The organism is Streptomyces sp. NPDC008139 (assembly GCF_042957025.1).
In the GTDB taxonomy this organism is placed as follows: Bacteria; Actinomycetota; Actinomycetes; order Streptomycetales; family Streptomycetaceae; genus Actinacidiphila.
In genome coordinates, this window is the sequence record NZ_JBIBHM010000009.1 from 113275 (window position 1) to 170945 (window position 57671).

A 57671-nucleotide genomic window follows, 5' to 3' on the forward strand; every position below is an offset into this window, starting at 1 on the left:
GCGCCGATCCGCTCCGCGTACCCCAGCCCCACGGTGGCCAGCCCGCCGGCCACCGGCACATGGCTGCCCACCGGATTGCGCGACCGCATCAGCCCGCCGCGTCCGTCGGTTCGTCCATCGCCACGCGCATCAGCGTACCCAGATGGTGATCGTCGCGCCCTTGGGCGCCTGCCCGCCGCCGTCGGGGGACTGGCTGAAGACGGTGTCGCCGAAGAACACGGTGATCACCCGGACGTCGAAGCCCGCGTCCTGGAGGATCTGCTTGGCCTCGTCCTTCTTCTTGCCCGTCACGCCCGGCACGTCGAACTGCTGCTGGCCCTTGGACACGGTGATCGTCACCGTGTCGCCGGTGCCGACCTGCGTCCCCACCTCGGGGGACGCCAGCGCGACCTTGTCCTTGTCCGCGACGTCGGAGAACACCTTGTCCGGCGCCAGGACGACCTTCAGACCCGCGTCCTCGAGTTGCTGCTGCGCGTCGGTGACCGAGTCGCCGATCACGTCCGGCACGTCGACCGGAGCCCCGCGCGACACCTTGATCGCCACCGGGGTGTCGGGCGCCCGCCGGATGCCGCTGGCGGGGTCGGTGGAGACCACCTGACCGCGGGGCACGTCCTCGCTGAACTCCTGGGCCACCGTGCCGGGCGTCAGACCCGCGTCCTTCAGCTCCTTGCGCGCGGTCTCCAGAGGCTTGCCCCGGACGTCGGGCACCTGGACCTGCTGCGGGCCCTTGGAGACCGTCAGCGTCACCGTGCCGTTGTCCCGGACGCGCTTGCCGGGACCCGGATCCGTCGAGATCACCTTGCCGCGCGGCACCGTGATCGAGAAATCCCGCGTCACCTTCGCGCGCAGCCCCGCCGCGTCCAGCTTCTTCTCCGCGTCGGCCTGCGACAGCGCCAGCACCGCGGGCACCTTCGTGAACTGCCCGTCGCTGATGTACCAGACGCCCGCGCCGACCCCGAGCAGCACCAGCAGCGCCAGCACCACCGCCAGCGGCCCGCGCCGCCGCGGCGCACCGTCCCCGCGGCCCCGCCGCCGCGGCTGCCGAGGACCCGCGGGCGGCTCCTCGGGCGGCGGGGGCGGCAGCAGCAGCCTGCTCGTACGGTTCAGCTCGCCGCTGTCGGCCGCCGCCGGTACCGGCGGCGCGGCCGCGGGCATCGGCTCCGACGCGAAGGCCGCCGACGGATAGCGGTGGACGACGCTGGTCGGGTCCTCGGACCCGGCGCCGCTCATCTCGCCGATGGTGTCCGCGGGCTCGCGGTCCAGCTGCGCCGGGGTCAGCGCCGCCCGCACGTCGCGCACCTCGGCCAGCAGATCCACGGCGTCCGCGGGCCTGCCCCGTGGGTCACGGCAGGCGGCCCGCGCCACCAGGGCGTCCAGCGCGGGTGCCAGACCGGCGACGACCGAGGACGGGGCGGGCACGTCCTCGTTGAGGTGCTGGAACATCACCTGCGCGGGCGTCGTCCCGTCGTACGGCTTGCGGCCGGTCAGCGTCTCGTACAGCACGACCCCGCACGCGTACACATCCGTGCGCTGGTCGACCACGCCGTGCCCGATCTGCTCGGGGGCGAGGTACGAGACGGTGCCCAGCAGCGAGCCGGTCGATGCGCTGGTCTGGGTGTCCACCGCTCTGACCAGGCCGAAGTCGGCGACCTTGACGCGGCCGTCGTCCCCGATCAGCACATTCTCCGGCTTCATGTCACGGTGGACCAGGCCCGCGCGGTGCGCGGCGCCGAGCGCCGCCAGCACCGGCTCCATGATGTCCAGCGCCGCCCGCGGCTGGAGCGCCCCGCGCTCGCGCACCACGTCACGCAGCGTGCAGCCGGCCACGTACTCCATGGCCAGGTACACGTAGGTGCCGTCGGCGCCCTGGTCGAACATCCCGACGACATTCGGGTGCGCCAGCTTCGCCACGGCTTTGGCCTCGCGGATGAAGCGCTCGACGAAGCCGGTGTCGGTCGCCAGGGCCGGGTGCATCACCTTGAGCGCGAGCACCCGGTCGAGGCGGGTGTCCACGGCCCTGTACACCGTGGCCATCCCCCCGACAGCGATGCGCGCCTCGACCCGGTAACGGCGGTCGAGCGTCTGCCCGACGAGCGGGTCCTGCACGGTCGTGTCCACGATCGCCGATTCTACGAGGCCGGAATGTTCCGAACGGCGCTGCGCGCCCGGTCTGTACCCCACCTGTTGCGTGCCGCAACGCTTCCGTGACCTCCCGTCCCCTTGCCCGGGTGCGGCGCCGCACGCCCACCTTGCGCAGGTGGGTGCCCTTCCTCGGGGCTCCGCCCCTGTACGGCCCTTCCCGAAGGGCGGCGGGCCGATCCTTCAAGGGGCGCGGGGGGCACGTCCTGTGCACAGTGGACGCGGGCCCGGGGCCTAGAAGGCGGGGCGCTCGGGGTCGAGGGAGGGGAGACCTTCGGGCGGGGAGGAGGGGAGGGCGAAGTGGCGGCGGGGGATACGCCCGGCACGAAAGGCCAGGCGCCCGGCCGAAACGGCGTGACGCATGCCCTCGGCCATGAGAACCGGCTGCCGCGCCCGCGTGACGGCCGAGGCCAGCATGACGGCGGCGCACCCGAGTTCCATGGCGAGCGCGGCGTCGGACGCCGTCCCCGCCCCGGCGTCGAGGACCACGGGAACACCGGCCCGCTCGGCGATGAGTTGAAAATTGTGCGGGTTGCGGATCCCGAGCCCCGACCCGATCGGCGACCCGAGCGGCATGATCGCCGCGCACCCCACATCCTCCAGCTTCCGCGCCAGCACCGGATCGTCGCTGGTGTACGGCAGCACCGTGAAGCCGTCGTCCACCAACGTCTCGGCGGCGTCGAGGAGTTCGACCGGATCGGGCAGCAACGTCCGCTCGTCCGCGATGACTTCCAGTTTCACCCAGTCGGTGCCGAGGGCCTCGCGCGCCAGTCGCGCGGTCAGCACGGCCTCACCGGCCGTGAAGCACCCGGCGGTGTTGGGCAGCACACGGATGCCGTGCCGCCGCAGCACCGACAGCACCGACCCCTTCGTCGTGGGGTCGAGCCGCCGCATGGCGACGGTGGTCAGCTCCGTACCGGACGCGAGCAGCGCCTGCTCCAGGACCTCCAGGCTCGGCGCCCCGCCGGTCCCCATGATCAGCCGCGAGGAGAAGACGGCGTCCCCGATCCGCAACGGGTCGCTGACGTCGACAGCGGAAGTCGTCATCCCTCAGCCCCCCTGCACGGCGGTGAGGATTTCCACGCGATCACCGTCGGACAGCGGCGTCGCCGCCCACCGGGTGCGCGGGACGACAGTCTCGTTGAGTGCGGCGGCCACGCCGGAGGTGGCCGGGGTGAGGTCGGCCACCAGGGCGTCGAGGGCGAGGGGCGCGGGCAGGGAGCGGCGCTCGCCGTTCACCAGGACCGTGATCGTCATACGGTCTGCTCCTCACGCGCGGCGGCGGCCGGGGGAGCGGGCACCGGGAAAACGGGCACCGGGACGGCCGCGAAGCGGGAAGCGGCGAACGGCCGCGCGTACGCGGGCAGTTCGCCCGTGACCAGCGCCTCCGCCATGATGTCGCCGGTGATCGGGGTGAGCAGCACGCCGTTGCGGTGGTGGCCGGTGGCCACCAGCAGGCCGTCCAGCGCGCCGCGGCCGAGGAGCGGGGCGTTGTCCGGGGACCCCGGCCGCAGGCCCGCCAGGGTCTCGGTGAGTGGCAGTTCGGTGATGCCGGGCACCAACTCGTGCGCGTCCCGAAGGAGTTCGTAGACCCCGCCCGCGGTCACCGTGGTGTCCCAGCCCAACTCCTCACTGGTCGCGCCGAGTACCAGCTCCCCGTTCTCGCGCGGCACCAGGTACACATGGCTGCCGCGTACCACCGCCCGGACCGTACGGGACAGGAACGGCGCGTGGCCCGGCGGGATGCGCAGCCGCAGGATCTGCCCCTTCACCGGCCGTACCGGCGGCAGCGCGGCCTCGGGCACGCCCGCGATCCGGCCGCTGTCGCTGCCCGCGGCCAGCACCGTACGACCGGCCGTGACCGCCGTACCGTCGTCGAGCAGCGCGCCGACGGCCCGGCCGCCCGAGATCTCGACGCGGGCCACCGCCGAGCGGTGCAGGACCACACCGGCCAGCTCCGCGGCCCGCAGCAGCGCCGTGGCGAGACGGCGCGGGTCGACCTGGTGGTCGCCGTCCACCCGCAGTCCGCCGCGGACACCGGGGGCGAGCAGCGGTTCGAGGCGGCGGCAGTCCCGGCCGCTCAGCCACTCCGAGGGCAGGCCCAGCGAGGTCTGGAAGGCGTGCAGATCGCGCAGGTGCGCGCGGTCGTCGGCGTCCAGCGCGACGGTCAGGGTGCCGCAGGCGCGGAAGCCGACGTCGAGGCCGGTCGCCTCGGTCAACTCGGCCACGAAATCCGGGTATCGGCGCGCCGACGCCAGATTGAGGTCCAGCAGCGTCTGCTCGCCGTACTGCGATTCGGTGACCGCGGCCAGCATGCCCGCCGCCACCCGCGCCGCGCCGCCGCCGGGGTCCGGGTCGGCCACGGCGGTCCGCAGGCCGCGCTGCGCCGCCCGCCAGGCGGTGACCAGGCCGATGACGCCGCCGCCCACCACCAGGACGTCGTACGACGCCGCCGCGCGCGAGCTCTGCGGCGCGGCCGTCGAGGCCGCCGGTTCGCTCGGCGCCGTCGGTTCAGGTGTACCCATCGAATACCGCCCTCCCTTCGCCGGAATGACCCGGATCAGGTTCGTACGGTCGGCGGCCGTCCAGCCGCCCTCTCAGCCCGGTGCGTCCGGGCTCCCGCGTGTTCTCTGGCCCCGACACCATATCCCCGCCCGCTGCCCGGGGGTGGCCCGGCGTCGTCGGCGGCCCGTACCGACTACCGTGAATCATGTGAACGACGTCGTGATTGTCGGGGCCGGGATGGCCGGGGTGCAGACGGCGGTCTGCCTGCGCGAGCAGGGCTGGCGGGACGGCATCGTGCTGATCGGCGACGAGCCGCACCCTCCGTACGACCGCCCGCCGCTGTCGAAGGCGGTCCTGCTCGGCACGGCGGGCGAGGACACCGACGTCCGCTTCGACGTCGACTTCGACGCCCTGGACGTGGATCTGCGCCTGGGCGTACGGGCGCAGGGGCTGCGGCCCGGTGACCACGAGGTCGTCACCGACAAGGGCGGCCTGCGCTACGGCCGTCTCGTCGTCGCGACCGGCGCCTACCCCGTGGCGCTGCCCGGCACGGCGGGCCTGCCCGGCGTCCACCTGCTGCGCACCCTGGACGACGCGGCGGCCCTGCGCCCGGTGCTGGACGCCCAAAAGGACGTCGTGGTGGTCGGCGCGGGCTGGATCGGCGCCGAATTCGCCACCGCGGCGCGGCAGGCGGGCTGCGAGGTGACCGTCGTGGAGGCCGCGGACCGGCCGCTTTCCGGCGCGCTGCCCGCGACCATCACCGGCCACATGAGGGCCTGGTACGCCGACGCCGGGGTACGGCTGCTCACCGGCACGCCCGTCGCCGAGGTCGAACCCGGCGCCGTGGTGCTCGCCGACGGCACCAGGCTGCCCGCCGCGGCCGTCGTGGTCGGCATCGGCGCCAGGCCCGCCACCGGCTGGCTGGCCGGTTCCGGCGTCGGCCTCGGCCAGGACGGCGCCGTGCTCGCCGACGACCGGCTGCGCACCACCGCGTCCGACGTGTACGCCGTCGGCGACTGCGCGTCGTTCCCGTCCGCGCGCTACGGCGAGCGGCTGCTCATCCACCACTGGGACAACGCCGTGCAGGGCCCGCGGACCGCCGCCGCGAACGTCCTCGGCGGCGACGAGGCGTACGACCCGGTGCCGTACTTCTGGTCCGAGCAGTTCGGCCGCTTCGTGCAGTACGCAGGGCACCACACGGGCGCCGACACGATGCTGCTGCGCGGCGACCCGGCGAGCCCGTCCTGGTCGGTGTGCTGGCTGCGCGGCGGCGCCCTGGCCGCGCTGCTGGCCGTGGACCGGCCGCGGGACCTGGCGCAGGCCCGCAAGCTGGTCGCCCGCGCGGCGGTGCTGGACCCGGCGCTCGCCGCCGACCCGGCGGTGCAGCTCAAGTCGGCGGCCCTGCGCTGAGCGGCGCGTCCCGCTAACGGCGCAGTGCCGCAGCGGTTGTCGGCGGCGGGTGGCACCCTTGTCCTGTGACTGTTTTCTCGTCGGTTGACGCACACATTGACGCTCTCGTCCCCTCGTGGCTCACGCTGCCCGAGGTCGCGGAGCGGCTCGGACTCGACATCACCCGGATTCGCCCCCTCATCAAGGAGGGCCAGCTCATCGCGGTCCGCCGCGGTGAGAACAAGGTGCTCATGGTGCCCGCGGACTTCGTCGGCGAAGGCGCCATCACCAAGGGCCTGTCCGGCACGCTCACCGTGCTCAAGGACGACGGGTTCTCGGACGATGAGGCGCTGGAATGGCTCTTCACGCCCGACCCGAGCCTCCCCGGCACCCCCGCCCAGGCGCTGCGCGAGAATCGCGGGACCGAGGTGAAGCGCCGAGCGCAGGCGCTCGCCGTGTAACCCGTACGCCTCAGGGGGAAACGCCCGCATGACGACCACCGCCGCCGCCACCGCCGTGGGCACCGCCCGTGACCGGCTCGCCGCCGCCCGGCTCTATCTGTGCACCGACGCCAGGACCGAGCGCGGCGACCTCGCCGAGTTCGCGGACGCGGCACTGAGCGGCGGGGTGGACGTCATCCAGCTCCGGCACAAGGGCATCGAGGCGGGGGCCGAACTGGCGGCCCTCGCCGTCCTCGCCGAGGCCTGCCGCAGGCACGGCAAGCTCCTCGCGGTCAACGACCGCGCCGACGTGGCGCACGCGGCCCGGGCCGACGTCCTGCACCTCGGTCAGGGTGACCTGCCGGTCCCGGCCGCGCGCGCCATCCTCGGCGACGAGGTGCTCATCGGGCGCTCCTGCCATGCCCCTTCCGAGGTGGACGCCGCCGCCGTGGAGCCCGGCGCCGACTACTTCTGCACCGGGCCCGTCTGGCCCACCCCCACCAAGCCTGGGCGTCCCGCCCCGGGGCTCGACCTCGTCCGACACGCCGCCGGGCTCACGACCGACCGGCCCTGGTTCGCCATCGGCGGCATCTCCCTCGCCAACATCTCCCAGGTCCGCGCCGCCGGTGCCCGCCGCGTCGTCGTCGTCCGCGCCCTCACCGAAGCCGCCGACCCCGCCGCCGCCGCCTCGGCCCTCCGCGCCGCCCTCGCCTGACACCCAGGCGGTGAGCATCCCCAGGGCCCGGCCCCTGGACGGTCCTCTGCCGCAGGCGGCAAGCCGATCTTTCGGGGCGCGGCCCCCGCCCGCTCACCTTGCACAGGTGGGTGCCTTTCAGGGGCGCGGGGAACAGCGCGGCCCGCCCCCACCGGGCTGTCAGCCCGGGAACAACGGCATCTGTCCCGCTGGATCCGGTTCTCAAAGGCGCGCCACCGCCGTGGCTGAGCGCGCAGTTCCTCCCCCAACCTTCGGCCGGGAGGTGCCCCCAGCGCCCCCAACTGCACGGTGTGCCGCCCAGTGCAAGGAGGCCGCCCGGGGCCGCGCCCCTCACTACACGGTGTGCTGCCCCCGGCAGAGGAACCGCCCGGGGCCGCGCCCCGGGAGAAGCAGGGTCCCGCGCGAGGGGAAGGTGGCTTCACCGTGCCCTGACGGGGCGCGAGCCCTGCGGAAGGCGCGGGCATGGGCGCCAAGCCCACTCGGTGTCCAATCCGTGGACCGCCGGTGGCCAGGAAATGGACGTACAAGGTCATATCGCCCCGTCCGGTTACGGACGGTGGCCAGCCGGGGCTAGCCTTCAAGGCATGGCTTTGGGGACACCTTCCACGCGAACAGACCGGGCGATCACGATCCGTGAGCTCCTGGCGCGGGGCGAGCGCTCGTACTCGTTCGAATTCGCCGCGCCGAGGACGGAGAAGGGCGAGCGGACGCTGTGGAACGCGATCCGCAGGATCGAGGCGGTCGGCCCCACGTTCGTGTCGGTGACCTACGGCGCGGGCGGCTCCTCGCGGGAGGGCACGGTGCGGGCCACGGACCGGATCGTGTCGGACACGACGCTGACCCCGTGCGCGCACCTCACGGCCGTGAACCACTCGGTGGCCGAGCTGCGCAACATCATCGGGCAGTACGCGGACGCCGGAATCCGCAACATCCTTGCTGTGCGCGGCGACCCGCCGGGCGACCCGCTCGCGGAGTGGGTGCCGCACCCGGAGGGCCTGACGTACGCGGCGGAGCTGGTCCGGCTGATCAAGGAGTCCGGCGACTTCTGCGTCGGCGTGGCCGCGTTCACCGAGATGCACCCGCGCTCCACCGACCCGGCCGAGGACACCCGGCACTTCCTGGACAAGTGCCGCGCGGGCGCCGACTTCGCCATCACGCAGATGTTCTTCGACGCGGAGGGCTACCTGCGGCTGCGCGACCGGGTCGACGCGGCGGGGTGCAGCACCCCGATCATTCCCGAGGTCATGCCGGTCACCAACGTCCGGCAGATCGAGCGTTTCGCGCAGCTCGGCAACGCCCCCTTCCCCTCCGACCTGGCGGAACGCATCCTCGCGGTGCAGGACGACCCGGTCGCGGTCCGGGCGATCGGCATCGAGTTCACCACCGAGATGTGCCGCCGTCTGATGGCGGAGGACATTCCGGGGCTGCACTTCATTACTCTTAACCACTCGACAGCGTCGCTGGAGATCTACGAGAACCTCGGTCTGCACCAGCGGACGTGACCGGCTCGGTACAGTCGGCTCGGTCCAGTTAAGGAAGTGGGCGCATGGGCTACTCGGTGCTGTACGTCGCCTTCGGAATCGTCGCGCTGTGGCTGCTCGGTGAGGTGCTGCTCCAGTACAAGGCGCGGCTGCGCTATCGCGTACTGGCCTTCGCCGGGTTCCTGGGCGTGGTCGTCGGCGTGTCCCAGCGCAATGTGATCATCATCGTGCTCGGTGCGCTCGCCTTCGGCGCGGGCCAGTCCTTCGTGACGCTTTCCTACAAGCGCGGCTTCTCCACCGGCTGGGCGCTCGGCGGGCGTCCCGGCTCCAGCCGCCGCCGCAGGAAGGGCGGGGTGACCGAGCCGGTGCTGGAGGTCAGCCCGGTCGAGGAGGAGTACCCGGAGGAATTCGCCGCCGCCCGGCAGCCGGGTCCGCGCGACGAACTCGACGCGGACGAGCCCGATCTGTTCGGCGGCGGGCGGCCGTTGGACTCCGGCCAGATCTACCAGCCGGTCCCGATGCACGAGGACAGTGGCGAATACCCGGTCTACGACGGCCAGTCGACGTACACCCCCGACCCGTACACCAGCGGCGGCTACGAGGGGTACGGCGCGCAGGGCTATGCGGGCTGGGGCGGCGAACCCCAGCCCGCGGCGGCCTCCTACGCCGGCGACGGCTCCGACCAGTCCGGCTGGGGCGGCCACGAGTACGGCTACGACCCGGGCGCCTACCAGGAACCCGCCCCCGCCCCCTACGGCTACGACACCCCGGCCAGCGGCGGCGAGCCCTACCCGTACCCGTATCCGCAGCCCCAACCGCAGCCGCAGTACGAGACCTACGGCGGTCAGCAGGAGCAGGAGCAACAGCCGCTGGGCAGCGACCCGTTTGGCTACCCGTACCAGCAGCAGCCCGACCCGCAGGCGCAGCCGTACATCCCCCAGCAGCAGTACCAGTCGCCGTACGAGCAGCAGCAACCGCCCCAGCAGGAGCAGGAGCAGGAGCCGCAGTACGCCGACCCGTACGACCCCTACCGCTACTGAGAGTTCGGCCCGCTGCCCGGAACGCTGCCCGGCCCTAAGCCGGCCCGCTACCCGGCCTGGGTGCGGGCCGCGTGCAGCAGTGACGGCAGCCGGGCCGCCGCCGTGCCCAGGCCGTTGGGCGCGGCCCAGGTCTGGGCGGGCAGCACCGCGGCCACGTGCGGGAAGTCCCGCCGCAGCGTCTCCTCCTCGTAGCGGTGGCAGCCCTCGTGCCAGGTGAGGATGCCCGCAAGCCAGTCGCGCAGCTCCTGCGCGTAGCCGAGCAGCACCTCGCGCGCCGCGTCGTCGAGTGCGAACTCCTCGAAGAGCGTGGGCAGTTGGTTCTCGGTGATGTGCTGGAACTCCTGCATCCGCGCGGCCATCAGATCCCCGACCACGTCCATCGCCTCCTGCGGCGAGCAGTCCAGGAAATTCTGCACGACGAGCACCGCGTTGTGGATCTCCCCCTCGAACTCGATCTCCTTGCGGTACGAGAACACGTCGTTGAGCAGGCAGGCGAAGTCGGCGGCGGCCACCTCCATGGACTGCACGGGGCGCGAGCGGTAGACGGCGTCCGGCAGTGCGTCACCGTGGCCGATCCGCGACAGGCTCATCGTCAGGTCGGAGCCGAAGGTCTTGCGGCGCATTTCGATGTAGTCGACCGGGTCCGGCACCCGGTTCTGCTTCTGGTTGGCCAGCTCCCACAGCCAGCTCTCGCACATGTCCTCGACGGCGAAGCGGAATTTGCCCCGCGCGTCAGGGGACATCGGGCCCGCGGTGCGCCGCCACAGATCCGCGAGACCCCGCTCCAGCGCGCTCACCGGCGTGGGCGCCGGCTCGTCGCCCAGCGGCATGAACAGCTTGAACCGCTCGGTGGCCAGCCGGGCCGCTCCGGTGTCGGGGGACCGGCCGAAGACCAGCGGGTAGTAGTCGTCGCCGTAGGTGCCCCAGGTCAGCCAGTCCGTGGTGAGGCTCAGCTCCTCCGGCGAGGCGGCCGGGTGGATGCCCGCCGCGCACAGCGCGAAGTCGTAGTCGGCGAGCTTGCGTTCGTTCCACAGCCCGCCGGGGACGGGGAAGCCGGGCTCCGCGCCGAGGATGCCCATCGCCCGGCCCCACTCCATGTTGTGCCGCCGGGCGGTGTCCAGATGCGGGCTGAGCGTGGTCTCGAACGGCATGTGGATCTCGGCGCGCCGGACCGTGCCGGTGCGCTGGTGCGGGGCGTGCGAGAAGGACCGGGCGCGCTGGGGCAAGGTCGCGGCCAGCGAGTGCAGGATCTGCGCGGCCGAGGTGCCCAGGCCCGTCGGCCCCCCGATCGCGCCGCCGCCGATACCGGCGCCCGCGCCCACCGCGCGGGAACTGCCGTCCGCGCCGTTCATGTACCGGCTGGAGCGCATGTGCCACTCGTGGCCGCCCGACTGCCAGTCCTGGAGTCCCTTGACGTACGCGAAGACGCCGAGACGTTCCTGCGGGGTCAGGCCGAACTGCCCGAACAGCGGCTCCACTTCGGTGAACGCGGTGTGCTCGAACTGGTGCAGCCGCGAGGTCAGCAGGTCGTTCACCCGGTCCGCTGCCTGCTGGGCGGTCAGATCGAGGAACCGCTCAAGGACCAGGACGGCGTTGGAGAGTTCGCCCTCGTCCTCGATCTCCCGCTGGTACGAGAACAGGTCGTTGCGCAGGTGCACGCTGTCCGCGAAGCAGTCGCGCAGCACCCGCATCGGACGGCTCCCGGCGATCCGCGCCGGTACCTCGGCGCCCGCCGCGTGCTCGATCAGATTCGCCGACCAGGGCGCGCCGCCCACCTTGCGGCGCATCTCGATGTACTCGATCGGATTCGAGACCCGGCCCGCGTTGATGTTGGACAGCTCCCAGAGGGACTCCTCCAGCAGGTAGTACGTGCTCTCGTGGAACCGCTCCCTGAAGTCCTGCGACATCGTCGGCACCGTGCGCGCCCACAAGTCCGCGAGCCCCGCCTCGACCTGGTTGGTCGGCTCCGGCACCGGCTGTCCGAGATCCACCGGCATGAAGGCGGGCAGCCGGTCCAGGTACGCCTTCGCGCCCTGCATGTCCTGGCTGCGCTTGAAGATGTCCAGGAAGTGGTCGTCGAAGAAGAACACCCACACGTACCAGTCGGTGACCAGGTCCAGTTCGGGACCCGACGCGTCGGGATGGGTGTACGCGCACAGCAGCGCGTAGTCGTGGGCGTCGTAGTCCGCCTCGTCCCAGATCCCTGAGCCCTCGATCATGTCCATCTCGCGGGCCCACGCCTTGGAGTGCTCCCTGGCCCGTTCCAGGTGGGGGTTGAGCCGCGCCGGATACGGCACGTAGAACTGCGGGAGTTCGAAGGGCTGCGGCATGCTTCGTACGGCCTTCCGCTCGGTGATCACGGGCCACCGTTCACGCTAGGCGGCCACCGCGCGCCCCCGGAGCGCCCACCGGGCTTTTCCGTCCGATCGGTTGAATCCGGGCGGTGGTCCGCTTAAGGATCTTCGCGGCGGTAACGGGGGCGGCAAGAGGCGGGCGGCGGACGGGAGTCCGTCAAGCGAGCCGTCAACGAGCGCGCGGCGCACGCCCGTTCACCGGCTGCCGCCGGGCCCGCCCATGATCAGGTCCGCCACGATCGCGCCCGACATGCCCGCGTGCGGCAGCCCGCCGCCCGGATGGGCCCAGCCGCCGACCCGGTAGAGCCCCGGCAGGCCGTCGGCGTTGGGGGAGCGCAGCAGTGAGCCGTGCGCGCCCGCGAGCGACGGGGCGGGGACCGAGCCGCCCGGCGCGCCGGTCTCCCGCTCGGTGTCCGCCGGCGTCCTGACGATCCGCCACAACTCCCGCTCCCGCAGGCCCGGTACGGCCGCCGCGGCGGCGGCCACCGCCCGTTCGGCGACGGCGTCGGCGGCGCCGGGAGCCGTCCAGTCCAGGCCGCCCCTGCCGTGCGGCGGCACGGTCACCCGTACGGTGACCGCCTCGTGCCCGTCGTCCGGGCGCAGCGCGGGGTCGTCGGGCCGCAGCACCGTCACCGTGGGGACGGCGTCCCGCGCTCCGGGGGAGTCGAATGCCCAGGCCAGCGCGCGCTCGCGGTCCGGGGCGTGCACGACCGTACGGTGCACGGCGTCGGCCGGGCGCGCGCCGCGCAGCGCCAGGTGGACGGTGAGGACGCCCCGCGGGTGCGGCGGGCCCCAGTCGGGCCACTCGTCCTCGTACTCCCAGGGCAGCACATGGTCCCGGTAGAGGGCGGGCAGCGGCGCGCCCGCCACCACGAATTCCGCCTCCGCCGTACCGCCCTCGGCCAGTTGCACCCCGGCGGCGCGGCCGTCCTTCTCCAGCACCCCGGTGACCTCGGAGCCGAACCGGAACTCCACCTTCCGCGCCAGGCAGCGCGCGTACACCGCGTCCGCCAGCGCTCGCAGCCCGCCGGGCACGTACCAGACCCCGAAGGTCTGCTCCACATACGCCAGTACGGTCGCGGAGGCGGGAGCGGTGCGCGGGTCGAGGCCGTAGTCGAGCGGATAGCTCTCCAGCAGCGCGGCCAGCCGGAGGTCGCGCAACTCGCCGTCCGCGACGGCGGACAGGGTCCGCGCCCGCGCCGCGCGCCGCAGCAGACCGCGCCGCCCGGCCGCCGGATACGGGTCCTCGCGCAGCGCGGCGGTCGCCTCGGACACCGCGTCCTCCAGGAGGGGCCTTCGGGTGGCCTCCCAGGCCTCCCGGGCGCGCAGCATGACCTCGCTCCACCGCTCGCCGCTTCCGGCGCCCAGAGCGCCGTCCAGCGCCTCCATGACCCCGGAGCGCGACGCGTTGGGCAGCGTCAGATCCGTACCGTCGGCGAAGACGTGGCGGGCCGCCGGATCGGCCTGCACCAGACCCACGGACTGTTCGAGCGACTCCCGGCCGGTCTTGACGAACAGATCGCGCTGCACGGCGGGCAGCAGCAGGAGACCGGGGCCGGTGTCGAAGGCGAAACCGTCCCTCTCGACCCGGCCCACACCGCCGCCGTACGTCGCCGACCGCTCGTGCACCACCACCCGGTGGCCGCCGATGGCGAGCCTGGCCGCCGCCGCCAGCGAGCCCATACCCGCGCCGATCACCGCAATCCGTGCCATGGCAGGGACTGTATCGAAGGCCACCCGACAGGCTCTCAGGTGGGCGCCGGGGTGCCGTCGCGGTTCTTGCGCTCCCTGCGCTCCCTGCGGCGGCGCAGCGCGCGCCGGATCCGGGACAGCAGCAGGAGCACGACGGTCATGCCGAGCACCAGCAGCACCGCCGCGATGATCGCGGCGGGCAGCGGATGGAAGAGCGCGAAGGTGACGATGCTCGCGACGCCCAGGTCCTCGGCGAGGCTGACCACGATATTGCTCGCGGGCTCGGGCGAGGTGTTCACCGCCAGCCTCGTGCCCGCCTTCACCAGATGGCTGGCCAGCGCCGTGGACCCGCCGACCGCGCCCGCCGCCAGCTCCGACAGCGAACCCGACTGCCCGGCCAGCAGCGCCGCCACCACCGCGCCCGCGACCGGCCTGATCACCGTGTGCACGGCGTCCCACGCCGAGTCCACGTAAGGGATCTTGTCGGCCACCGCCTCGCAGAGGAACAGGGCAGCCGCGATCAGCAGCACATCGGTGCGCTGGAGCGAGAGCGGCACCTCGTCGGTGATACCCGCCCGGCCCATCACACCGAGCAGCAGCACGACGGCGTAGGCGTTGATCCCGCTCGCCCAGCCGCTGGTGAAGACCAGCGGAAGTACGGACATGCGCGGGACTCTAGCGAACCCCGCCCACTGTCACTGAGCGAAATCGCGCGGTCATGAGTATCCGTACCTAGACGCGCGGTTGAGTACGTTCGCGGATGGGGCGTCGGCCGGGAAACCGGAAGAGTGGGGACCGCGGACGGGCTTCGGTGCCAGAACCGCCGACACGGGGCGGCGGAAGTACACCGGTCCGTACGTGAACGGGGGGCGCACGGGGGAGGCGCTGTTCTGGCACGGACCGGCGGGGGACCGGACCCTGCCAGAACAGCGCACCCGCGGACCGCTCACTGGCGCGCCGAACGCCCGCCGACCCGGCCCTGGAGCAGCCGGGACAGCGCCGCGTGCACCTCGTCGATACCGCGCTCCGGCTGGAACGCCTGCCAGTCCAGCGCGGCGACCAGCACCATCCCGAACAGCGCGGACGCCGTCAGCGGTACGTCGATCTCGTCGTTCAGCTCACCCGCCGCCACGGCCTCGCCCAGCACCTTCTCGACCACCGCCACCGCCTCCTGACGCAGGATCATCAGCGTGTCCTGCCAGGTGCGGTTGGTGCGCCACAGCTCGGCCACGTAGAGCTGCGTGAAGGACGGGTAGCGCACGATGAAGTCGAGCCCCGCGTGGATCATCGCGTCCAGCGCGTCGACCTTGCCGCCGCCCTTGGCCTCCGCGTCCTGCGCGGCCTCGCGCAGTGAGACGGTCAGCAGACCCACGCCGTGCCGCAGCAACTCCTCGAACAGGTCGTTCTTGCTGGCGAAGTTGTAGTAGACGGTGCCTTTGGCGACCCCGGCCCGTTCGGCGATCTCGTCGACCGTGGTGGCGGAGAAGCCCTGTTCGGCGATGAGGGTGACGGCGGCCTCGTACAGCTTCTGACGAGTGGCCTGGCGTCGTGCGGTGGTCATGGTGCCGATTCTGCCTGTCCGGCGTCCGGCATGTTCACCGGGCACGTTCACCCGGCGGATTCCGGCCACCCCGCGAATGTCCCGTTTTCGGGCGTTACCCCAGGTCAGGACCGATTGTCAGTGGTAGCCCCCACTATGGGTGGCATGGAGAAAGGAGGCTCGCCATGGCAGCTCCCGTAAGCGACATCCATCCTGTGCTGCGCCGCGCCACCGCGTCACCCGCCGCCCTTGACCTGCTCACCCAGGCGCACCTCGGCCTCGAAGAGGCCGCCGTCCTGGAGACTCCGAACGAGCGCTACGCCACCGCCCACCTCGCCGCCCTGCGCACCGCCGCCGCGGTGCTCGCGGTACGCGGCCGACCCGAGCCCGCCCCGCGCCGCCGCCAGCGGATACGCACCGCCTGGGAGGTGCTGCCCGAGGTCGCGCCCGAACTGGCCGAGTGGAGCGCCCTGTTCGAGGCGGGCGCGGCCCGCAGGGCCCGCGCCGAGGCCGGCATAGCCGGAGCCGCGGGCCCCCGCGACGCCGACGACCTGCTGCGCGCAGCGACCATGTTCCTGCGCCTGGTGGAGCGCATGCTGCTCCTCCAGCCCCCGCTCGCGGGCAAGCCGCCCCTGATCCCGGCCCCCGCGGCCGCGGAGCCACCCCGCAAGCGCGCCAACTGACACCCGGCCGCGCGCGGCGGCCACGCCTCGGCCGGGGGCTCTAGAGTGGAGCCGCCCGATGTGACCAGCCCCTGCGAGGAGCCGCGCGCCATGTCCCGTCAAGGAGGGGTGGACCCGATGCGCCCCCGTGCCAGTCTGCGTACCGCCGTGGTGTGGGAGGTCCTCAAGGACGCTCTCGAACGGCGGGCCAAGACCGCGGACACGGCGGCACTCGACGTCCTGGACACCGGCGGCGGCACCGGCAACTTCGCGGTGCCCGTCGCCCGGCTCGGCCACCGCGTCACCGTCGTCGACCCCAGCCCCGACGCGCTCTTCGCACTGGAGCGGCGAGCCGCCGAGGCCGGGGTCACCGACCGGGTCAGCGCCGTCCAGGGCGACGCCCACGGGCTGCCCGACATCGTGCCCCGCGCGAGCTGGGACATGGTGCTGTGCCACGGCGTCCTGGAGTACGTGGACGACCCGGCGGAGGCCGTGCGCAACGTGGTCGGAGCGCTCCGGCCCTCCGGCGCCCTCAGCCTGCTCGCGGCGGGCCGCGGCGGCGCCGTACTGGCCCGCGCCCTCGCCGGGCACTTCGCGGAGGCCCAGCACGCCCTCGGTGACCCGGACGGCCGATGGGGCGACGGCGATTCGCTGCCCCGCCGCTACACCGCGGACCAGCTCACCCGGCTGGTCACCGACGCGGGCCTGCGGGCCGCCGCCGTCCACGGCATCAGGGTCTTCGCCGACCTCGTCCCCGGCGTCCTGGTCGACACCGAGCCGGGTGCCCTGGAGGCGCTGCTGCGGCTGGAGCTGGCAGCGGCGGAGGAGCCCGGATTCCACTCGGTGGCCACCCAGCTCCACGTCCTCGGCGAGCGCGGCTGACGGACCCCGCGAGACCCCGGAAGGACCTCTTCCGCTTCACCCGCCCCCGCCACCGGCCGGAGTAGTCGGTCACAGGCCCCCCGTACCGCCATTGCTGACCGTATGCTGGCATGACGTAACGGCGGACGGGGAATGAAGCCCCCGTCGGATTGGCGTAGTGGGGCGGGTTTCATGGGGGCGAATCCCTGCCTATCCTGAAAGGGTCGGACCGGTCGCCCCCCTGCGACCGACGAGTAGGAGGACTCCGTGCCGCTCTCGGAGCACGAGCAGCGCATGCTCGAGCAGATGGAGCGAGCGCTGTACGCCGAAGATCCCAAGTTCGCGTCGGCGCTTGAGGGAAGTGGGCTGCGCACGTACACCAGGCGGCGTGTCTACCAGTCGGTGGCGGGCTTCCTGGTCGGTATCGCGCTGCTCATGGGCGGCATGATCGCCAAGCAGCCCTGGATCAGTGTGGTGGGCTTCCTGGTCATGCTGGCCTGTGCGGTGCTGGCCGTCACCGGCTGGCGCAAGGCGGGCAAGCCGGGCGAGGCGGCGCCCGCCGCCGGGGCTCCCAGTGCCCCCGGCACACCCGGCCGGCGGCTCAGCCGCCGCAACCAGGCCAAGCGGGGCAAGGTCATGGACCGGATCGAGGAGCGGTGGCAGCGCCGCCGCGACGAGCAGCAGGGTGGCCGCTAGAGGGTCGCTTCCGCCAGCACGGCGCACCGTCCGAGGGTCCCGCACCCTCCCGACGGTGCGCCGATCTTTTTGCCCCCCGTGCGCCCACCTGTCGCCGTGCGGCGAGCCGATCTTTGAGGACGCGGCCCCCTGAGGCCGCGCCTGGCGCAAGGCTTGTGCCCCGTAGGGGCGCTGGGGGCACCTCCCAGCGTTGGCTGGGGGAGGAACTGCGCGGGCAACCTCCCACCGGCCGGTGGTCCGGGAACAGCCGGACTGCCCCGCCGGGGCGGGTGGTGACCTGCGGGAGCGCTCCGGCTGAGCGCGCAGTTCCTCCCGCCCCTGACGGGGCACGCCCCGCGCGGACAGTGCAGCCCCCTGAGGGGCGCCCCACCCGCGCGGTGGGGACTTACGCCTGGCGGGTCAGGCGCCTCCTCAGCGGAGCGACAAGGCGATGCCCGGCCTCGGACAGACGAAGAGTGAACGCGGACCACCGGTCCGAAAGGTGCCAGATCACCCGGGCGGAGGAACGCGGCACAAGCACCGCCCGAAGGCGACCGCGGCGCCCGGCCGCCGCGTGCAGGCCCTCGCGGACGTGCCGGACGTCGGCCGGCAACCCGGTGACCGGCTGGGGCCTGGGCGAGTAGAGCACCTGCTCCACCGCCGTGGCCAGGGCGCCCGCGGAGACCGCGGCCTGGCCGGTCAGACCGCCGTCCTGGACCAGCCGGGCCATCGCCCGCCGCGGGGTCTCGGAGTCGTCCGGCGGTACGCCGTAGTCCCAGCCGGTGTCGACCACCTCGCGCCAGGCGGACAGGACGAGCCCTTCGGCCCTGTCACGTCCGCCGCCGAGCCGTCTGGACCGCTGTCGGCGCCGCCAGAGCATGGGCAGCAGCGGGACGGCCAGCACCAGCAGCGCGAGCAGCGTGAGCACGGCGATCCTGCCGCCGCCGAACCCGCCGCCGCCGGAACCGCCGGAAGCGGCCACCGCCGTGTTGTCGCAGGAGCTCTGCGCCCGGTTGTCGCTGCCGCAGCTCGCGCTCGCAGACGGCGTCGGGGTCGGCGTCGTCGCCGTGCCGTGCTGCCCCTGGTCGGCGGGCTCGTTGGTGCCCGAGGGCGTCGTGGTCTGGGTGTACGAGGGGGCCGTACCCCGGTACGGGGTCGGCTCGAAGCGGGTCCAGCCGATGCCCTCGAAGTACAGCTCGGGCCAGGCGTGCGCGTCCTTGAGGCCCACCGACATCGTGCCGTCCGAGCCCTGCTGCGAGCCGGGGGTGAAGCCGACCGCCACCCGCGCCGGGATGTGCAGCGTGCGGGCCATCGCCGCCATGGTGAAGGCGAAGTGGATGCAGAAGCCTTCCTTGGTGCGCAGGAACCGCGCTATGGCGTCCACGCCGGTGCCCGACTGCGCCTTGGTGTTGTAGACGAACGCGCCCGAGGTGAAGTACCGCTGGAGCGCCAGCGCCTTCTCGTAGTCGTTGTTCGCCGACTCCGTCACCTGCTGCGCGGTCTCCGCGACCACCTTCGGCAGCGAGCCGGGCACCTTGGTGTACTCCTCGGCGACCCGTCCGGTGGCCGGGGGCGCGGCGGCGAGCTGCGCGGCCGTCGGCTGCACCTGCATGCTCGTCACCGCGTACGTCAGACCCGAGGTGTTCTGCCCGCGGTCGCCGATGATCGTCCGGCCCTCGGGCTCGAACCGCCAGTGCCCCGACACGTCGACGCCCAGCGCCGGGAAGGGCATCGGCAGCCAGCCCTGCGCGTAGCCGTCGTCGACCTTCACCGTCGTCTGGACCTTGGAGTACTTCACATCGGAGGCCATGCCCGCGGGCTGCGGCAGCACCGACGGGATGTCCTCGATCTTCCGCTTCGACGGCTGCCACTGCGTGCCGTCGAACTGGTCGAGCGCCACGATCCGCAAGTACATGCTGGACAGATCGGTGGAGTTGGTCCTGTACGTGAGGACTTCGCGGTTGTCCTGCTGGTTGAGGTTGTCCTGGAGGGCCACCACCGGGTTGACCGCGGAGATCGTGCCGCCGCGTCCCGGTCCCGTACCGGTGCCCGAGGTGTCCAGCAGGCCGCTGCCCAGCGACGGCAGCACGGCGGGCGCGACCAGGGCCAGGCCCAGCGCCATCACGCCGATCCTGCGGCCGGTGCGCACCGGGGCCAGCGCCCGGCTGCCGGAGGCCGGGTTGGCGGAGCCGCCCCAGCCGTTGGCCGGCGGACCGCCGCCGAACACCCGGCCCCAGCGCGAGAGCCGGTCCCGGCCCTCGGCCAGGAGCAGCAGCAGGTAACCGGCGGCGGCGACCACGAAGTACAGCCACCGCGCACCGCCGTTGGACAGCCCCGCGGCCACCGAGTACAGCGCCAGCAGCGGAAGTCCCGCGGGGGCCGCGCTGTTGTACGTGACGGCCAGTGTGTCCACCGCGAGCGCGACCACCAGCACACCGCCGACCAGCAGCATCCTGATGCCGGGCGTGACCGGCGCCGGGATGGCGAACTGGCTGACGTCGGTCAGCCCGTCGCGTACCAGGTCGCTGAGGTGGACGAAGGCGTTGGGACCGGGGATGACGCCGCCCAGTGCCTGGTGCGGCGCGAACATCACGGTCAGCACGAGCAGCGAGACCACCGCCTGCGCGAGGACGGTCAACGGCCGGGCCAGCGGCACCCGTCGGGCCAGTGCGCCGACCCCGGACTGGAGTGCCACGAAGAGCACGGCCTGGAACATCCAGCCCGCGGGGGTGGCCAGCGGCAGCAGCGAGCAGGCGGCCATCACGGAGGCGGCCGCCGCACACACCGTCAGCCGGGCACGTCCGCTCATGTTGTGGCCCCTGCCTCTTGCTGTTCCTCGCGTGAGCGGTAACGGTCGGCCCGCTGCCACAGTTCCGGCAGCGAGTCCCCGGCGCGTACCGACAGCACCGTCCAGCCCGCCTCGCGGAGCATCCGCAGCGGTGTCGGGGTGTCGTCGTCCTCGGCGCCGGTCTCCCGCGCGCCGTGCTCGGCCGGGGGTTCCGACCGGGCGCCCGGCTCGCGGGCCGTCCAGTCGTCGCTGTCCAGGACGAACGCGACGGCGCCGCCCGCCCGTTGCCGCATCCGGCCGACGTTGGCCGCCTGCTCCTCCTCCAGGTCGCCGAGGAAGGCCACCAGCAGGCCCTCGTGGCTGGACCGCAGCACCTCGTAGGCGCGGGACAGGCCGTCGCCGTGCGCGCCGTCGGGGCCGGAGCCGGGCGACTGCGCCAGGTCGTCGGAGTGGTCGACCACGGCAAGGGTGTCCAGCAGGACGCCCGCCATGTCCGAGGAGTCGCCGACGTATCCGCCGGTGCCCTCGGGGCCGGGGACGCTGCTGCCGGTGTCGGTCAGCAGCCGTACCGCGAAGCCGCGTTCCAGCATGTGGGTGGAGACCGAGGCGGCGGCCGAGACCGCCCACTCGAACGCCGAGTCGGGGCCCGCGCCGTAGTAGGCGGAGCGCCGGGTGTCCAGCAGGACGGTGCAGCGCGCGCGGTGCGGCTGCTCCTCGCGGCGCACCATCAGCTCGCCGTACTTGGCGGTGGAGCGCCAGTGCACCCGGCGCAGGTCGTCGCCGTGCCGGTAGCCGCGCGGGATGACGTCGTCCTCGCCGGCGAAGGCCAGTGCGCGGGTGCGGCTCTCGCCGTAGCCGTTGGCCTCACCGGCCAGGCGTACCGGCGGCAGCGCCTCGACGCGCGGCACCACGGTGAGCGTGTCGAACGCGCTGAAGGAGCGGGTCAGTTCGCACATGCCGAAGGGGTCGGTCAGCCGCAGTTGCAGCGGGCCGAGCGGGTAGCGGCCCCGCAGGTCGGAGCGGACCCGGTAGGACACCTCGCGGTGGCCGCCGGGCTCCACCCGGTCCAGCACGAAGCGCGGGCGCGGGCCGAGCACGTACGGCACCCGGTCCTGGAGCATCAGCAGTCCGGTGGGGATGCGCGAGACGTTGTCGACCCGCAGGTGCACGCGGGACTCCGACATGGCGGGCACCCGCGAGGGGGCGAGCCGCCTGCTGCCCGCGACCCGGTAGCGGGTGCGGTAGAGGACGGCGACGCAGACCAGCGGCAGGATCGCCAGCAGCAGTCCGACCCGCAGCAGGTCGGGCTGGCCGAGCACGTAGGCGCATATCCCGGCGGCGACCCCGGCAGCGACGAAGGACCGGCCTCGGGTGGTGAGTCCGCCGAGCGCGGTACGGAATCCGCCGCTCGCCTGCTGCGGTCCCGCGGCGCCCGGCGGGCCGCCCTGGCGGCCCTGCGCCGGGCCGCGCTGCGGCTGCGGCGCGGGTTGCGGCGGTCGGGTCGGCGGCGGGGTCCCGGCGCCGGGCGTGGCCATCACAGGCCCCGCAGGCCCTGCGGGCGGGCGGACGGCTTCTGCGGCCAGCCACCGGCCGCCGGGTCGGGCACCGGGACGCGCTGCACGATCTCGGCGACCACCTGTTCGGGGGTGCGCCGGTTCAACTGCGCCTGCGCGGTGGGCAGCAGGCGGTGCGCCAGCACGGAGGAGGCCAGGCCCTGCACGTCGTCGGGCAGCACGTAGTCCCGGCCGTCCAGCGCTGCGGAGGCCCTGGCGGCCCGCACCAGGTGCAAGGTGGCGCGCGGCGAGGCGCCGAGCCGCAGATCGGGGTGGTTGCGGGTGGCGCCGACCAGCGTCACCGCGTACCGCCGTACCGGCTCCGAGACATGCACCATCCGTACGGCCTCGACGAGCTTGACGATCTCGTGGGCGTGCGCGACGGGCTGGAGGTCGTCGAGCGGCGAGACACCGCCGTGCACGTCGAGCATCTTCAACTCGGCGTCCGGGCTGGGGTAACCGATCGAGACCCGGGCGGTGAACCGGTCCCGCTGCGCCTCGGGCAGCGGATAGGTGCCCTCCATCTCCACCGGGTTCTGGGTGGCGATCACCATGAAGGGGCTCGGCAGTTCGTACGTGGTGCCGTCCACGGTGACCTGCCGCTCCTCCATCGACTCCAGCAGCGCCGACTGGGTCTTGGGCGAGGCGCGGTTGATCTCGTCGCCGACCACGATCTGCGCGAAGATCGCGCCCGGCTTGAACTCGAAGTCCCGCCGCTGCTGGTCGAAGACGCTCACTCCGGTGATGTCGGACGGCAGCAGGTCGGGTGTGAACTGGATGCGCCGCACCGAACAGTCGATCGACCGTGCCAGGGCCTTGGACAGCATCGTCTTACCGACACCCGGCACGTCCTCGATCAGTAGATGCCCCTCGGCGAGCAGCACCGTCAGTGCGATGCGGACGACTTCGGGCTTGCCCTCGATCACGTTCTCCACACTGCGGCGCACCCGGTCAGCGGTCGTCGTCAGATCGCTCAGGCTTGCTCGTGCGTCAAAGGTCGTCACCCGGTACTCCTAGGCCATGTTCCTCGGGACACGGTCATCCCTGGACCGGCCCACCCCACTTGCGTGCCGCTCGTGCTCGCGCCGGGCGAGGCAGTGCGGTGCCGCATGATGCATTCTTCCCTTACGCGGCACCCCACGTCACTCGCCTGCCGTTACTTGTTCGTGATTTCCCGGAGTAGACCAGTGTGCACGTCGAAGACGAACCCGCGCACGTCGTCGGTGTGCGCGAGGAAGGGCGAGGTGCGCACCCGGTTCATCGACTGCCGGACATCCTGGTCGATATCGGTGAATGCCTCCACCGACCAGGTCGGCCGCTGGCCGACCTCCCGTTCCAGTTCGGTACGGAAGTCCTCGGTGATGCTCTGCAGGCCGCAGTTGGTGTGGTGGATCAGCACGACGGAGCGGGTGCCCAGCGCGCGCTGGCTGATGGTGAGGGAGCGGATGGTGTCGTCGGTGACCACGCCGCCCGCGTTGCGGATGGTGTGGCAGTCGCCCAGCTCCAGGCCGAGCGCCCGGTGCAGGTCGATGCGGGCGTCCATGCAGGCCACGACGGCGACCTTCAGAACGGGCCTGGCATCCATGCCGGGGTCTTGGAACGCGTCGGCGTAGTGCTGGTTGGCTTCGACGAGCCGGTCGGTAACGGACGCGGTGGCGGTGTCTCCGGAGCGGCCGCTGACGTCGGTCGGCGCTGGGGAACCACTGGCAGATATCGACATGTCTCTGACGGTACGGCTCCGGGTGCCGTTCCACCTGCTGTGAGTTCCCACGAAATTTCGGCTCATAAAGGATAAGCATCGGCAATTCCACGGTGTGTGAGGTAGCCCACACGCCCTCCGGAGTCCACCGGAAAGGGGGTGGCGCGAGGAGACACGAGGGGTGACGCGGAGGTCGCGCGGGACGTGACGCGCCCGGCCCCGCTCTGCGTTGACCGTGGGGGCCGGTGGAGTAAAGTGGCGCGAAGTGGTGCCGTCTGCTGGAGGTGTGCATGTTCCTCGGGACGTACACCCCGCGGCTCGACGACAAGAACCGGCTGGTGCTGCCCGCCAGGTTCCGCGAGCAGTTCGCCGACGGACTGGTGATCACCAAGGGGCAGGAACGCTGCTTGTGCGTGTGGTCGGTCGACGGCTTCAAGGCCGCCACCAGAAGCCTGTCCGACGCCCCGCTGACCTCGAAGGGCGCGCGGGACTACCTGCGCGTGCTGTTCGCCGGGGCGCATGACGAGGTCCCCGACAAGCAGGGCCGGGTCACGGTGCCGCAGCCGCTGCGCGCCTACGCCGGGCTGGTCAGGGACTGCGCGGTGATCGGCGCGGGCAGCCGGGTGGAGATCTGGTCCGCGACCGCATGGGAGGGCTATCTCGCGGCCCAGGAAGACACCTTTTCGGCCCTGTCCGAGGAGGTTCCGCCCGGATTACTGTGAGCGCGGCCCGACCGGTCCGCGCCCCGGCGCACCTGCGCGCACCCCACGCTTTCACTCCGTACCACCGCGCGGACGTACGGCCCGGCCTCCTCCCGCTCTGCCGCTCCGCTGGCACCACTTCCCCGGTGCCAGGGGAACATTTCCTTTCGAGCGGGCGGGGACCCGGTTCTACGTCCCTCGTACCGCCGAGAAGGGCCCCATGAGCGACACCACCCCCGCGCAGCCCCAGCCGCGCCATGTGCCGGTCATGCTCCGGCGCTGCCTGGACCTGCTGGCACCCGCGCTCGCCGAGCCGGGCGCGGTCGTCGTGGACGCCACCCTCGGCCTCGGCGGCCACAGCGAGGCGCTGCTCAGCACGTTCCCCGCCGCCCGGCTGGTCGCGCTCGACCGCGACACCGAGGCGCTGAAGCTCTCCTCCGAGCGCCTGGCGCCCTTCGGCGACCGCGCCACCCTCGTGCACGCGGTCTACGACGAACTGCCCGACGTCCTGGACCGGCTCGGCATCGTCCGCGTCCAGGGCGTCCTGTTCGACCTCGGCGTCTCCTCCATGCAGCTCGACGAGGCCGGCCGCGGCTTCGCCTACGCGCAGGACGCGCCGCTGGACATGCGGATGGACCAGACCACCGGGATCAGCGCCGCCGAGGTGCTCAACACGTATCCGCCGGGCGACCTGGTGCGCATCCTGCGCGCGTACGGCGAGGAGAAATTCGCCCGCAAGATCGTGGACGCGGTGGTGCGCGAGCGGGAACGGGAACCGTTCAGCAACAGCGCGCGCCTGGTGGAGCTGATCCGTACGGCGCTGCCGCAGGCCGCGATGCGCACCGGCGGCAACCCGGCCAAGCGGACCTTCCAGGCCCTGCGGATCGAGGTCAACGGCGAGCTGTCGGTGCTGGAGCGGGCGGTTCCCGCGGCCGTCGGGGCGCTCGCGGTCGGCGGCCGGATCGCCGTGCTGTCGTACCAGTCGCTGGAGGACCGGCTGGTCAAGCAGGTCCTCGCGGCCGGGGCCGCCACGACCGCGCCGCCCGGCCTGCCGGTGGTGCCCGAGCAGTACCAGCCCCGCCTGAAGCTGCTCACCCGCGGCGCGGAACTGCCCACCGAGGACGAGATCGCCGAGAACCGGCGGGCCGCGCCCGCCCGGCTGCGCGGCGCCGAGCGGATCCGCGAGGACGCGCGGTGAGCCAGGACCGGCCGGGGGACCGGCGACGGCCCCCCGGCGACGACCGGGCACGCCGGGACCGGTCACCGGAGGGCCGGCCGGGCGACGGCCGGGCACGCGAGGAACCGGCGCGCGGACGGAGCCCCCGCGAGGACCCCGCCCGTGGCCGCGCCCCGCGCCAGGAACCGCCCCGTAAGCGGGCCGCCGGTCAGGAACCGTCCCGCGAGCGGGCCGCCCGCCAGGACCGGCCGCCGCGCCAGGGCCGCGGGGAGCCGCGCCGCGGGACCGCGAAGGTGCCCGGGCCGCCGCGCGCGCCCGGCCTGTCCGTACGGCCGTCCGCGGGCCGCGGGTCCGCCCGGTCCGCAACCGCCGCCCGTATGCCGTTCGTCCTTCTTGTCGTGACCCTCCTCGCGGGCGGCCTGCTCTCCCTGCTGCTGCTCAACGGAGCGGTCAACCAGGACTCCTTCGAGCTGAACAAGCTTCAAAAGGAGACGAACGGTTACACGGACGAGCAGCAGCAGCTCCAGCAGGAGGTCGATCAGTACGCGGCCCCCGGCGGCCTGGAACAGCGCGCCCGGCAGCTCGGCATGGTGCCGGGCGGCAACCCGGCCTTCCTCAACCCGGACGGCAGCGTCCGGGGCACCCCCGAGGAGGCCACGGCGCCGCCCGCGCCGCCGCCGACCAGCAAGGCGCCGCCGACCCCGACCGGCACGCCCACCGCGACCCCGCCGAGCGGCACCCCGACCGGGGCGGCCGCCGCCGCCGCGACCGGGTCGCCGCCCGGCACCGCTCCTTCGGCCCCCACGACCGCCGGCGGCGCGCACGCCGCCGCCACGACCACTCCCACTCCCCCCGGCAGGTGACTTCGTGAAGCCTCAGCCACCCTCCCCGACCGCCCGTTCCCCGCGCCCCGCGCGGAGGGCCGGCCGGTGAGCGAGCCGAGACGACCGCAGCCGGGCCGCGCCCCGCGCCCCGGCGCGCCGCGCCCCCGCGCGTCCGGAGCGGGCAACGCGGCAGCCGGAGCCGCAGGAGCCCCCGCGGGCCGGATCCGCCGCCCGCGCCCCGAAGGCGCCGCGCCCCGCCCCGCCCAGCGCGCGGGCCAGCGGCTCGGCCAGCGCCCCGCCGCCCCCCGCCCGCGCCGCACCGCCCCGCCGCCCCGGGCCCCCCGCGGCCCCCGGCTGGTCAGGCTCGGCAGGCCCAAGCCCCGGCTGCGGCTGGTCGGCGTCGCCCTCACCCTGGTGATGGCCGCCTTCGTGATCCGGCTGCTCCAGGTCCAGGCCGTGGACGCCTCCACCTACGCGGCCAAGGCCGCGGTGAACCGCTGGGTGACCCACGACGTCACCGCCGACCGCGGCACCATCACCGACCGCTCCGGCGTCGACCTGGCCACGACCGTGGACGCGTACGACATCACCGCCGACCCGTATCTGTTCACCCCGGAGCAGACCAAGACCAAGGACGCGCCGCTCCAGGCCGCCGAACTGCTCGCGCCGATCGTCGGCGGCGACCCGACGGCCATCGCCGAGGCGCTGGCCACCCCCAAGTCCCGCTACCAGGTGATCGCCCGCCAGCAGTCCCCGCAGGTCTGGAACCAGATCAAGGACCTGAAGAAGGCGTTCGCCGCCAAGTACGCCAGGGGACAGGGCGCCAACGTGCTGGCCGGGGTCTTCAGCGAGACCCACACCAAACGCGTCTACCCCGGCGGCGACCTGGCCGCCGGCGTCCTCGGCTTCGTCAACAGCCAGGGTGTGGGCGGCGGCGGCCTCGAATCCATGCTCAACAAGGAACTCGCGGGCAAGAACGGCAAGATCCGCTACGCCCAGTCCGACGGCCGCCAGGTGCCCACCGCGGGCGTCCAGGAACACCCAGCCGTGCCCGGCTCCGACGTCGAACTGACCCTGGACCGGGACATCCAGTGGGCCGCCCAGAGCGCGATCACCGCCCAGGTGCAGAAGTCCAAGGCCGACCGCGGCTATGTGATCGTCCAGGACTCCAGGACCGGCGAGGTGCTGGCCATGGCCGACGCCCCCGGCTTCGACCCCGGCGACCTCGCCCACGCCGACCCGCGCGCGCTGGGCAACGCGGCGATGCAGGACGCGTACGAGCCCGGCAGCGTCAGCAAGCTGATGTCGATGGCCGCGATCCTCGACACCGGCACCGCCACCCCCGACACCCGGGTCACTGTCCCCGGCACCCTGCCGCGCGCCGACCGGGTCTTCCACGACGACGTCGACCACGGCACCTGGTACCTGACGCTCAACGGCGTCCTGGCCAAGTCCAGCAACATCGGCACCATCCTGGCCAGCCAGCAGCTCGGCACGACCCAGCCGCAGGCCAACCGGGTGCTCTACTCGTACCTGAAGAAATTCGGCATCGGCGACCCCACCGGCATCGGCTTCCCCGGCGAGACACCCGGCATCCTGGCCAAGCCGCAGGACTGGAACGCCTCCCAGCAGTTCACCATCCCGTTCGGCCAGGGCCTGTCGGTCAACGCGCTCCAGGCCACCTCGGTCTACTCGACGATCGCCAACGGGGGCGTACGCGTCCAGCCCACGCTGATCCGCGGCACCACGGGACCCGACGGCCGCTACGTCCCCGCGGACCCGGCCAAGAAGACCCGGGTGGTCAGCGCGCAGACCGCCAAGACGCTCTCCACGATGCTCGAATCGGTCGTCGGCGACGAACAGGGCACCGGACTCCACGCGCGGATCGCCGGATACCGCGTCGCGGGCAAGACCGGTACGGCCAACCGGGTGGACCCGGAGACCGGCAAGTACAAGGGCTACACCTCGTCGTTCCTGGGCTTCGCGCCCGCCGACAACCCGCGCGTCACGGTCTCCTGCGTGATCCAGAACCCGACCAGGGGCAGCTACTTCGGCGGCTCCATCTGCGGCCCGGTCTTCAAGCAGGTCATGGAATTCGCGCTCAAGACGCTGAAGGTCCCGCCGTCCGGCACCAAGGCCCCCCATCTGCCGGTCGACTTCGACCCGGCCCAGCCCGCGACGCCGCCCGGCACCGCGAAGCCCGGCACGGACAAGGCGCGGTGATCATGAATTCTGGCTCGCACCCCGGCCAGCCCGGTAACCTCACCGCCGTGCCCAAAGCTGATCAGCCCACCCTCACCCAGCCGGGCGCGCCGCGCCCGACGCGTATCCGCCCCAAAACCCTGCACGAACTCGCGGAACTCGCCGGACCTCTCGCTACGCGGGTGCCGGAGGGCCCCACCGCGCAGGTCACCGGCATCACGCACGACTCGCGCGCGGTCCGCCCCGGTGACCTGTACGCGGCGCTGCCCGGCGCGCGCTTCCACGGCGCGGACTTCGCCGCGCAGGCCGCCGCCGCCGGAGCCGTCGCCGTACTGACCGACCCGGCGGGCACCGAGCGCGCCGCCGCCACCGGACTGCCCGTCCTGACCGTGGACGACCCGCGGGCCCGGATGGGCGAGCTGGCCGCCGCCGTCTACGACCAGCCGGGCGACGGCCTGCTGCGGGTCGGAATCACCGGCACGTCGGGCAAGACCACCACCGCCTACCTCGTCGAGGGCGGCCTGCGGGCCGCGCGCGACGGCGGCACCGGCCTCATCGGCACCGTCGAGACCCGGATCGGCGACGACCGGATCAAGAGCGAGCGCACCACACCGGAGGCCACCGACCTCCAGGCGCTCTTCGCCGTGATGCGCGAACGCGGTGTCGAGTCGGTGGTCATGGAGGTCTCCAGCCACGCCCTGGTGCTCGGCCGGGTCGACGGGGCGGTGTTCGACGTGGCCGTCTTCAACAACCTCAGCCCCGAGCACATGGAGTTCCACGCGGGCATGGAGGACTACTTCCAGGCCAAGGCGCAGCTCTTCACCCCGCGCCGCAGCCGGCTCGGCGTGGTCAACCTGGACGACGCGTACGGCCGCAGGCTGGTCGGCGAGGCCACCGTGCCGCTGGTCACCTTCTCCGCCGAGGGGCGGCTGGACGCGGACTGGCGGGCCGAGGACGTCGAGGCGGGGCTGCACGGCAGCACCTTCACCGTGCTCGGCCCCAAGGGCGAGCGGGTGGACGCCACCGCGCCGCTGCCCGGCCCCTTCAACGTCGCCAACACCCTGGCCGCGATCACCGCGCTGGCCGCCGCGGGACTCGACCCGCAGACCGCCGCCGACGGCATCGCCGCCGTCCCCGGCGTCCCCGGCCGCCTGGAGCGGGTCGACGCGGGACAGCCGTATCTGGCGGTCGTGGACTACGCGCACAAGACCGACGCCGTGGAGCTGATGCTGCGCGCCCTGCGCAAGACCACCCGCGGCCGGATCCACGCCGTGCTCGGCTGCGGAGGCGACCGCGACACCACCAAGCGCGGGCCGATGGGCGCGGCGGTCGCCCGGCTCGCCGACACCGCCGTACTGACCTCAGACAACCCGCGGTCGGAGGACCCGCTGGCCATCCTCGCCGCGATGCTGAACGGCGCGTGCGAGGTCCCCGCGCAGCAGCGCGGGCACGTCATCGTCGAACCCGACAGAGCAGCCGCCGTCGCCGCCGCCGTCGCACGGGCCGAGCCCGGCGACATCGTGGTGGTGGCGGGCAAGGGCCATGAGCAGGGCCAGGACATCGCCGGAGAGGTACGCCCCTTCGACGACCGAGAGGTGCTGCGCGCCGCGATCGAGAAGGACCGACAAGCACTGTGATCCCCCTCACCCTCGCCGAGGTCGCACGCGCGGTCGGCGGGAGCACGCACGACATACCGGACACGGAAGTACGTGTCACCGGCCCGGTGGTCAGGGACTCCCGCGAGGTGGTGCCCGGCGCGCTCTTCGTGGCGTTCGCCGGAGCCAAGGCCGACGGCCACGACTTCGCCGCCGACGTGGTCGCGGCGGGCGCCGTCGCGGTGCTCGCCACCCGGCCGGTCGGCGTACCCGCGATCGTCGTGGACGACGTACAGACCGCGCTCGGCGCCCTCGCCAAGCACGTCATCGAGCGGCTGGGCGCCACCGTGGTGGCGCTGACCGGCTCCGCGGGCAAGACCAGCACCAAGGACCTCATCGCGCAGCTCCTGGAGCGGCACGCGCCCACCGTGTGGACACCGGGCTCGCTCAACAACGAGATCGGGCTGCCGCTGACCGCGCTGAGCGCCGACGAGCACACGCGGCACCTGGTGCTGGAGATGGGCGCCCGCGGTATCGGCCACATCAGCTACCTGACCGGACTGACCCCGCCGCGGATCGGCCTGGTGCTCAATGTCGGCACCGCGCACATCGGCGAGTTCGGCGGCCGGGAGCAGATCGCCCAGGCCAAGGGCGAGCTGGTCGAGGCGCTGCCCGCGGCGGCCGAGGGCGGCATCGCCGTACTCAACGCCGACGACCCGCTGGTACGCGCCATGGCCTCCCGTACCAAGGCGCGCGTCGTGTACTTCGGCGAGTCGGCCAGGTCGGTCGACGGCGTGGACGTCGAGGTGACCGCCGAGAATGTCCGGCTCAACGACCGGGGTCAGGCCGTCTTCACGCTGCGAACACCCACCGGGTGCGCCGACGTGACCTTGCGCCTGTACGGTGAGCACCACGTGTCGAACGCGCTCGCCGCGACCGCCGTAGCCCGTGAACTGGGCATGCCCGTCAACGAGATCGCCACCGCGCTCTCCGAGGCCGGCACGCTCTCGCACTGGCGCATGGAGGTCACCGAGCGGCCCGACGGCGTGACGGTCGTCAACGACGCCTACAACGCGAACCCCGAATCCATGAGGGCTGCCCTGCGCACACTCGCAGCGATGGGCAGATCCACACAGGCGCGCGGGGGGCGCACGTGGGCGGTGCTCGGAAAGATGGCCGAACTCGGCGGGGAAGCACTCGTCGAGCACGACGCGGTGGGGCGGCTGGCCGTCCGGCTCAACGTCAGCAAGCTCGTGGCCGTGGGCGGTACCGAAGCCGCCTGGCTGCAAATGGGCGCCTATAACGAGGGTTCGTGGGGTGAGGAGTCGGTGCACGTGTCCGACGCGGAGGCGGCGATCGACCTGTTGCGCAGCGAAGTGCGCCCGGGGGACGTCGTACTGGTGAAGGCATCGAGGTCGGTCGGCCTGGAGTCCGTCGCCCTGGCGCTGCTCGAAGCCGACGGCTTCGACGGCTCGGCCCGTGAGGGTGCCGCCCTGTGAAGCAGATTCTCGTCTCCGGCGTCCTGGGGCTCTTCCTGTCGCTGGTCGGCACCCCGCTGTTGATCCGCCTGCTGGCCCGCAAGGGCTACGGACAGATGATCCGGGACGACGGTCCGAAGGCGCACCACAGCAAGCGCGGCACGCCCACCATGGGCGGTATCGCGTTCATCCTGGCCACGCTGATCGCGTACGCGGCGACCAAGCTGATCACCGGTGACAAGCCGACCATGTCCGGCGTGCTGGTGCTCTTCCTCTTCGCCGGTATGGGCCTGGTCGGCTTCCTCGACGACTACATCAAGATCGTCAAGCAGCGCAGCCTCGGTCTGCGCGCCAAGGCGAAGATGTCGGGTCAGCTCATCGTCGGCATCGCCTTCGCGGCGCTCGCGCTGAACTTCAAGGACTCCCGCGGCCAGACCCCGGCCTCCACCAAGCTGTCGTTCACCACCGACTTCGGCTGGTCCATCGGCCCGGTGATCTTCGTGGTCTGGGCGCTGTTCATGATCCTGGCGATGTCCAACGGCGTGAACCTCACCGACGGCCTCGACGGCCTGGCCACCGGCGCCTCCACCATGGTCTTCGCCGCCTACACCGTCATCGGCGTGTGGCAGTACGGCCAGTGGTGCGGCGCCCCGGTCAGCGCCAACGGCGCGTGTTACGAGGTCCGCGACCCACTCGATCTCGCGGTGGTCGCGGCGGCCCTGATGGGAGCCTGCTTCGGCTTCCTGTGGTGGAACACCTCACCGGCCAAGATCTTCATGGGCGACACCGGCTCGCTGGCCCTGGGCGGCGCGCTCGCGGGCCTGGCGATCTGCTCCCGCACCGAGATGCTGCTGGCCATCCTCGGCGGCCTCTTCGTCCTGATCACGATGTCCGTGATCATCCAGGTCGGCTCCTTCCGGCTCACCGGCAAGCGGGTCTTCCGGATGGCGCCACTCCAGCACCACTTCGAACTGAAGGGGTGGAGCGAAGTCCTGGTCGTGGTCAGATTCTGGATCATCCAGGGCATGTGCATGGCCGTGGGACTCGGCATCTTCTACGCGGGCTGGGTGGCCGCGTCGTGACGACCGATTCCCCGGCGTCCCCGGCCTCCGCGTCCGCCGCCGGGCAGGGCTTCGTGAACCCCGACTTCACGGACCTGCGCGTCACCGTCGCCGGGCTCGGCGTCTCCGGCGTGCCCGCCGCGAAGGCGCTGCACGCCCTCGGCGCCCGCGTCACCGTCGTCAACGGCGTCGCGGGCGAGCGGCAGCGGGCCGAGGCGGCCGAGTTGGAAGCGCTCGGCATCACCGTGCGCCTCGGTGACGGCGCGACGCTGCCCGAGGGCACCGAACTCGTCGTCACCGCCCCCGGCTGGAAGCCGAGCAGCCCGCTGTTCACGGCCGCCGCCAAGGCGGGCGTGGAGATCTGGGGCGACGTCGAACTGGCCTGGCGGCTCAGGAAGCCCGGCGCGGCCCCCTGGCTCGCGGTCACCGGCACCAACGGCAAGACCACCACCACCCGCATGCTCGCCGCGATCCTCACCGCGGCGGGCCTGCGCACCGCGGCCGTCGGCAACATCGGCGTCTCCCTGCTCGACGCGGTCCTCGGCGACGAGCCGTACGACGTCCTCGCCGTCGAGCTGTCCAGCTACCAGCTCCACTGGGCGCCCAGCATCCGCCCGCACTCCGCCGCCGTGCTCAACCTGGCGCCCGACCACCTCGACTGGCACGGCTCGATGGCGGCGTACACCGCCGACAAGGGCCGGATCTACCAGGGCAACCAGGTCGCCTGCGTCTACAACCGCGCCGACCCGGAGACCGAGCGGCTGGTTCGCGAGGCCGACGTCGAGGAGGGCTGCCGGGCGATCGGCTTCACCCTCGACGCGCCCCGGCCCTCCGACTTCGGCCTGGTCGACGGCATCCTGGTCGACCGCGCCTTCGTGGACGACCGGGTCAACAGCGCGCAGGAGCTGGCCGAGACCGCCGACGTCAACCCGCCGGCCCCGCACAACATCGCCAACGCGCTGGCCGCCGCCGCCCTCGCCCGCGCCTACGGCGTCGAACCGGCCGCCGTACGCGAGGGCCTGCGGGCCTTCCGTCCGGACGCGCACCGCATCGCCGAGGTCGCCACCCGCGACGGCATCACCTGGGTCGACGACTCCAAGGCCACCAACACCCACGCGGCCGAGGCGTCGCTGGCCGCGTACCCGTCGATCGTCTGGCTCGCCGGCGGCCTCGCCAAGGGCGCGGTCTTCGACGACCTGGTCATCAAGTCCGCCGACCGGCTGCGGGCCGCCGTCCTGATCGGCGCCGACCGCGCCCTGATCCGTGAAGCGCTCGCGCGACACGCGCCCCAGGTCCCGGTGGTCGAGCTGGGCCGGACCGACACTGGGGCGATGGCCGCCGCCGTCGCCGTGGCGCGCGACCGGGCCCAGCCCGGCGACACCGTTCTGCTGGCACCGGCCTGTGCGTCGATGGACATGTTCGCCAATTACAACGTGCGCGGCGATATGTTCGCGGAAGCCGTCCGGCGCCTGGGCGCCGACGACAGCGACGAGCCCTAGCCGCAGGTGCCGTGCGGCGCCCTCGCTCCGATGGAGGTCCCATGACGGCCACTGCGTCCCCCCGCCGCCCCGCGCACCGCCCCCGCGGGGGGCGGGTATGAGCACGTACCCGGCCCGGCAGCGCGGCAGCGCGCTCCGGGGCGCGGCCCGGCTCCCCGAGCGGGTACGCGCCGCCTGGGACCGCCCGCTGACGGCGTACTACGTCATCCTCGGCGCGGCCCTGCTGATCACCGTGCTCGGCCTGGTGATGGTGTACTCCGCCTCGATGATCCAGGCGCTGCGCTACGGCCTGCCGTCCACGTACTACTTCCGCAAGCAGCTCCTCGCGGTCGCCCTCGGCTCCGTGCTGCTCTACGCCGCCGCCCGGATGCCGGTCAGACTGCACCGCGCGCTCGCGTACCCGCTGCTGCTCGGCGCCGTCTTCCTGATGTGCCTGGTCCAGGTCCCCGGAATAGGGCAGACGGTCAACGGCAACACCAACTGGATCTCCATTGGCGGCCCGTTCCAGATCCAGCCCAGCGAATTCGGCAAGCTGGCCCTGGTGATGTGGGGCGCCGACCTGCTCGCCCGCAAGGGCGACCGGAATCTGCTGATCCAGTGGAAGCACCTGCTGGTGCCACTCGTGCCCGTCACGTTCCTGCTGCTCGGACTGATCATGCTCGGCGGCGACATGGGCACCACGATGATCCTCACCGCGATCCTCTTCGGCATGCTCTGGCTCGCGGGCGCCCCCACCAGGCTCTTCGCGGGCGTGTTGTCCGGCGCGGCGGCGCTGGCGGCCCTGGCCATCATCACCAGCCCCAACCGGATGGGCCGGCTGCACTGCATCGCCGCCACCGACCCCGGCACCAACGACCAGTGCTGGCAGGCCGTGCACGGGATCTACGCCCTCGCCTCCGGTGGCTGGTTCGGGTCGGGACTCGGGGCGAGTGTGGAAAAATGGGGTGAACTCCCGGAGCCGCACACCGACTTCATCTTCGCCGTAACCGGGGAGGAATTGGGTCTGGCGGGGACGCTGTCGGTACTCGCCCTCTTCGCGGCACTAGGCTACGCGGGTATCCGCGTGGCCGGTCGTACGGAGGACCCCTTCGTCAGGTTCGCAGCGGGTGGCGTGACCACCTGGATCACGGCCCAGGCCGTGATCAACATCGGTGCGGTGCTCGGCCTGCTGCCGATCGCCGGAGTCCCGCTCCCGCTGTTCTCCTACGGAGGTTCAGCCATCCTGCCGACCATGTTCGCGATCGGGCTGCTCATCTCCTTCGCGAGAAACGAGCCCGGAGCGCGAGCGGCCCTGGCCATGCGGGGGCGTAGTGCTTTCAGCGGGGCAATGACACGGACGATGCGGCGGTACGTCACCAGGCGGCCGTCCGGAGAGCGGTGAATTTCGGTGCATGTCGTACTCGCCGGCGGGGGGACCGCCGGCCACATCGAGCCTGCGCTCGCGCTCGCCGATGCCCTGCGCAGGCAGGACCCGACCGTGGGCATCACGGCCCTCGGCACCGAGAAGGGCCTGGAGACCAGGCTGGTGCCGGAACGCGGTTATGAACTGGCGCTCATCCCGGCCGTCCCGCTGCCGCGCCGCCCCACCCCGGAACTGATCACCGTCCCCGGACGGCTGCGCGGCACCATCAAGGCCGCCGAGCAGATCCTGGAACGCACCAAGGCGGACTGCGTGGTCGGCTTCGGCGGCTACGTGGCGCTGCCCGGCTACCTGGCCGCCAAGCGGCTCGGCGTGCCGATCGTCGTGCACGAGGCCAACGCGCGGCCGGGCCTGGCCAACAAGATCGGCTCGCGGTACGCGCACGCGGTCGCCGTCTCCACCCCCGACAGCAAGCTGCGCGACGCCCGTTACATCGGCATCCCGCTGCGCCGCACCATCGCCACCCTCGACCGGGCCGCCGCCCGCCCCGAGGCCCGGCACGCGTTCGGCCTCGACCAGAACCTGCCCACCCTGCTGGTCTCCGGCGGCTCCCAGGGCGCCCGGCGGCTCAACGAGGTGATCGCCACCGTCGCGCCGCGGCTCCAGCAGTCCGGCGTGCAGATCCTGCACGCGGTCGGCCCCAAGAACGAGCTCCCGCGGTCCGACAACATGCCCGGCATGCCGCCGTACCGCCCGGTCCCCTACGTCGACCGGATGGATCTCGCCTACGCCGCTGCCGACATGATGCTGTGCCGTGCCGGTGCCATGACCGTCGCCGAACTGTCCGCGGTCGGACTGCCCGCCGCCTACGTGCCGCTGCCCATCGGCAACGGCGAACAGCGGCTCAACGCCCAGCCGCTGGTGAAGGCCGGCGGCGGCCTGCTGGTCGACGACGCCGAACTCACCCCCGACTGGGTGCTGGGACACGTGCTGCCCGTCCTGACGGACCCGCACCGCCTGTACGACATGTCGCGCGCGGCCGCCGAGTTCGGCCGCCGCGACGCGGACGACCTGCTGGTCGCCATGGTGTACGAGGCGGTGGCCGCGGGCCGCCGCTGACGGTGGCCGCCGCGCCGAGGGCGTGTCCCGCGGCGCGGCGGACCGGGCCTGGCACGATAGGGCCCGCGGGGCGCGGACGCGCTCCGCATCCGTCGACGCGGGGAGGCCGGGGTGACCGGGGTGACCGGGACGCAAGCGAAGCCGGTCGGCGCCGACCGGGACGGGGCGGCGTCCGGCACCGGACGGCGCCCGCGCCCCCGGCCGACCCTCCCCAGCCGCCGGACGGCGATCATCACACTGGTCGTCCTCACCGTCCTCGTCGCGGGCGGCACCTGGGCCGTCTACGGCTCCTCCTGGTTCCGCGCCACGCGCGTGACCGTCACGGGCAACGACGTGCTGACGCCGCAGCAGATCGAGCGCGCCGCGGGCGTACCGCTGGGCGGCGCGCTGGTCTCCGTGGACACCGGCGCGGTCCGCAGGCGGCTGCTCGCCGCGCTGCCGCGGATCGGCCATGTGGACGTGGAACGGTCGTGGCCGCACACGGTCCGGGTGAAAGTGACCGAACGAACGGCCTCCGCCGTACTGAAAAGCGGCGACAAGTTCACCGAAGTGGACCCGGGCGGTGTGCGATTCGCGACCGTCGACACCGCGCCGCGCGGCGTACCGCTCGTGCAATTGACGCCGGATCAGTCGCCGAGCCTTCGGCATTTCGGAACAAAGAGCCTGCTGCGGGCCGCCATTGCGGTCGCCGCCGATCTTCCGGAATCGCTGCACGGCCAGGCGACCGCGATCCGGGTCCGTTCCTACGACAACATCACCGTCGAACTCTCGCGCGGACGCAGCGTGATGTGGGGGAGCGCGGAACAGGGCGCGCGGAAGGCCGCGGTGCTCAATGCGCTCCTGAAGGTCCAGCCACACGCCTCCCACTACGACGTGAGTGCCCCCAGCGCCCCTGCGGCGTCAGGGAGTTGACGCCCCTTATGGCATTATTCGACCCCTGGCCCAGCAGCCGGTGACGTGATCACATAGGGTCAAAAGAAAAACGGTAGGTTCGGCGTGTTCGTTGAACCACTACCGCTTGTCGACTTAGTGTCTCGTCCCAAGGAACACATGGGACATGCATACTGGTAACCCTAAACCTCACGGTTAGGGTTCGGAACGGCATCGGCGAGCGTACCGACCGTCCCACAAGATACGTAACTCGAGGCGAGAGGCCTTCGACGTGGCAGCACCGCAGAACTACCTCGCAGTCATCAAGGTCGTCGGCATCGGCGGCGGTGGCGTCAACGCCATCAACCGGATGATCGAGGTCGGTCTCAAGGGCGTCGAGTTCATCGCGATCAACACCGATGCGCAGGCCCTCCTGATGAGCGACGCCGACGTCAAGCTCGACGTCGGCCGTGAACTGACCCGGGGCCTCGGCGCCGGGGCCAACCCCGACGTAGGCCGCAAGGCCGCCGAGGACCACCGCGAGGAGATCGAAGAGGTGCTCAAGGGCGCCGACATGGTCTTCGTCACCGCGGGTGAGGGCGGCGGCACCGGCACCGGCGGCGCACCCGTCGTCGCCAACATCGCCCGCTCGCTCGGCGCCCTGACCATCGGGGTCGTCACCCGCCCCTTCACCTTCGAGGGCCGCCGCCGCGCCAACCAGGCGGAGGACGGCATCGCGGGGCTGCGGGAGAACGTCGACACCCTGATCGTCATCCCCAACGACCGTCTGCTGTCCATCTCGGACCGCCAGGTCAGCGTGCTCGACGCCTTCCGCTCGGCCGACCAGGTCCTGCTCTCCGGCGTGCAGGGCATCACCGACCTGATCACCACCCCCGGTCTGATCAACCTCGACTTCGCCGACGTGAAGTCCGTGATGTCCGAGGCGGGTTCGGCCCTCATGGGCATCGGCTCCGCGCGCGGTGACGACCGCGCGGTCGCCGCCGCCGAGATGGCGATCTCCTCGCCGCTGCTCGAAGCCTCCATCGACGGCGCCCGCGGGGTGCTGCTCTCCATCTCCGGCGGCTCCGACCTCGGCCTGTTCGAGATCAACGAGGCGGCTCAACTCGTCAGCGAGGCGGCCCACCCCGAGGCCAACATCATCTTCGGCGCGGTCATCGACGACGCGCTCGGCGACGAGGTGCGGGTCACCGTGATCGCCGCCGGGTTCGACGGGGGCCAGCCGCCCACCAAGAGCAGCGCCAAGGCGCTCGACGGATACCGCGACACGACCCCCGCCTCCGGCGCCCGGATCGCCAGCCAGCCCGAACCCGCCCGCCCGGCGACCTCGTACACCGGCCTCGGCAGTGTCCCGGTCGCCTCGTCGGACCGCGACAGCGACAACGAGCCCGTCGCGGAGGCGCCGACCCCGGTCCCGCCCCCGCACGTGCCGCCGGCCCGTCCCTACCAGGACACCGCGGCCGAAGAGCTCGACGTACCCGACTTCTTGAAGTGATAGGGCACCGCCAGACAGCGAGCGGCGCGCACTTCGCCTTCACCGACCGGTGGGGCGGGGTGAGCGCCGTTCCGCACGACAGCCTCAACCTCGGCGGCGCGGTGGGGGACGACCCCGCCGCCGTACGCGCCAACCGCGAGCGCGCCGCGGCCGATCTCGGCCGCGACCCCGACCGGGTGGTGTGGATGAACCAGGTGCACGGCCGCGACGTCGCCGTCGTGGACGCCCCGTGGGGCGACCGGCCGGTCCCGGCCGTCGACGCGCTCGTCACCACCCGCGCCGACCTCACGCTCGCCGTACTCACCGCCGACTGCGTACCCGTACTGCTCGCCGACCCGGTGGCCGGTGTCGTGGCCGCCGCGCACGCGGGACGGCCGGGACTGGTCGCGGGTGTGGTGCCCGCCGCCGTCGAGGCGATGACGGCCCGGGGCGCCGACCCCGCGCGGATCACCGCGCTGCTCGGGCCCGCCGTCTGCGGAAAGTGCTATGAAGTGCCCGCCGCGATGCGGGACGAGGTCGCCCGGGCGGTGCCGGAGGCGTACGCCGAGACGAGCTGGGGCACTCCGGCGGTCGACGTGGCTTCGGGGGTGCGCGCCCAACTCGCGCGCGCCGGAGTGAACCTCGGGCCGAGCGCCGGATCATCCGACGGGCCGGGCGCGGGTGTGTGCACCCTGGAGTCCGCCGATCACTTCTCCTACCGCCGTGACGGTGTCACCGGTCGCCTGGCGGGCTATGTCTGGCTGGACGGCGCCGCGTGACCGAGCATCAGACCGACCCCGAGGCCGAGGACGGCGCCAGGCGCGCGGAACTCGCCGCGAATCTGGACCGTGTCGAGAAGCGGATCACCGCCGCATGCGAGGCGGCCGGGCGGGACCGCGCGGACGTGACCCTGATCGTGGTCACCAAGACCTACCCGGCAAGCGACGTCCGGCTGCTGGCCGGCCTCGGCGTCCGGCATGTGGCGGAGAACCGCGACCAGGACGCCGCGCCCAAGGCGACGGCGTGCGCCGATCTTCCGCTTACTTGGCATTTTGTGGGGCAGTTGCAGACCAACAAGGCTCGTTCAGTGGTCCGTTACTCTGATCATGTGCACTCGGTCGACCGGCTCCGGCTGGTCGGCGCGCTGTCGACCGCGGCGACCGCCGCGGGAAAGCGGCTCGGGTGCCTCGTCCAGGTCGCCCTGGACGCGGAGTCGGGCACTCAGGGAGAGCGCGGCGGGGTGGCACCCGACGCGGTCGCCGCGCTCGCCGACGCGATCGCGGCGGCACCGGGGCTGCGTCTCGACGGCCTGATGACCGTCGCGCCGCTGGCCGGGGCATACGCGGGCCAACCCCGCGCCGCCTTCGATCGGTTGATGGAAATCTCATCCGGCCTGCGCGAGACCCATCCGGCTGCGAACATGGTCTCGGCAGGGATGAGCCAGGACCTCGACGAAGCCGTTGCGGCCGGAGCGACACATGTACGCGTCGGTACGGCGGTACTCGGAGTCCGTCCCGGGCTCGGGTAACGTCACCAACAAGTCGGACCACAGCATAAATATGGTGTGGCGGCCGTCCGAGCGGCGGCCGAGGACCGCAACCCCGCTGAGAGGACGCAGAGCATGGCCGGCGCGATGCGCAAGATGGCGGTCTACCTCGGCCTCGTGGAGGACGACGGATACGACGGGCCGGGATTTGACCCCGACGACGAGTTCGAGCCCGAGATGGCCGCTCCGCCCGCAGCACGGGCCAGCGCCGACCCCGAGCGTGCCCCTCGCCGTCAGCAGCAGGTCAGCCAGCACGTGCCGCAGCACGTACCACAGAGCCAGCACCAGTCGTCGCAGGACGAACCGGCGCGTCTCGTACACGCCCCGGCGCCCCGTGAACCGCGGATCGCCCCCGTGGCGTCCATCACACCCGAACGTCACAGCCTGGAGAAGAACGCACCGGTGATCATGCCCAAGGTCGTGTCAGAGCGAGAGCCGTACCGGATCACGACACTGCACCCCCGGACCTACAACGAAGCCCGTACCATCGGGGAACACTTCCGCGAGGGAACGCCGGTGATCATGAATCTGACGGAGATGGACGACACGGACGCGAAGCGTCTTGTCGACTTCGCCGCCGGCCTGGTCTTCGGTCTTCACGGAAGCATCGAGCGGGTGACGCAGAAGGTGTTCCTCCTGTCGCCTGCTAACGTCGATGTCACGGCGGAGGACAAAGCCCGGATCGCCGAGGGCGGGTTCTTCAACCAGAGCTGAACGAGACGCAACCGCAGGGACCCGGCCACCGGGCCGAAGACGAGCAGGGGAGAGGGAAGCGCGATGAGTGTCGCACTCCAGGTGCTGTACATCGCGCTGTACTGCTTCCTGTTTGTGCTGATCTTCCGATTGGTGATGGATTACGTCTTCCAGTTCGCCCGTTCATGGCACCCTGGGAAGGCGATGGTGGTGCTCCTGGAGGGCACCTACACTGTCACCGATCCGCCACTCAAGCTCTTGCGGCGGTTCATCCCGCCGCTACGTCTCGGGGGCGTGGCGCTCGACCTGTCCTTCTTCGTATTGATGATCATCGTGTACATCCTGATCTCCGTCGTTGGGAACTTGATGTGAACGGTGCGGGCTCCCGATATGTCGACGATCACGTTGAGGTGAAGAGATGCCGCTGACCCCCGAGGACGTTCGGAACAAGCAGTTCACGACCGTCCGCCTCCGAGAGGGCTATGACGAGGATGAGGTCGACGCCTTCCTCGACGAGGTGGAGGCGGAGCTGACTCGATTGCTCCGCGAAAACGAGGACTTGCGCGCCAAACTGGCCGCGGCCACCCGTGCCGCCGCCCAGAACCAGCAACAGGGCATGCGCAAGCCCGAACAGCAGGACCGGCCGGTGCCCGCTGCCATATCCGGTCCGCAGCCGGTGCCGCAGCAGCAGATGGGTCCGCCGCAGCAGCAGGGCGGTATGCCGCAGTTGCCGCCCGGCCCCAGCGCCCAGCAGCAGCACGGGCCCGGCCCGATGCAGCAGCAGATGGGGCACCCCATGCAGCAGCAGGGGCCTGGCCCGATGGGCCAGCACCCGATGCAGCAGCAGGGACCCGGCCCCATGGGCCAGCACCCGATGCAGCAGCAGCAACAACAGCAGCAGCACCACCCGATGCAGCAGCAGGGACCCGGTGGCGACAGCGCTGCCCGCGTGCTCTCGCTCGCGCAGCAGACGGCGGACCAGGCCATCGCGGAAGCGCGTTCCGAGGCCAACAAGATCGTCGGCGAGGCCCGCAGCCGCGCCGAGGGCCTGGAGCGGGACGCCCGCGCCAAGGCGGACGCTCTTGAGCGGGACGCCCAGGAGAAGCACCGCGTCGCGATGGGCTCCCTGGAGTCCGCCCGCGCCACGTTGGAGCGCAAGGTCGAGGACCTGCGCGGCTTCGAGCGCGAGTACCGCACGCGTCTGAAGTCCTACCTGGAGTCCCAGCTCCGTCAGCTCGAGAACCAGGCCGACGACTCGCTGGCTCCGCCGCGTACCACCCCCGCGGCTCCCTCCCTCCCGGCCGCGTCCACCATGGGCGGCTCGATGGGCGGATCCATGGGCAACGGCGGTATGGGCAACGGCATGGCACCGGCCGGCGCGGGCGCCGGTATGGGACACGCGGGCTCCGCGCCGTCCTACGGCGGCCAGGGCATGGGCGGTCACACCCCCGGCCCGACGTACGGCGGCCAGCAGCAGATGTCTCCTGCCATGACCCAGCCGATGGCACCGGTACGGCCGCAGGCGCCGCAGCCGATGCAGCAGGCGCCGACGCCGATGCGCGGTTTCCTGATCGACGAGGACGACAACTGACCTAGCGGTCGGCTGGACCCGCACCACACAGGGCCGGGCCCCCGGGGAATCCTTTTCCCCGCGGGGCCCGGCCCTGTTCTGTGTGACGACCACCGTGCGAAGGGGACTTCGCCCCTACGGGGCTCAGCTCTTGCGCAGGTGGAAGGTCAGGGCCAGGGACTCGTCCGTGAACGCCGGGCCGAAGGAGGCATCGGCCGACGCGTCGGTGAAGCTGTCCGCCAGGACCTCCTCGGAGATGAGGGAGGCGTGGGTGGACAGGGCCGTCGAGACGTCGGGCTCGGCCGTGGCGTAGCGGACGTGGATCCGGTCGGCCACGTCGAAGCCGGAGGTCTTGCGGGCCTCCTGGATCAGACGGATGGCGTCGCGGGCGAGCCCGGCCAGGCGGAGTTCGGGAGTGATCTCCAGGTCGAGCGCGACCGTGGCGCCGGAGTCGGAGGCGACCGACCACCCTTCGCGCGGGGTCTCGGTGATGATGACCTCTTCAGGAGCGAGCGCGACCTCCTCGCCGTCCACGACCACCGAGGCCGTACCGCCGTCGCGCAGCGCCGCCGACAGGGCCGCCGCGTCGGCGGCGGCGACCGCGGCCGCCACGGCCTGGACGCCCTTGCCGAAACGCTTGCCCAGCGCGCGGAAGTTGGCCTTGGCCGTGGTGTCGACCAGCGACCCGCCGACCTCGGACAGCGACGCCAGGGAGCTGACGTTCAACTCCTCGGTGATCTGCGCCCGCAGCTCGGCCGAGAGCCCCTCGAAGCCCGCGGCGGCGACCAGCGCGCGCGACAGCGGCTGACGCGTCTTGACGCCGGACTCCGCGCGCGTGGCACGGCCCAGCTCGACCAGCCGCCGTACGAGCAGCATCCGCTCCGACAGGGCCGGGTCGACGTGCCGCTCGTCCACGACGGGCCAGGACGAGAGGTGGACGGAGTCGGGGGCACCGGGGACCACCGGCACCACCAGGTCCTGCCAGACCCGTTCGGTGATGAACGGCACCAGCGGGGCCATCAGCCGCGTCACGGTCTCCACCACGTCGTGCAGGGTGCGCAGCGCGGCCGGGTCGCCCTGCCAGAAACGGCGCCGCGAACGGCGCACGTACCAGTTCGACAGGTCGTCCACGAAGGCCGACAGCAGCTTGCCCGCGCGCTGGGTGTCGTACGACTCCAGCGCGTCGGTGACCTCGCGCACCAGCACGTTCCGCTCGCCGACCAGCCAGCGGTCGAGCAGCGGGCGGTCCTCGACGGCCGGGTCGGCCGCCGAGGGGGCCCAGCCGGACGTACGGGCGTACAGCGCCTGGAAGGCGACCGTGTTCCAGTACGTGAGCAGCGTCTTGCGGACGACCTCCTGGATCGTGCCGTGGCCGACCCGGCGGGCCGCCCACGGGGAGCCGCCGGCCGCCATGAACCAGCGCACCGCGTCGGCGCCGTGCTGGTCCATGAGCGGGATCGGCTGGAGGATGTTGCCCAGGTGCTTGGACATCTTGCGGCCGTCCTCGGCGAGGATGTGGCCGAGGCAGACCACGTTCTCGTAACTCGACCTGTCGAAGACGAGCGTGCCGATGGCCATCAGCGTGTAGAACCAGCCGCGGGTCTGGTCGATCGCCTCCGCGATGAACTGCGCCGGGTACGTGCGCTCGAAGACCTCCTTGTTGTGGAACGGGTAGCCCCACTGCGCGAACGGCATCGAACCCGAGTCGTACCAGGCGTCGATCACCTCGGGGACGCGGGTCGCGGTGCCGCCGCAGGACGGGCAGCCGAAGGTGACCGCGTCGATGTACGGGCGGTGCGGGTCGAGCCCGGACTGGTCGGTGCCGGTCAGTTCGCCGAGTTCGGCCAGCGAGCCGACACACGTCAGATGGCCGTCCTCGCAGCGCCAGATCGGCAGCGGCGTACCCCAGTAGCGGTTGCGCGACAGCGCCCAGTCGACGTTGTTCTTCAGCCAGTCGCCGAAGCGGCCGTGCTTGACCGAGTCCGGGTGCCAGTTGGTCTTCTCGTTCTCCCGCAGCAGGGCGTCCTTGACCGCGGTGGTCCTGATGTACCAGGACGGCTGCGCGTAGTAGAGCAGCGCGGTGTGGCAGCGCCAGCAGTGCGGGTAGCTGTGCTCGTACGGCAGGTGGCGGAACAGCCGTCCCGAAGCCTGGAGTTCGGCGACCAGCGCCTCGTCGGCCTTCTTGAAGAAGACCCCGCCGACCAGGGGGACGTCCGGCTCGAAGGTGCCGTCGCGGCGCACCGGGTTGACCACCGGAAGGCCGTACGCGCGGCAGGTCTTGAGGTCGTCCTCACCGAAGGCGGGGGACTGGTGGACCAGGCCCGTGCCGTCCTCGGTGGTGACGTACTCGGCGTTCACCACATAGTGCGCGTCCGGGATCTCGACGAAGTCGAACGGCCGCTGATACGTCCAGCGTTCCATCTCGCGGCCGGTGAAGGACTGCCCGGTCGCCGTCCAGCCCTCACCCAGCGCCTTGCCGAGCAGCGGCTCGGCGACGACCAGCTTCTCGGTGCCGTCGGTGGCGACGACGTATGTCACGTCGGGGTGCGCGGCGACGGCGGTGTTGGAGACCAGCGTCCAGGGCGTGGTCGTCCACACCAGCAGCGCGGCCTCGCCCGCCAGCGGGCCGCCGGTCAGCGGGAAGCGGACGAAGACCGACGGGTCGACGACCGTCTCGTATCCCTGGGCCAGTTCGTGGTCGGACAGGCCGGTCTGGTCCTTCGGGCACCAGGGCGCCACCCGGTAGTCCTGGACCAGCAGGCCCTTGTCGAAGATCTGCTTGAGCGACCACCACACGGACTGGACGTACTCCGGGTCCATCGTCCGGTAGGCGTTGTCGAGGTCGACCCAGTAGCCCATGCGCGTGGTCAGGTCGGTGAAGGCGTCGGTGTACCGGGTCACCGACTCACGGCACTTCGCGTTGAACTCCGCGACGCCGTAGTCCTCGATGTCCTGCTTGGTGGTGAAGCCCAGTTCCTTTTCCACCGCCAGTTCGACCGGCAGCCCGTGGCAGTCCCAGCCGGCCTTGCGGGTCACGTGGTGGCCCTGCATGGTCTTGAAGCGCGGGAAGACGTCCTTGAAGACGCGGGCCTCGATGTGGTGGGCGCCGGGCATGCCGTTGGCGGTCGGCGGGCCCTCGTAGAAGACCCAGTCGGGCAGGCCGCGGCTCTGCTCGACGGAACGGGCGAAGGTCTTCCGCTCGCTCCAGAGGTCGAGCACCTCGTGTTCGAGGGCGGGCAGGTCGACCTGGGCGGGCACCGGCCGGTACTGCGGCGGCTGCGGCTGTCCCTGCGCGGTCTGGTGGTCGCTCATCGGTGGTTTCCTCCGGCGGACACTGGTGCGTACTCCGTCGAAGGGACGAGAGCGAGCGCTCCCGCGGTACCACCCTCCTTGGCGGTGGAGGCGCCCCGCACGCGGGGAACCCACCGCCCCCTCATTGGGGCAGCGACGCCGGTTCTACTCGCCCGGGGGCCTTGAGGGGCCTCCCGCGGGCTTTCTTCCGGCGGCTCCGGGGTGATTTTCGCACCGCGCACACCCCCGGGCTTCCACCGTCCCCGGGTCGCTCATGGCTGCGTGCGGCGCTACTCGTCCCATCCACGCCTTTCGCTGCGCTCAGTGTACGGCGCTGGGAGCGGCCCGGCCGAACGGTTTGCCGGGGCCGCCCACTGACCCGAATGGCCTGCTCCGCGCGCCCTGACGGCGACTGTCACGGATCGTTACCGCCAGGTACCGGAATACCTGGCGGTGAGCTGGGCACAACGGATGCAGACCTGCCCGTCCTCCGGGGCGGACCGGTCGGCCAGGCAGCGCGCCCCGTTGCCGCGGGTCCGGAGCCGATTTACCGTTTCCGGCACGATTCGCGAACAAGATCACGGATGTGAAGGGGTCGCGGCCATGGTCGTGAAGAAAACGGGACGGCCTGCGGCCGGCTCTGACCATCCCGGTGTGACCGGGGCGTCCGTGGCGCCTGCCCGCGGGCCCGCGGCGGCGAGGAAGTCCGTGCGTACGGTCACGGTCGCCATCGATGCGGAGGAGGGCGACGCGGCCGAGGAGGCACCGCGGAAGAAGGCGGCGGCCAAGAAGGCCCCGGCCAAGAAGGCAGCCAAGAAGACGGCGGCGAAGAAGGCAGTGGCGAAGAAGACGGCAGCCAAGGAGACGGCTCCGGCAGGGAAGGCCGCCGCCGCGAAGGCGCCGGCGAAGAAGACGGCCGCGAAGAAGGCGGCGGCCGAAAAGGCGGCGACGGGCCGTACGGCGAAGAAGACGGGAGCCGGCAAGGTGGCAGCGAAGAAGACCGCGGCGGGTACGGCCGCGACCACGGGGGCCGCGTCCGCGGTGCCCGCCGCCCGCACCGCGGGCCCCGGCGGCCTGGCCGTCCTCCCCGGCGAGGACCCGTGGACGCCGGAGGAGGTCGAGGAGGCCCGCGCCGAGCTGCTGGGCGAGGTTCAGCGGCTCACGGAGGGCATCAGCTCCTCGGAGGCGGCCGTGGCGGGCCTGCTGCGCGACTCGGGCGACGGCGCGGGTGACGACGAGGCCGACACCGGCACCAAGAACATCACCCGCGAGTACGAGATGGCGCTCGCCGCCAACACCCGCGAGATGCTGGCGCAGACCAGGCACGCCCTGGAACGGCTGGACGAGGGCACGTACGGCCTCTGTGAATCCTGCGGCAATCCGATCGGCAAGGCCCGCATGCAGGCGTTCCCGCGGGCCACGCTGTGCCTGGACTGCAAGCAGAAGCAGGAGCGGCGCTGAGGGCTCCTCCCGCGGACGGCCCCGGTCGTACGGGCGTGCCGTACCCTCGTCATCAGTCAGGATTCGGCCTGGCGGGCACGGAGCACAAAGGCTGAGGGACTCACGTGACGGAAGCGGAGCGCACCATCACCACGCCGGAGGAGACGCCGGACGCGACGCCTGACGGCGGTACGGGCGTCGAGGAGTCGGGCGTCGCCGAGCCGTCGGAGCAGGCCGCTCCGGCGGCGGACGGGACGGAGCGGGCGGCGCAGGGCGACGAGCCCGCCGGGCCGCAGGCCGTCTCGCGGCGGCGGCGCCGGATCGTCACCCTGATCGGGGTGGCGGCGCTGGCGTACCTCCTCGACCTGCTCTCCAAGATCTGGGTGGTCTCCAGCCTGGAGAACCACGAGCCGGTCAATGTCTTCGGCCACTACCTGCGGCTGGACGCGATCCGGAACGCGGGGGCGGCCTTCGGCATGGGGCAGGGCATGACGATCGTCTTCACGATGATCGCGACCGGTGTCATCGTCGTGATCGCGCGGCTCTCCCGCCGTCTGCACAGCCTGCCGTGGGCCGTCGCGCTCGGCCTGCTCCTCGGCGGCGCCTTCGGCAACCTCACCGACCGCGTCTTCCGCACTCCCGGTGGCTTCCAGGGCCGGGTGGTGGACTTCATCGCGCCCGAGCACTTCGCCGTCTTCAACCTCGCCGACTCCGCCATCTGCTGCGGCGGCGCCCTGATCGTCCTGCTCTCCTTCCGCGGCGTCGACCCGGACGGCACCGTCCACCGCGAGGACTGACTCCCGTCGGGGGCGCCCTGTCCCGCGCCCCTCAAAGAACGGGTCCTGGGCAAGGGGGCCGCTCGGGCGCGCGGGCCGAGAACCCGGCGTACCGTCCCTCGCGAGCGCGGCGTCCCGCACTGGTACGGCCGGGGGCGGCGGGTCCGGCATACTCGTGTGGTGAGTACCGTTCCGGAAATCCGTTCCCTGCCCGTGCCCGACGGCCTCGAGGGCGAGCGTGTCGACGCCGCCATCGCCCGGATGTTCGGCTTCTCGCGGACGAAGGCCGCAGAGCTGGCGGCGGCGGGCAAGGTGTCGATCGACGGGTCGGCCGCGGGGAAGTCCGAGCGGGTGCACGGCGGGGCGTGGCTGGAGGTCGAGATGCCCGAGGCCGCCGCCCCGGTGCGGATCGTCGCGGAGCCGGTCGAGGGCATGGAGATCGTCCACGACGACGAGGACATCGTCGTCGTCCTCAAGCCGGTCGGCGTCGCCGCCCACCCGAGCCCCGGGTGGACCGGCACCACCGTGATCGGCGGCCTCGCCGCCGCCGGATACCGGATCTCCACCTCGGGCGCCGCCGAGCGCCAGGGCATCGTGCACCGGCTCGACGTCGGCACCTCGGGCCTGATGGTGGTCGCCAAGTCCGAGCGGGCGTACACACTGCTCAAGGCGCAGTTCAGGGACCGTGTCGTGGACAAGCGCTACCACGCTCTGGTGCAGGGCCACCCGGACCCGATGAGCGGCACGATCGACGCGCCGATCGGCCGTCACCCCCACCACGACTACAAGTGGGCGGTCGTCGCCGACGGCAAGGCGTCCGTGACGCACTACGACCTCATCGAGGCGTTCCGCTCCGCCAGCCTGCTGGACATCAAGCTGGAGACCGGCCGCACCCACCAGATCCGGGTGCACATGTCCGCGCACCGCCACCCCTGCGTCGGCGACATCACCTACGGCGCCGACCCGACACTCGCCAAGCGCCTGGGCCTGACCCGGCAGTGGCTGCACGCCAAGCAGTTGGGCTTCGAACACCCTTCGGACGGGCGCTGGGTGGAGTTCAGCAGCGAGTACCCGGACGACCTCCGGCACGCCCTCGACGTGATCCGCGCCGACAGCGAGTAGCCGTATCGGGGCCGGTGAAACGGCACGGCAGGGCAGCCGGGGGTCCGGCGGCGCGGAGCCGGTGTGGCATCGTGACGCCGTGGATCAGCTCGCTCTCTTCTTCTTCCTCATGCTCGCGGCCATCGTCATGGTGCCGCTCAGCGACCGGATCGGGCTGCCCTCGCCGGTCCTGATGACGCTGCTCGGCGGGGTCCTCGCGCTGCTCCCGCAGGTGCCCAACGTCCAGATCGACCCCGACCTGATCCTGCCGCTGGTGCTGCCCCCGCTGCTCTACGCGTCCGTACAGCGCACCTCCTGGCGGCAGTTCGCCGCGAACCGGCGGGCGATCTTCCTCCTCGCGGTCGCGCTGGTCTTCGTCACCACGGCCGCGGTGGCGGCGGTCGCCGACGCGGTCGTGCCGGAGATCACACTGGCCGGGGCCTTCGCGCTCGGCGCGCTCGTGGCGCCGCCCGACCCGGTGGCCGCCACGGCCGTCGCGGGCAGCCTCGGACTGCCCCGGCGCATGATCTCCATCCTGGAGGGCGAGGGGCTGTTCAACGACGTCACCGCGATCGTGCTGTACCACGTGGCCGTCGCGGCGGCGCTGTCCGGCAACTTCTCCGCGCCCCACGCGGCCCTGGAACTCGTGCTGTCCGCCGTGGTCGCGATCGCGGTCGGCCTGGCCCTCGGCTGGGGCGCCAACAAGCTGATGGGCGTGGTCGGCGATCCCACCTTGCAGATCGGCCTGTCACTGCTGGTGCCCTTCGCCTCCTACGCGCTGGCCGAGGAGTTCGGCGGCTCCGGCGTCCTTGCCGTGCTCACCACCGCGCTGTTCCTGGCCGAATACGCCTTCGAGGCCGACGACGTGACGGCCCGTCTGGCGGGCAACACCTTCTGGGAGATCGTCGACACCCTCGTCACCGGCATCGCCTTCGGCCTGATCGGCCTCGAACTGCACAATGTGTTCCGGGTCGGCGCGGGCGACTGGGGCCCGATGGTGCGGCACGCCGCCATAGTGGTCGCGGTGGTCATCGGCGTACGGCTGCTGTATCTGCTGCCCGCGACCTGGGCGGCGCGCAAGATGCACAAGCTGCGCGACCTGGACGAGGACATCCCGATGAGCTGGCGCGAGAGCGTCATCATGTGGTGGTCGGGGATGCGCGGCGTTGCGTCCGTCGCGCTGGCCCTGGCCATCCCGCTGACCACCGACAGCGGCGACGGCTTCCCGGCCCGCACGGAGATCTTGTTCATCGCCTTCGCGGTGGTGCTCAGCACGCTGGTGCTCCAGGGGCTGACGCTGCCGTGGCTGGTGAAACGGCTCGGGGTGCGCAGCGACATCGACGCCGAGCACGACCTGGAGAAGATGCTCGCGCTGCGGGCCATGACGGCCGCCAAGGCGCGGCTGCGCGACATCGAGTCCGTCGAGCCGCTGAGCGACGACCTGTCGGAGCTGCTGCACCGCCGCGCCTTCGACCTCGGCGCGCGGATCTGCCCGGACATCGTTGACGACGAGCGGCGCGAGAGCCACGCCAAGCGCGTCAAGCGGCTCAAGTCGGTCCGCCGCATCCAGGACGAGATGATGTCCGCCGCCCGGCACGAGGTGCTGTCGGCGCGCAGTGAGGCGGGGTACGACCCGGAGGTCGTCGACCGGGTGCTGCGCCAGCTCGACCTGCGCTCGATGCGCGGCTGACAGGTGAGAGCCCCGCATTGCCGTAACGCCCCGCAGCGTAAGGGCCCCTCGGAAGCGTAAGAGCCTCTTACCTGGCGCCCGGTCCCGGGCCCAGGTCGCCCGAGTCCGGTGCCGGGGCCGCCTCCCGGCCCGGGTCCTGCTCCTGGCCGGGCGCGGGCGCGGTGCTGAGCCGGGGCAGCGCGTACGGGTGCTCGCAGCGCAGCCAGTCGATCAGCTGCTCGCGGACGATGCAGCGCAGGTTGAAGATGTCGTCCGAGTCCTTCGCGGTGGCCAGCGCCCTGACCTGGATCGTGGTCGGGGTGGAGTCGATCACGACGAGCCCCCACGCCCTGCGGTCCCACTCCGCGCAGCTCTCCAGGATCTCCAGCAGCCGCTTGCGCATCAGCGCCACCGGCGCCGAGTGGTCCAGGTGCAGCAGGACGGTGCCGGTCATCCGCGGGTCGCCGCGGGACCAGTTCTCGAACGGATTGCTGGTGAAGTACGACACCGGCATCGTGATCCGCCGCTCGTCCCAGGTGCGCACGCTCAGGAAGGTGAGGGTGATCTCCTCGACCACACCCCACTGGCCCTCCACGACCACCGTGTCGCCGATCCGCACCATGTCGCCGAAGGCGATCTGGAGACCGGCGAAGAGATTCGCGAGCGTGGACTGGGCGGCCACACCGGCGACGATGCCGATGATGCCCGCGGAGGCCAGCACCGACGCCCCGACCGTCCGCATCGCGGGGAAGGTGAAGAGCATCGACGCGACGACGATGACCGTCACGATCGCGGTGAACACCCGCTGGATCAGCGTGAGCTGGGTGCGCAGGCGGCGGATCTTGGGCACGTCGTGGCTTACCGCGACGTAGCGCGCGTACGAGGAGTCGATGACCGCGGCGGCGACCCGTACCACCAGCCAGCCGGACGCGGCGATCAGCACCAGCACGAGGAACTGGCCGACGGCCTCCGCGTGATCCCTCGACAAATGGGCGGACCGGTAGCCGCCGCGCAGTATGGCGGTGCAGATCACCACCTGGAGGGGTATGCCGCAGCGGCGCAGCAGATGCCACAGCGGGGTCTCGGGGTGCCGGCCGTCCACCTTGCGCAGAGAGCGGTCGACGGTCCACCCCACGACCAGCGAGACCCCGACCGCCACACAGACGACGAGAACCGGGCGCAGCGCGCTGTCCATCACCATCCCGCGTCCACCTCGGCTTTCTTGTAGGAAACCCGGATCATCGGGTCTTCGTATCGCGGCGCTCCGCCCAAGGAGGGTAGCTGGCACCATGGTCGCGTACCGAACCCGAACAAAGGCAGCCCTGTGACGATCGTCCTGTTCCACTCCGTCTACGGACCGCGTCCCGCCGTGCACGCCGCCGCCGACCGGCTGCGGGCGGCCGGGCACGAGGTCGTCGTGCCCGATCTGTACGACGGCCGCGTCGTGGACACCGTCGAGGCGGGACGGGCGATCCGCGAGGAGATCGGCAATGAGGAGCTGCTGCGCCGGGCGGTCCTCGCGGCGGCGCCGTACTCGGAGCGGGAGCTGGTCTACGCGGGCTTCTCGCTGGGCGGGGCCCTCGCGCAGACCGTGGCGCTCGGCGACGAGAAGGCGCGCGGGCTGCTGCTCCTGCACGGCACCTCGGACATCGCCGACGACGCGGCCACCGACATCCCCGTACAGCTCCACGTCGCCGACCCCGACCCCTTCGAGTCCGAGGACTGGCTGAACTCCTGGTACCTGGGGATGCGCAAGGCCGGCGCCGACGTCGAGGTGCACCGTTACCGGGGCGCCGGCCACCTCTACACCGACCCCGACCTGCCGGACCACGACGCCGAGGCCGCCGAGAAGACCTGGGCGGTCGCCCTGGACTTCCTGGCCGGGCTGTAGGACCGCGGGGCCGCAGGAGACCGCGCCGCGCCAAACGGCAGGGGCCGGTCCCGTACGCGTACGGGACCGGCCCCTGCCGTTCGGAGCAGCGTGCCGCTACTTCAGGCCCGCCGTGATCTGGTCCATCACGCCGTCGGCGGTCAGCGCCTTGCCGTTGAGCCTGATGGTCGGCGTGGACTGGATGCCCGCCGCGTTGAACGCGTCGGAGGAGTCCAGCGCCCACTTGTCGTAGGTGCCCTCCTTGACCGCGGTCTGGAACGCGGCGTTGTCCTTGAGCGCCGGGACCAACTGCGCCAGCTTGATCATGTTGGCGTCGTCCGCGAACAGGTCGGGGCCGGACTCCTCCGGGTGGTGGTCCTTGGAGTAGAGCAGCGTGTGGTACGCCTCGAAGGCGTCCAGGCTCACGTTGGCCGCCGCGCCGACCGCGCTCAGCGCGTTCTTGGAGCCGGTGCCGCCGAGGTTGCCGTCCAGGAACGTGCCGAAGTGGTACGTGATCTTGTACTTGCCGTCCTTGGCGCCCTTGAGGACGTCCGCGCCCGAGGTCTGCTCGAATTGCGCGCACGCCGGGCAGCGCAGGTCCTCGTACAGGTCGAGGTTGTTCTTGTTCTTCGGGTCGCCGACCACGATGGTCGAGCCGTTGGTGCCCGAGGTGTTCGCGGGCTTGACCAGCTTGTCCTTCTTGGCGGACTCCCAGTAGCTGGGCTTGTTCGCCGCGTTGACCGCGACGGCGACACCGCCCGCGATGGCCAGCACCGCGACGACGCCGACGCCGACGAATATCTGGCGGCGGACCTTCGCCCGCTTCGCCTCGCGCTCGCGCTCCGCGCGCAGCCGCTCGCGGGCGGCCTGCTTGCTGGCCTTGCTGTTCCTGCTGCTCATGGGGGATCTCCGTGATGACGCGTGGTGGTATGAGAGGAAAAGTGCCGGTACGACGGTCAGACTGCGACCGCGACGGGCGGACCACGGCGTACGACGGAGTGCAGCAGCGGGCGCGCGGCGAGCGGGCCTGCCGAGGCGCGGGCGGCCGGGCGGAACCGGCGCGGCGGCACCGCGTGCCCGGTGCGGGCGGCCACGGCCAGCAGCAGCGGCCGGAAGGCGGCGGCGGCCATCACGCGCAGCACCCGGTGCAGCGCGGCCTCACCGCGCCGCAGCCACCAGGACGCGACCAGGCCGACGGTGACATGAACGGCCAGCAGCAGCCACGGCAGCGCGGTGGACGGCATCTGCGCCGCGGCGGCGCCGCCCGGTACCGCGGACAGCCCCTGGCCGCCGACCTGGCCGCCGTTGCACAGGAACGTCTCGTGGAACGACCACCACGAACCGGTCACCGGGCCGCCCGCGGGCCCGTAACAGGCCTGCTGCCCCGCGGTGAAGACGGTGTCGACGGCCAGTTCCAGCGGGACCATCAGGCCCGCGATCGGCCAGAAGCCGCGCTCGTGCCGGCCGCCCAGCAGATACGCCAGCGTGAAGACGCCGCCGAACGCGCCGCCGACCACGGTCAGCGGCAGCGGGGTGTGCGACATCAGCACATGGGAGGTGGAGGAGAGGGTGACGCACAGCGCGGCGAAAAGGGCAGCGCGCAGCGCCCTCAGCCTCGGCCGTATGTCCTCCATGGCGACAGAGTGTGCCATGCGCGAGCGTATGTGTGACCTAAAGGCGGGTAACGGATGGGACTACAGAGGGCGGCCGGCGCGCGGCGGACCCCTCCGGCGGACCGGCGCGGGTGGCGGTACGGGGAGCCGCGCCGTGTTGTCGGACCCGAGTCGTAGACTCACAGCGCCGCCAGAACCAGCCAGCGACGCACCAGCAGTCCGCCCCCTCTCGCCGGAGGTATCGCCGCCCGTGACCGACCAGCCCTTCACCCATCTCCATGTCCACACCCAGTACTCGCTGCTGGACGGAGCGGCGAGATTGAAGGACATGTTCAAGGCGTGCAACGAGATGGGGATGAGCCATGTGGCCATCACCGACCACGGCAATCTGCACGGGGCGTACGACTTCTTCCACCAGGCCAAGGACGCCGGCGTCACGCCGGTGATGGGTATCGAGGCGTATCTCGCGCCCGAGTCGCGGCGGTACAACAAGCCCGTCAAGTGGGGCGCGCCGCACCAGAAGCGGGACGACATCTCGGGTGCCGGCGCGTACACCCACATGACCATCTGGGCGCGCAACGCCGTCGGGCTGCACAATCTCTTCCGCGCCCAGTCGCGGGCCGCCTTCGAGGGCTACTTCCGCAAGCCCCGGATGGACCGCGAACTGCTCAGCGAGTACGCCGAGGGCCTGATGGGCACCACGGGCTGCCCCTCCGGCGAGATCTCCACCCGCATCCGGCTCGGGCAGATGGACGAGGCGATCAAGGCCGCCGGTGAGTACCAGGACATCTTCGGCAAAGAGAACTTCTTCGTCGAGATCATGGACCACGACATCGACATCGACCGCCGGGCCCGCGCGGGCCTGGAGGAGATCGCCAAGAAGATCGACGCGCCCTTCGTCGTCACCAACGACTCGCACTACACGTACGCCAGCGAGTCCTCGGCGCACGACACCCTGCTGTGCATCCAGACCGGCTCGAACATGTCGGACCCCGACCGGTTCAAGTTCGACGGCAGCGGTTACTACCTGAAGTCGGCCGCCGAGATGTACGCGATCGACTCCTCGGACGCGTGGCAGGAGGGCTGCCGCAACAGCCAGCTCCTGATCGCGAACCGCATCGAGACCGAGGGCATGTTCGAGACGAAGAACCTGATGCCCAGGTTCGACGTCCCCGAGGGCTACACCGAAGTGACCTGGTTCCGCGAGGAAGTGGCCCGCGGCATGGCCCGGCGCTTCCCCACCGGCATCCCCGAGGACCGGCAGAAGCTCGCCGACTACGAGATGGACACCATCGTCCAGATGGGGTTCCCCGGCTACTTCCTCGTCGTCGCCGACTTCATCATGTGGGCGAAGAACAACGGCATCGCGGTCGGCCCCGGGCGTGGTTCCGCGGCCGGTTCGATCGTCGCCTACGCCATGGGCATCACCGACCTCGACCCGGTCCCGCACGGCCTGATCTTCGAGCGCTTCCTCAACCCCGAGCGCGTGTCCATGCCCGATGTCGACATCGACTTCGACGAGCGTCGGCGCGGCGAGGTGATCCGCTACGTGACCGAGAAGTACGGCTCCGACAAGGTCGCGCAGATCGCCACCTACGGCACCATCAAGGCCAAGGCCGCGATCAAGGACTCGGCCCGCGTGCTCGGTTACCCCTTCTCCATGGGCGACCGGATCACCAAGGCCATGCCCGCCGACGTCCTCGGCAAGGGCATCCCGCTCTCCGGCATCACCGACAAGGACCACCCGCGCTACAGCGAGGCGGGCGAGGTCCGGGCGATGTACGAGAACGAGCCGGACGTCACGAAGGTGATCAACTCGGCCAAGGGCATCGAGGGCCTGGTCCGGCAGATGGGCGTGCACGCGGCGGGCGTGATCATGTCCGCCGAGCCGCTGATCGACCACGTGCCGATCTTCTCGCCGAAGAACGACGGCGCGGTCGTCACGCAGTGGGACTACCCGAGCTGTGAGTCGCTCGGCCTGCTGAAGATGGACTTCCTCGGCCTGCGCAACCTGACGATCATGGATGACGCGGTCAAGTCGATCAAGGCCAACAAGGGCATCGACATCGACCTGCTGTCCCTGCCGTTGGACGACCCCAACACGTACGCGCTGCTCGGGCGCGGCGACACCCTGGGCGTCTTCCAGTTCGACGGCGGCCCCATGCGCGCCCTGCTGCGCATGATGAAGCCCGACAACTTCGAGGACATCTCCGCCGTCTCGGCCCTGTACCGGCCGGGCCCGATGGGCATGAATTCGCACATCAACTACGCGCTGCGCAAGAACAAGCAGCAGGAGATCACCCCGATCCACAAGGAGCTGGAAGAGCCGCTCCGCGAAGTCCTCGACATCACCTACGGCCTGATCGTCTATCAGGAGCAGGTGCAGAAGGCCGCCCAGGTGCTGGCCGGCTACTCGCTCGGCCAGGCCGACCTGCTGCGCCGCGCGATGGGCAAGAAGAAGAAGGAAGTCCTCGACAAGGAGTTCATCCCCTTCCAGGCGGGCATGCGCGAGCGCGGCTACTCCGACCAGGCCATCCAGGCGGTCTGGGACGTGCTGGTGCCGTTCGCCGGATACGCCTTCAACAAGGCGCACTCCGCCGCGTACGGCCTGGTCTCCTACTGGACCGCGTATCTCAAGGCCAACTACCCGGCCGAGTACATGGCGGGCCTGCTGACCTCGGTCAAGGACGACAAGGACAAGATGGCGCTCTACCTCAACGAGTGCCGCCGGATGGGCATCAAGGTGCTGCCGCCGGACGTCAACGAGTCCAACGCCAACTTCACACCGCGCGGCGACGACACGATCGTCTTCGGCCTCACCGCCGTGCGCAACGTCGGGACGAACGTGGTGGAGTCGGTGGTCCGCAGCCGCAAGGCCAAGGGGCGGTACGCGACCTTCCCGGACTTCCTCGACAAGGTCGAGGTGGTGGCGTGCAACAAGCGGACCGTCGAATCGCTGATCAAGGCCGGCGCGTTCGACACGATGAAGCACACCAGGCGCGGTCTGACCGAGCACTTCGAGACGATGATCGACAACGTGGTGCAGGTCAAACGCAAGGAGGCCGAGGGCCAGTTCGACCTGTTCGGCGGCGCGGGGGAGGAGGGCGACGACACCCCGGCCTTCGGGATGGACGTGGTCTTCTCCGACATCGAGTGGGACAAGACGTATCTGCTCGCGCAGGAACGGGAGA

The 57671-nt window shown here is 71.9% G+C and carries 48 protein-coding genes and 1 riboswitch (2 of these 49 only partly in view); of the genes, 31 read left to right on the plus strand and 17 right to left on the minus strand.

The annotated features are described in order from the left end of the window. The 5 genes from ACFZBB_RS20515 to thiO form a co-directional block, all read right to left on the minus strand. On the minus strand, positions 1-89 hold the start of the coding sequence (locus ACFZBB_RS20515; RefSeq protein ID WP_391124188.1) for a deoxyribonuclease IV. 769 nt of this gene lie to the left of the window's left edge; the window shows 89 of its 858 coding nt (coding positions 1-89); the start codon lies at positions 87-89; its stop codon lies beyond the left edge, outside the window. Between the two features lie 40 nt (positions 90-129). Continuing rightward, complete coding sequence (gene pknB, locus ACFZBB_RS20520; protein ID WP_391124191.1) at positions 130-2118, minus strand: Stk1 family PASTA domain-containing Ser/Thr kinase; 1989 nt, start codon at positions 2116-2118, stop codon at positions 130-132. Positions 2119-2373: 255 nt separating this feature from the next. Then, on the minus strand, positions 2374-3186 hold the full coding sequence (locus ACFZBB_RS20525) for a thiazole synthase (protein ID WP_391124194.1): 813 nt from the start codon (positions 3184-3186) through the stop codon (positions 2374-2376). A 3-nt stretch (positions 3187-3189) separates the two neighbouring features. Further along, entirely contained in the window at positions 3190-3396 is a 207-nt protein-coding gene (thiS, locus tag ACFZBB_RS20530) for a sulfur carrier protein ThiS (protein WP_391124197.1), read from the minus strand. Further along, complete coding sequence (gene thiO / locus ACFZBB_RS20535) at positions 3393-4664, minus strand: glycine oxidase ThiO (RefSeq protein ID WP_391124199.1); 1272 nt, start codon at positions 4662-4664, stop codon at positions 3393-3395. Before thiO ends, thiS begins: the two co-directional genes overlap by 4 nt. Continuing rightward, positions 4660-4772: riboswitch (TPP riboswitch) on the minus strand. Its footprint overlaps the gene before it by 5 nt. Before the next feature lie 109 nt (positions 4773-4881). Here thiO and ACFZBB_RS20540 point away from each other — a divergent pair. From ACFZBB_RS20540 to ACFZBB_RS20560, 5 genes are all read left to right on the plus strand, one after another. After that, a complete protein-coding gene (locus tag ACFZBB_RS20540; RefSeq protein WP_391124714.1) occupies positions 4882-6054 on the plus strand; it encodes an FAD-dependent oxidoreductase in 1173 nt (390 codons plus the stop codon). A 65-nt stretch (positions 6055-6119) separates the two neighbouring features. Continuing rightward, the gene (locus ACFZBB_RS20545) at positions 6120-6494 is read left to right on the plus strand and encodes an Rv2175c family DNA-binding protein (protein WP_355334168.1); all 375 of its coding nucleotides are present in this window, start codon (positions 6120-6122) and stop codon (positions 6492-6494) included. A 28-nt stretch (positions 6495-6522) separates the two neighbouring features. Beyond that, the gene (gene thiE / locus ACFZBB_RS20550) at positions 6523-7188 is read left to right on the plus strand and encodes a thiamine phosphate synthase (protein WP_391124202.1); all 666 of its coding nucleotides are present in this window, start codon (positions 6523-6525) and stop codon (positions 7186-7188) included. Positions 7189-7772: 584 nt separating this feature from the next. After that, positions 7773-8690: a methylenetetrahydrofolate reductase [NAD(P)H] gene (metF, locus tag ACFZBB_RS20555; RefSeq protein WP_391124206.1), complete on the plus strand. Its 918-nt coding sequence runs from the start codon at positions 7773-7775 to the stop codon at positions 8688-8690. A gap of 44 nt (positions 8691-8734) precedes the next feature. Then, positions 8735-9709, plus strand: a complete 975-nt coding sequence (locus tag ACFZBB_RS20560) for a hypothetical protein (protein ID WP_391124209.1) — start codon at positions 8735-8737, stop codon at positions 9707-9709. Positions 9710-9756: 47 nt separating this feature from the next. Here the strand turns inward: ACFZBB_RS20560 and ACFZBB_RS20565 are convergent, their stop codons facing one another. The 4 genes from ACFZBB_RS20565 to ACFZBB_RS20580 form a co-directional block, all read right to left on the minus strand. Then, complete coding sequence (locus tag ACFZBB_RS20565; protein ID WP_391124212.1) at positions 9757-12039, minus strand: germacradienol/geosmin synthase; 2283 nt, start codon at positions 12037-12039, stop codon at positions 9757-9759. A gap of 219 nt (positions 12040-12258) precedes the next feature. Next, positions 12259-13776, minus strand: a complete 1518-nt coding sequence (locus ACFZBB_RS20570) for an FAD-dependent oxidoreductase (RefSeq protein ID WP_391124215.1) — start codon at positions 13774-13776, stop codon at positions 12259-12261. A gap of 35 nt (positions 13777-13811) precedes the next feature. Next, positions 13812-14420 carry a DUF4126 family protein gene (locus ACFZBB_RS20575; RefSeq protein WP_391124218.1) on the minus strand — a complete coding sequence of 203 codons (609 nt, stop codon included), beginning with the start codon at positions 14418-14420 and terminating at the stop codon, positions 13812-13814. 281 nt (positions 14421-14701) lie between these two features. After that, positions 14702-15316, minus strand: a complete 615-nt coding sequence (locus ACFZBB_RS20580) for a TetR family transcriptional regulator (RefSeq protein WP_391124222.1) — start codon at positions 15314-15316, stop codon at positions 14702-14704. Positions 15317-15480: 164 nt separating this feature from the next. On the opposite strand from ACFZBB_RS20580, the gene ACFZBB_RS20585 reads away from it, so the two are divergent. The 3 genes from ACFZBB_RS20585 to ACFZBB_RS20595 all read left to right on the plus strand — a co-directional run bounded on the left by ACFZBB_RS20585 (position 15481) and on the right by ACFZBB_RS20595 (position 17514). Then, positions 15481-15978, plus strand: a complete 498-nt coding sequence (locus ACFZBB_RS20585; RefSeq protein ID WP_391124225.1) for an SAV_6107 family HEPN domain-containing protein — start codon at positions 15481-15483, stop codon at positions 15976-15978. A 90-nt stretch (positions 15979-16068) separates the two neighbouring features. After that, a complete protein-coding gene (locus ACFZBB_RS20590; RefSeq protein ID WP_391124228.1) occupies positions 16069-16839 on the plus strand; it encodes a methyltransferase domain-containing protein in 771 nt (256 codons plus the stop codon). A 246-nt stretch (positions 16840-17085) separates the two neighbouring features. Then, positions 17086-17514, plus strand: a complete 429-nt coding sequence (locus tag ACFZBB_RS20595; protein ID WP_391124231.1) for a DUF3040 domain-containing protein — start codon at positions 17086-17088, stop codon at positions 17512-17514. Between the two features lie 385 nt (positions 17515-17899). Here ACFZBB_RS20595 and ACFZBB_RS20600 read toward each other — a convergent pair whose 3' ends face one another. The 4 genes from ACFZBB_RS20600 to ACFZBB_RS20615 form a co-directional block, all read right to left on the minus strand. Continuing rightward, entirely contained in the window at positions 17900-20302 is a 2403-nt protein-coding gene (locus ACFZBB_RS20600; RefSeq protein ID WP_391124234.1) for a transglutaminaseTgpA domain-containing protein, read from the minus strand. Continuing rightward, positions 20299-21816, minus strand: a complete 1518-nt coding sequence (locus tag ACFZBB_RS20605) for a DUF58 domain-containing protein (RefSeq protein WP_391124237.1) — start codon at positions 21814-21816, stop codon at positions 20299-20301. The genes ACFZBB_RS20600 and ACFZBB_RS20605 overlap by 4 nt, the downstream gene beginning before the upstream one ends. Further along, complete coding sequence (locus ACFZBB_RS20610; RefSeq protein WP_188283215.1) at positions 21816-22838, minus strand: MoxR family ATPase; 1023 nt, start codon at positions 22836-22838, stop codon at positions 21816-21818. Before ACFZBB_RS20610 ends, ACFZBB_RS20605 begins: the two co-directional genes overlap by 1 nt. Before the next feature lie 152 nt (positions 22839-22990). Next, positions 22991-23554 carry a carbonic anhydrase gene (locus ACFZBB_RS20615; RefSeq protein WP_391124240.1) on the minus strand — a complete coding sequence of 188 codons (564 nt, stop codon included), beginning with the start codon at positions 23552-23554 and terminating at the stop codon, positions 22991-22993. Positions 23555-23823: 269 nt separating this feature from the next. On the opposite strand from ACFZBB_RS20615, the gene mraZ reads away from it, so the two are divergent. The 17 genes from mraZ to ACFZBB_RS20700 all read left to right on the plus strand — a co-directional run bounded on the left by mraZ (position 23824) and on the right by ACFZBB_RS20700 (position 42741). After that, positions 23824-24255 carry a division/cell wall cluster transcriptional repressor MraZ gene (gene mraZ, locus ACFZBB_RS20620; RefSeq protein WP_355334133.1) on the plus strand — a complete coding sequence of 144 codons (432 nt, stop codon included), beginning with the start codon at positions 23824-23826 and terminating at the stop codon, positions 24253-24255. A gap of 199 nt (positions 24256-24454) precedes the next feature. After that, complete coding sequence (gene rsmH / locus ACFZBB_RS20625; protein ID WP_391124243.1) at positions 24455-25432, plus strand: 16S rRNA (cytosine(1402)-N(4))-methyltransferase RsmH; 978 nt, start codon at positions 24455-24457, stop codon at positions 25430-25432. Between the two features lie 356 nt (positions 25433-25788). After that, positions 25789-26274, plus strand: coding sequence for a cell division protein FtsL (locus ACFZBB_RS20630; protein WP_391124246.1), 486 nt, complete (start codon positions 25789-25791; stop codon positions 26272-26274). Positions 26275-26340: 66 nt separating this feature from the next. Beyond that, the gene (locus ACFZBB_RS20635) at positions 26341-28458 is read left to right on the plus strand and encodes a penicillin-binding transpeptidase domain-containing protein (protein ID WP_391124249.1); all 2118 of its coding nucleotides are present in this window, start codon (positions 26341-26343) and stop codon (positions 28456-28458) included. Between the two features lie 2 nt (positions 28459-28460). After that, on the plus strand, positions 28461-30074 hold the full coding sequence (locus ACFZBB_RS20640) for a UDP-N-acetylmuramoyl-L-alanyl-D-glutamate--2,6-diaminopimelate ligase (protein WP_391124252.1): 1614 nt from the start codon (positions 28461-28463) through the stop codon (positions 30072-30074). After that, positions 30071-31531, plus strand: a complete 1461-nt coding sequence (gene murF / locus ACFZBB_RS20645) for a UDP-N-acetylmuramoyl-tripeptide--D-alanyl-D-alanine ligase (protein WP_391124255.1) — start codon at positions 30071-30073, stop codon at positions 31529-31531. Before ACFZBB_RS20640 ends, murF begins: the two co-directional genes overlap by 4 nt. Continuing rightward, a complete protein-coding gene (gene mraY, locus ACFZBB_RS20650) occupies positions 31528-32592 on the plus strand; it encodes a phospho-N-acetylmuramoyl-pentapeptide-transferase (RefSeq protein WP_188282125.1) in 1065 nt (354 codons plus the stop codon). Before murF ends, mraY begins: the two co-directional genes overlap by 4 nt. A 53-nt stretch (positions 32593-32645) precedes the next feature. Continuing rightward, positions 32646-34070 (plus strand): UDP-N-acetylmuramoyl-L-alanine--D-glutamate ligase, encoded by a 1425-nt coding sequence (gene murD / locus ACFZBB_RS20655; RefSeq protein ID WP_391124716.1) that lies wholly within the window; start codon positions 32646-32648, stop codon positions 34068-34070. Positions 34071-34167: 97 nt separating this feature from the next. Then, the gene (ftsW, locus tag ACFZBB_RS20660; RefSeq protein WP_355334118.1) at positions 34168-35451 is read left to right on the plus strand and encodes a putative lipid II flippase FtsW; all 1284 of its coding nucleotides are present in this window, start codon (positions 34168-34170) and stop codon (positions 35449-35451) included. Positions 35452-35457: 6 nt separating this feature from the next. Continuing rightward, positions 35458-36549: an undecaprenyldiphospho-muramoylpentapeptide beta-N-acetylglucosaminyltransferase gene (murG, locus tag ACFZBB_RS20665; protein ID WP_355334117.1), complete on the plus strand. Its 1092-nt coding sequence runs from the start codon at positions 35458-35460 to the stop codon at positions 36547-36549. Positions 36550-36669: 120 nt separating this feature from the next. Further along, positions 36670-37461, plus strand: a complete 792-nt coding sequence (locus tag ACFZBB_RS20670) for an FtsQ-type POTRA domain-containing protein (protein ID WP_391124258.1) — start codon at positions 36670-36672, stop codon at positions 37459-37461. Between the two features lie 250 nt (positions 37462-37711). Next, positions 37712-38932, plus strand: a complete 1221-nt coding sequence (ftsZ, locus tag ACFZBB_RS20675) for a cell division protein FtsZ (RefSeq protein WP_355334113.1) — start codon at positions 37712-37714, stop codon at positions 38930-38932. After that, on the plus strand, positions 38929-39690 hold the full coding sequence (gene pgeF, locus ACFZBB_RS20680; RefSeq protein ID WP_391124262.1) for a peptidoglycan editing factor PgeF: 762 nt from the start codon (positions 38929-38931) through the stop codon (positions 39688-39690). The genes ftsZ and pgeF overlap by 4 nt, the downstream gene beginning before the upstream one ends. Continuing rightward, a complete protein-coding gene (locus tag ACFZBB_RS20685) occupies positions 39687-40439 on the plus strand; it encodes a YggS family pyridoxal phosphate-dependent enzyme (protein ID WP_391124265.1) in 753 nt (250 codons plus the stop codon). Before pgeF ends, ACFZBB_RS20685 begins: the two co-directional genes overlap by 4 nt. Before the next feature lie 93 nt (positions 40440-40532). Beyond that, positions 40533-41171 (plus strand): cell division protein SepF, encoded by a 639-nt coding sequence (locus tag ACFZBB_RS20690; protein WP_188282131.1) that lies wholly within the window; start codon positions 40533-40535, stop codon positions 41169-41171. Between the two features lie 63 nt (positions 41172-41234). Further along, positions 41235-41522, plus strand: coding sequence for a YggT family protein (locus ACFZBB_RS20695; RefSeq protein ID WP_188282132.1), 288 nt, complete (start codon positions 41235-41237; stop codon positions 41520-41522). 46 nt (positions 41523-41568) lie between these two features. Continuing rightward, positions 41569-42741, plus strand: coding sequence for a DivIVA domain-containing protein (locus tag ACFZBB_RS20700; RefSeq protein WP_391124269.1), 1173 nt, complete (start codon positions 41569-41571; stop codon positions 42739-42741). A gap of 123 nt (positions 42742-42864) precedes the next feature. Here ACFZBB_RS20700 and ileS read toward each other — a convergent pair whose 3' ends face one another. Further along, complete coding sequence (ileS, locus tag ACFZBB_RS20705; protein ID WP_391124272.1) at positions 42865-46032, minus strand: isoleucine--tRNA ligase; 3168 nt, start codon at positions 46030-46032, stop codon at positions 42865-42867. A gap of 687 nt (positions 46033-46719) precedes the next feature. Between ileS and ACFZBB_RS20710 the strand changes: the two genes are divergently transcribed. The 4 genes from ACFZBB_RS20710 to ACFZBB_RS20725 all read left to right on the plus strand — a co-directional run bounded on the left by ACFZBB_RS20710 (position 46720) and on the right by ACFZBB_RS20725 (position 51018). Further along, positions 46720-47472 (plus strand): TraR/DksA C4-type zinc finger protein, encoded by a 753-nt coding sequence (locus ACFZBB_RS20710; RefSeq protein ID WP_391124275.1) that lies wholly within the window; start codon positions 46720-46722, stop codon positions 47470-47472. 104 nt (positions 47473-47576) lie between these two features. After that, on the plus strand, positions 47577-48248 hold the full coding sequence (gene lspA / locus ACFZBB_RS20715; RefSeq protein ID WP_391124278.1) for a signal peptidase II: 672 nt from the start codon (positions 47577-47579) through the stop codon (positions 48246-48248). Between the two features lie 159 nt (positions 48249-48407). Continuing rightward, on the plus strand, positions 48408-49349 hold the full coding sequence (locus tag ACFZBB_RS20720) for an RluA family pseudouridine synthase (protein ID WP_355334093.1): 942 nt from the start codon (positions 48408-48410) through the stop codon (positions 49347-49349). A 79-nt stretch (positions 49350-49428) separates the two neighbouring features. Beyond that, entirely contained in the window at positions 49429-51018 is a 1590-nt protein-coding gene (locus ACFZBB_RS20725; RefSeq protein ID WP_355334089.1) for a Na+/H+ antiporter, read from the plus strand. 67 nt (positions 51019-51085) lie between these two features. Here the strand turns inward: ACFZBB_RS20725 and ACFZBB_RS20730 are convergent, their stop codons facing one another. Further along, positions 51086-52192: a mechanosensitive ion channel domain-containing protein gene (locus ACFZBB_RS20730; RefSeq protein ID WP_391124719.1), complete on the minus strand. Its 1107-nt coding sequence runs from the start codon at positions 52190-52192 to the stop codon at positions 51086-51088. Between the two features lie 129 nt (positions 52193-52321). On the opposite strand from ACFZBB_RS20730, the gene ACFZBB_RS20735 reads away from it, so the two are divergent. Beyond that, positions 52322-52888 (plus strand): dienelactone hydrolase family protein, encoded by a 567-nt coding sequence (locus ACFZBB_RS20735; RefSeq protein WP_391124281.1) that lies wholly within the window; start codon positions 52322-52324, stop codon positions 52886-52888. Between the two features lie 96 nt (positions 52889-52984). Here ACFZBB_RS20735 and ACFZBB_RS20740 read toward each other — a convergent pair whose 3' ends face one another. Together ACFZBB_RS20740 and ACFZBB_RS20745 are read right to left on the minus strand one after the other, a co-directional pair. Beyond that, positions 52985-53767 (minus strand): thioredoxin domain-containing protein, encoded by a 783-nt coding sequence (locus ACFZBB_RS20740; protein WP_391124284.1) that lies wholly within the window; start codon positions 53765-53767, stop codon positions 52985-52987. 56 nt (positions 53768-53823) lie between these two features. Further along, on the minus strand, positions 53824-54519 hold the full coding sequence (locus ACFZBB_RS20745; protein ID WP_391124287.1) for a hypothetical protein: 696 nt from the start codon (positions 54517-54519) through the stop codon (positions 53824-53826). Positions 54520-54730: 211 nt separating this feature from the next. Here ACFZBB_RS20745 and dnaE point away from each other — a divergent pair, with 211 nt between their 5' ends. Further along, positions 54731-57671, plus strand: partial view of a DNA polymerase III subunit alpha gene (dnaE, locus tag ACFZBB_RS20750; RefSeq protein ID WP_391124290.1) — the 5' portion only. It continues 614 nt past the right edge of the window; only the first 2941 of its 3555 coding nucleotides appear in the window; the start codon lies at positions 54731-54733; its stop codon lies beyond the right edge, outside the window.

Bases quoted from the DNA above. Each gene is read 5' to 3' on its own strand.
- ACFZBB_RS20580 (WP_391124222.1), bottom strand. From the start codon at position 15,316: ATGACCACCGCACGACGCCAGGCCACTCGTCAGAAGCTGTACGAGGCC.
- ACFZBB_RS20590 (WP_391124228.1), top strand. From the start codon at position 16,069: ATGTCCCGTCAAGGAGGGGTGGACCCGATGCGCCCCCGTGCCAGTCTG.
- ftsW (WP_355334118.1), top strand. From the start codon at position 34,168: ATGAGCACGTACCCGGCCCGGCAGCGCGGCAGCGCGCTCCGGGGCGCG.
- ACFZBB_RS20740 (WP_391124284.1), bottom strand. From the start codon at position 53,767: ATGAGCAGCAGGAACAGCAAGGCCAGCAAGCAGGCCGCCCGCGAGCGG.
- ACFZBB_RS20565 (WP_391124212.1), bottom strand. From the start codon at position 12,039: ATGCCGCAGCCCTTCGAACTCCCGCAGTTCTACGTGCCGTATCCGGCG.
- ACFZBB_RS20570 (WP_391124215.1), bottom strand. From the start codon at position 13,776: ATGGCACGGATTGCGGTGATCGGCGCGGGTATGGGCTCGCTGGCGGCG.
- ACFZBB_RS20585 (WP_391124225.1), top strand. From the start codon at position 15,481: ATGGCAGCTCCCGTAAGCGACATCCATCCTGTGCTGCGCCGCGCCACC.
- ACFZBB_RS20700 (WP_391124269.1), top strand. From the start codon at position 41,569: ATGCCGCTGACCCCCGAGGACGTTCGGAACAAGCAGTTCACGACCGTC.
- ACFZBB_RS20695 (WP_188282132.1), top strand. From the start codon at position 41,235: ATGAGTGTCGCACTCCAGGTGCTGTACATCGCGCTGTACTGCTTCCTG.
- ACFZBB_RS20745 (WP_391124287.1), bottom strand. From the start codon at position 54,519: ATGGCACACTCTGTCGCCATGGAGGACATACGGCCGAGGCTGAGGGCG.
- thiE (WP_391124202.1), top strand. From the start codon at position 6,523: ATGACGACCACCGCCGCCGCCACCGCCGTGGGCACCGCCCGTGACCGG.
- ACFZBB_RS20640 (WP_391124252.1), top strand. From the start codon at position 28,461: ATGAATTCTGGCTCGCACCCCGGCCAGCCCGGTAACCTCACCGCCGTG.
- ACFZBB_RS20615 (WP_391124240.1), bottom strand. From the start codon at position 23,554: ATGTCGATATCTGCCAGTGGTTCCCCAGCGCCGACCGACGTCAGCGGC.
- ileS (WP_391124272.1), bottom strand. From the start codon at position 46,032: ATGAGCGACCACCAGACCGCGCAGGGACAGCCGCAGCCGCCGCAGTAC.
- rsmH (WP_391124243.1), top strand. From the start codon at position 24,455: ATGAGCGACACCACCCCCGCGCAGCCCCAGCCGCGCCATGTGCCGGTC.
- ACFZBB_RS20575 (WP_391124218.1), bottom strand. From the start codon at position 14,420: ATGTCCGTACTTCCGCTGGTCTTCACCAGCGGCTGGGCGAGCGGGATC.
- ACFZBB_RS20540 (WP_391124714.1), top strand. From the start codon at position 4,882: ATGGCCGGGGTGCAGACGGCGGTCTGCCTGCGCGAGCAGGGCTGGCGG.
- metF (WP_391124206.1), top strand. From the start codon at position 7,773: ATGGCTTTGGGGACACCTTCCACGCGAACAGACCGGGCGATCACGATC.
- thiO (WP_391124199.1), bottom strand. From the start codon at position 4,664: ATGGGTACACCTGAACCGACGGCGCCGAGCGAACCGGCGGCCTCGACG.
- ACFZBB_RS20690 (WP_188282131.1), top strand. From the start codon at position 40,533: ATGGCCGGCGCGATGCGCAAGATGGCGGTCTACCTCGGCCTCGTGGAG.
- ACFZBB_RS20630 (WP_391124246.1), top strand. From the start codon at position 25,789: ATGCCGTTCGTCCTTCTTGTCGTGACCCTCCTCGCGGGCGGCCTGCTC.
- thiS (WP_391124197.1), bottom strand. From the start codon at position 3,396: ATGACGATCACGGTCCTGGTGAACGGCGAGCGCCGCTCCCTGCCCGCG.
- mraZ (WP_355334133.1), top strand. From the start codon at position 23,824: ATGTTCCTCGGGACGTACACCCCGCGGCTCGACGACAAGAACCGGCTG.
- ACFZBB_RS20600 (WP_391124234.1), bottom strand. From the start codon at position 20,302: ATGAGCGGACGTGCCCGGCTGACGGTGTGTGCGGCGGCCGCCTCCGTG.
- ACFZBB_RS20730 (WP_391124719.1), bottom strand. From the start codon at position 52,192: ATGGACAGCGCGCTGCGCCCGGTTCTCGTCGTCTGTGTGGCGGTCGGG.
- ACFZBB_RS20605 (WP_391124237.1), bottom strand. From the start codon at position 21,816: ATGGCCACGCCCGGCGCCGGGACCCCGCCGCCGACCCGACCGCCGCAA.
- ACFZBB_RS20560 (WP_391124209.1), top strand. From the start codon at position 8,735: ATGGGCTACTCGGTGCTGTACGTCGCCTTCGGAATCGTCGCGCTGTGG.
- ACFZBB_RS20525 (WP_391124194.1), bottom strand. From the start codon at position 3,186: ATGACGACTTCCGCTGTCGACGTCAGCGACCCGTTGCGGATCGGGGAC.